At 40.8% G+C, this 57,671-nt stretch carries 49 protein-coding genes and 1 pseudogene (2 of these 50 cut by a window edge); 11 read left to right on the plus strand and 39 right to left on the minus strand.

Annotated features, from left to right (window positions below):
- The 7 genes from V470_06390 to V470_06420 all read right to left on the minus strand — a co-directional run.
- Positions 1-630: the 5' portion of a thioredoxin reductase gene (locus tag V470_06390; protein AHZ48047.1), read on the minus strand. 282 nt of this gene lie to the left of the window's left edge; 630 of the gene's 912 nt are visible here — the first part of the coding sequence; its start codon is at positions 628-630; its stop codon lies off the left edge, out of view.
- 65 nt (positions 631-695) lie between these two features.
- Complete coding sequence (locus V470_06395; GenBank protein ID AHZ48048.1) at positions 696-920, minus strand: amino acid ABC transporter; 225 nt, start codon at positions 918-920, stop codon at positions 696-698.
- A gap of 77 nt (positions 921-997) precedes the next feature.
- The gene (locus V470_06400; protein ID AHZ48049.1) at positions 998-1,741 is read right to left on the minus strand and encodes an amino acid ABC transporter ATP-binding protein; all 744 of its coding nucleotides are present in this window, start codon (positions 1,739-1,741) and stop codon (positions 998-1,000) included.
- Positions 1,741-2,541 carry an amino acid ABC transporter permease gene (locus V470_06405; GenBank protein AHZ48050.1) on the minus strand — a complete coding sequence of 267 codons (801 nt, stop codon included), beginning with the start codon at positions 2,539-2,541 and terminating at the stop codon, positions 1,741-1,743. Before V470_06405 ends, V470_06400 begins: the two co-directional genes overlap by 1 nt.
- Positions 2,542-2,701: 160 nt before the next feature.
- The gene (locus V470_06410; protein AHZ48051.1) at positions 2,702-3,058 is read right to left on the minus strand and encodes an arsenate reductase; all 357 of its coding nucleotides are present in this window, start codon (positions 3,056-3,058) and stop codon (positions 2,702-2,704) included.
- Between the two features lie 12 nt (positions 3,059-3,070).
- Positions 3,071-3,586 (minus strand): cysteine methyltransferase, encoded by a 516-nt coding sequence (locus V470_06415; protein ID AHZ48052.1) that lies wholly within the window; start codon positions 3,584-3,586, stop codon positions 3,071-3,073.
- Positions 3,583-4,077, minus strand: a complete 495-nt coding sequence (locus V470_06420; GenBank protein ID AHZ48053.1) for a GNAT family acetyltransferase — start codon at positions 4,075-4,077, stop codon at positions 3,583-3,585. The genes V470_06415 and V470_06420 overlap by 4 nt, the downstream gene beginning before the upstream one ends.
- 134 nt (positions 4,078-4,211) lie before the next feature.
- Here V470_06420 and V470_06425 point away from each other — a divergent pair, with 134 nt between their 5' ends.
- Positions 4,212-4,658, plus strand: a complete 447-nt coding sequence (locus V470_06425; protein AHZ48054.1) for a hypothetical protein — start codon at positions 4,212-4,214, stop codon at positions 4,656-4,658.
- Positions 4,655-5,302, plus strand: a complete 648-nt coding sequence (locus V470_06430) for a hemolysin III (GenBank protein ID AHZ48055.1) — start codon at positions 4,655-4,657, stop codon at positions 5,300-5,302. Before V470_06425 ends, V470_06430 begins: the two co-directional genes overlap by 4 nt.
- A gap of 18 nt (positions 5,303-5,320) precedes the next feature.
- Here V470_06430 and V470_06435 read toward each other — a convergent pair whose 3' ends face one another.
- The 3 genes from V470_06435 to V470_06445 form a co-directional block, all read right to left on the minus strand.
- Positions 5,321-5,902 carry a glutamine amidotransferase gene (locus V470_06435; GenBank protein ID AHZ48056.1) on the minus strand — a complete coding sequence of 194 codons (582 nt, stop codon included), beginning with the start codon at positions 5,900-5,902 and terminating at the stop codon, positions 5,321-5,323.
- Complete coding sequence (locus V470_06440) at positions 5,903-6,778, minus strand: pyridoxal biosynthesis lyase PdxS (GenBank protein AHZ48057.1); 876 nt, start codon at positions 6,776-6,778, stop codon at positions 5,903-5,905.
- Between the two features lie 229 nt (positions 6,779-7,007).
- A complete protein-coding gene (locus V470_06445) occupies positions 7,008-8,387 on the minus strand; it encodes an NADH oxidase (GenBank protein ID AHZ48058.1) in 1,380 nt (459 codons plus the stop codon).
- A 274-nt stretch (positions 8,388-8,661) separates the two neighbouring features.
- On the opposite strand from V470_06445, the gene V470_06450 reads away from it, so the two are divergent.
- Genes V470_06450 through V470_06460 form a run of 3 tightly spaced genes read left to right on the plus strand, consistent with a single transcriptional unit; the run spans position 8,662 to position 11,510 of the window.
- Complete coding sequence (locus V470_06450; GenBank protein ID AHZ48059.2) at positions 8,662-9,624, plus strand: thiamine biosynthesis protein ApbE; 963 nt, start codon at positions 8,662-8,664, stop codon at positions 9,622-9,624.
- Between the two features lie 18 nt (positions 9,625-9,642).
- Entirely contained in the window at positions 9,643-10,248 is a 606-nt protein-coding gene (locus tag V470_06455; GenBank protein ID AHZ48060.1) for an NADPH-dependent FMN reductase, read from the plus strand.
- 17 nt (positions 10,249-10,265) lie between these two features.
- A complete protein-coding gene (locus V470_06460; GenBank protein ID AHZ48061.1) occupies positions 10,266-11,510 on the plus strand; it encodes an NADPH-dependent FMN reductase in 1,245 nt (414 codons plus the stop codon).
- A gap of 82 nt (positions 11,511-11,592) precedes the next feature.
- Here V470_06460 and V470_06465 read toward each other — a convergent pair whose 3' ends face one another.
- The 21 genes and pseudogenes from V470_06465 to V470_06565 all read right to left on the minus strand — a co-directional run bounded on the left by V470_06465 (position 11,593) and on the right by V470_06565 (position 42,571).
- Complete coding sequence (locus V470_06465; GenBank protein ID AHZ48062.1) at positions 11,593-11,850, minus strand: hypothetical protein; 258 nt, start codon at positions 11,848-11,850, stop codon at positions 11,593-11,595.
- A 41-nt stretch (positions 11,851-11,891) separates the two neighbouring features.
- A complete protein-coding gene (locus V470_06470) occupies positions 11,892-13,928 on the minus strand; it encodes a glycyl-tRNA synthase subunit beta (protein ID AHZ48063.1) in 2,037 nt (678 codons plus the stop codon).
- A gap of 211 nt (positions 13,929-14,139) precedes the next feature.
- On the minus strand, positions 14,140-15,057 hold the full coding sequence (gene glyQ / locus V470_06475; GenBank protein AHZ48064.1) for a glycyl-tRNA ligase: 918 nt from the start codon (positions 15,055-15,057) through the stop codon (positions 14,140-14,142).
- A gap of 208 nt (positions 15,058-15,265) precedes the next feature.
- Positions 15,266-15,637 carry an aldehyde-activating protein gene (locus V470_06480; GenBank protein AHZ48065.1) on the minus strand — a complete coding sequence of 124 codons (372 nt, stop codon included), beginning with the start codon at positions 15,635-15,637 and terminating at the stop codon, positions 15,266-15,268.
- Between the two features lie 316 nt (positions 15,638-15,953).
- Positions 15,954-20,465 (minus strand): serine protease, encoded by a 4,512-nt coding sequence (locus V470_06485; protein ID AHZ48066.1) that lies wholly within the window; start codon positions 20,463-20,465, stop codon positions 15,954-15,956.
- 289 nt (positions 20,466-20,754) lie between these two features.
- Positions 20,755-21,597, minus strand: coding sequence for a 2,5-diketo-D-gluconic acid reductase (locus V470_06490; protein ID AHZ48067.1), 843 nt, complete (start codon positions 21,595-21,597; stop codon positions 20,755-20,757).
- Between the two features lie 81 nt (positions 21,598-21,678).
- Complete coding sequence (locus V470_06495; protein AHZ48068.1) at positions 21,679-23,070, minus strand: peptidoglycan GlcNAc deacetylase; 1,392 nt, start codon at positions 23,068-23,070, stop codon at positions 21,679-21,681.
- 104 nt (positions 23,071-23,174) lie between these two features.
- The gene (locus V470_06500; GenBank protein ID AHZ48069.1) at positions 23,175-24,902 is read right to left on the minus strand and encodes a septation ring formation regulator EzrA; all 1,728 of its coding nucleotides are present in this window, start codon (positions 24,900-24,902) and stop codon (positions 23,175-23,177) included.
- 80 nt (positions 24,903-24,982) lie between these two features.
- Entirely contained in the window at positions 24,983-26,929 is a 1,947-nt protein-coding gene (gene gyrB, locus V470_06505) for a DNA gyrase subunit B (GenBank protein AHZ48070.1), read from the minus strand.
- Positions 26,930-26,942: 13 nt separating this feature from the next.
- Positions 26,943-27,515, minus strand: a complete 573-nt coding sequence (locus V470_06510; protein AHZ48071.1) for a DNA gyrase subunit B — start codon at positions 27,513-27,515, stop codon at positions 26,943-26,945.
- 451 nt (positions 27,516-27,966) lie between these two features.
- Positions 27,967-32,364 (minus strand): annotated as a pseudogene (locus tag V470_10695) (glucosyltransferase).
- A gap of 86 nt (positions 32,365-32,450) precedes the next feature.
- A complete protein-coding gene (locus tag V470_06520; GenBank protein ID AHZ48072.1) occupies positions 32,451-33,314 on the minus strand; it encodes an XRE family transcriptional regulator in 864 nt (287 codons plus the stop codon).
- A 309-nt stretch (positions 33,315-33,623) separates the two neighbouring features.
- Entirely contained in the window at positions 33,624-34,178 is a 555-nt protein-coding gene (locus V470_06525; GenBank protein ID AHZ48073.1) for a 4-methyl-5(B-hydroxyethyl)-thiazole monophosphate biosynthesis protein, read from the minus strand.
- A gap of 10 nt (positions 34,179-34,188) precedes the next feature.
- Complete coding sequence (locus V470_06530) at positions 34,189-35,412, minus strand: rod shape-determining protein RodA (protein AHZ48074.1); 1,224 nt, start codon at positions 35,410-35,412, stop codon at positions 34,189-34,191.
- Positions 35,409-37,907, minus strand: a complete 2,499-nt coding sequence (locus tag V470_06535; protein AHZ48075.2) for an ATP-dependent DNA helicase — start codon at positions 37,905-37,907, stop codon at positions 35,409-35,411. Before V470_06535 ends, V470_06530 begins: the two co-directional genes overlap by 4 nt.
- Before the next feature lie 199 nt (positions 37,908-38,106).
- A complete protein-coding gene (locus V470_06540) occupies positions 38,107-38,958 on the minus strand; it encodes a carbohydrate kinase (GenBank protein AHZ48076.1) in 852 nt (283 codons plus the stop codon).
- 57 nt (positions 38,959-39,015) lie between these two features.
- Complete coding sequence (locus V470_06545) at positions 39,016-39,789, minus strand: HAD family hydrolase (GenBank protein ID AHZ48077.1); 774 nt, start codon at positions 39,787-39,789, stop codon at positions 39,016-39,018.
- A 4-nt stretch (positions 39,790-39,793) separates the two neighbouring features.
- Positions 39,794-40,651: a 5,10-methylene-tetrahydrofolate cyclohydrolase gene (locus V470_06550; protein ID AHZ48078.1), complete on the minus strand. Its 858-nt coding sequence runs from the start codon at positions 40,649-40,651 to the stop codon at positions 39,794-39,796.
- A gap of 148 nt (positions 40,652-40,799) precedes the next feature.
- Positions 40,800-41,120 (minus strand): transcriptional regulator, encoded by a 321-nt coding sequence (locus tag V470_06555; GenBank protein ID AHZ48079.1) that lies wholly within the window; start codon positions 41,118-41,120, stop codon positions 40,800-40,802.
- Positions 41,121-41,153: 33 nt separating this feature from the next.
- On the minus strand, positions 41,154-41,888 hold the full coding sequence (glnQ, locus tag V470_06560) for a glutamine ABC transporter ATP-binding protein (protein AHZ48080.2): 735 nt from the start codon (positions 41,886-41,888) through the stop codon (positions 41,154-41,156).
- A complete protein-coding gene (locus V470_06565; protein AHZ48081.1) occupies positions 41,888-42,571 on the minus strand; it encodes a glutamine ABC transporter permease in 684 nt (227 codons plus the stop codon). The genes glnQ and V470_06565 overlap by 1 nt, the downstream gene beginning before the upstream one ends.
- A 191-nt stretch (positions 42,572-42,762) precedes the next feature.
- Between V470_06565 and V470_06570 the strand changes: the two genes are divergently transcribed.
- From V470_06570 to V470_06595, 6 genes are all read left to right on the plus strand, one after another.
- Positions 42,763-42,993: a hypothetical protein gene (locus V470_06570; GenBank protein ID AHZ48082.1), complete on the plus strand. Its 231-nt coding sequence runs from the start codon at positions 42,763-42,765 to the stop codon at positions 42,991-42,993.
- 237 nt (positions 42,994-43,230) lie between these two features.
- Complete coding sequence (locus V470_06575) at positions 43,231-45,489, plus strand: Clp protease ClpX (protein AHZ48083.1); 2,259 nt, start codon at positions 43,231-43,233, stop codon at positions 45,487-45,489.
- 224 nt (positions 45,490-45,713) lie between these two features.
- The gene (locus tag V470_06580) at positions 45,714-46,235 is read left to right on the plus strand and encodes a membrane protein (protein AHZ48084.2); all 522 of its coding nucleotides are present in this window, start codon (positions 45,714-45,716) and stop codon (positions 46,233-46,235) included.
- 295 nt (positions 46,236-46,530) lie between these two features.
- On the plus strand, positions 46,531-46,809 hold the full coding sequence (locus tag V470_06585) for a single-stranded DNA-binding protein (protein AHZ48085.1): 279 nt from the start codon (positions 46,531-46,533) through the stop codon (positions 46,807-46,809).
- A gap of 102 nt (positions 46,810-46,911) precedes the next feature.
- Positions 46,912-47,364, plus strand: coding sequence for an NUDIX hydrolase (locus V470_06590; GenBank protein ID AHZ48086.1), 453 nt, complete (start codon positions 46,912-46,914; stop codon positions 47,362-47,364).
- Between the two features lie 58 nt (positions 47,365-47,422).
- Entirely contained in the window at positions 47,423-47,722 is a 300-nt protein-coding gene (locus tag V470_06595) for a ribose 5-phosphate isomerase (GenBank protein ID AHZ48087.1), read from the plus strand.
- Positions 47,723-47,792: 70 nt separating this feature from the next.
- Here V470_06595 and V470_06600 read toward each other — a convergent pair whose 3' ends face one another.
- The 8 genes from V470_06600 to V470_06635 form a co-directional block, all read right to left on the minus strand.
- Positions 47,793-48,983, minus strand: coding sequence for an S-adenosylmethionine synthetase (locus V470_06600; GenBank protein ID AHZ48088.1), 1,191 nt, complete (start codon positions 48,981-48,983; stop codon positions 47,793-47,795).
- Between the two features lie 301 nt (positions 48,984-49,284).
- A complete protein-coding gene (locus tag V470_06605; protein ID AHZ48089.1) occupies positions 49,285-50,664 on the minus strand; it encodes a peptidoglycan-binding protein in 1,380 nt (459 codons plus the stop codon).
- 241 nt (positions 50,665-50,905) lie between these two features.
- Positions 50,906-52,249, minus strand: coding sequence for a DEAD/DEAH box helicase (locus tag V470_06610; GenBank protein ID AHZ48090.1), 1,344 nt, complete (start codon positions 52,247-52,249; stop codon positions 50,906-50,908).
- Between the two features lie 132 nt (positions 52,250-52,381).
- Positions 52,382-53,197 carry a hydrolase gene (locus V470_06615; GenBank protein ID AHZ48091.1) on the minus strand — a complete coding sequence of 272 codons (816 nt, stop codon included), beginning with the start codon at positions 53,195-53,197 and terminating at the stop codon, positions 52,382-52,384.
- Positions 53,198-53,248: 51 nt separating this feature from the next.
- The gene (locus V470_06620; GenBank protein ID AHZ48092.1) at positions 53,249-55,432 is read right to left on the minus strand and encodes a PTS system glucose/maltose-specific transporter subunit IIBCA; all 2,184 of its coding nucleotides are present in this window, start codon (positions 55,430-55,432) and stop codon (positions 53,249-53,251) included.
- Positions 55,433-55,654: 222 nt separating this feature from the next.
- Positions 55,655-56,581 (minus strand): cell division protein FtsX, encoded by a 927-nt coding sequence (locus V470_06625; GenBank protein AHZ48093.1) that lies wholly within the window; start codon positions 56,579-56,581, stop codon positions 55,655-55,657.
- Entirely contained in the window at positions 56,574-57,266 is a 693-nt protein-coding gene (locus V470_06630; GenBank protein AHZ48094.1) for a cell division protein FtsE, read from the minus strand. Before V470_06630 ends, V470_06625 begins: the two co-directional genes overlap by 8 nt.
- Positions 57,267-57,283: 17 nt before the next feature.
- Positions 57,284-57,671 carry the final stretch of a peptide chain release factor 2 gene (locus V470_06635; GenBank protein AHZ48095.1) on the minus strand. 590 nt of this gene lie beyond the right edge of the window, so only the last 388 of its 978 coding nucleotides appear in the window; its start codon lies off the right edge, out of view; the stop codon is at positions 57,284-57,286.

Consider the following 57,671-nt stretch of genomic DNA (forward strand, 5'->3'; position numbering starts at 1 on the left):
AGATTCTACTCGATTTTCACCTTTAATTTCCTTAACTACAGAGTCCCAGATAAAGTTGACTTTTTCATTTGCAAAGGCACGGTCTTGCAAAACCTTTTGGGCACGAAGTTCATCGCGACGGTGAACAATAGTGACAGTCTTGGCAAAGCGTGTCAAGAAGAGGGCTTCTTCTACCGCTGAATCTCCACCACCGACTACGAGCAAGTCTTGGTCACGGAAGAAAGCTCCATCACAGACTGCACAATAAGAAACACCGCGACTGTTCAGTTCTTCTTCTCCGGGAACCCCTAAGAGACGGTGTTTTGACCCAGTTGCCACGATGACAGTACGGGTTTCGTAAACTTGATCATCAGTGATTACCTTCTTATAGTCACCCTTGTCTTCAATATTTTCAACATAGCCATAAAGATGCTCCACTCCAAGGTTTTCAAGTGGTTCAAACATCTTTTCAGCCAATTCAGGTCCACTGATGTTGGCATAACCTGGATAGTTTTCAATATCAGATGTGTTGTTCATTTGCCCGCCTGGCAGACCACCTTCAATCAAAGCCACTTTCAGATTGCTGCGAGCGGCATATAAGGCAGCGGTCATTCCCGCAGGTCCAGCACCGACAATAATCGTATCGTACATTTCGATTCCTTCTTTCTTGTTGTAACTATCTTTATTCTAACTCATTCTTGCTAGCCACGCAAGGATTATGCCTTGAAAACCAAGAGCAAACTCATGACGGCAAAGGATAACACCGGAACGACCAAAACTCCAATCATAATCATATCATAGAGATGAGCTTGGCGAGCTTTGGCTGTCTTGTCCACACCAGACATGGCTCTCAATCCGATCCAAATCCCCAGAAAAATCACGACAAGGATGGTCGTTAAGATCAAACTCTCGAAATATAAAGAAAATAAATGCAGTAGCATGATCTCTCTCGTTTCTATCTTTTTTAAAGAGTAAACTCAGCTAGTCCAACTAACTGAGTTTTCCTTTTTCTATTATATCAAATATAAGTCCGTTTGTAACTAGCAAAGAATTCTTTTGTTCGTTCTTCTTTCGGATGATTGATGATTTCATCCGGTGTGCCAGACTCGATAATTTTCCCTTTATCTAGGAATAAAACCTTGTCTGCCACTTGGGCTACAAAAGACATATCGTGACTGACCAAAATCATGGTCTGACCTGACTTGGCAGCATCTGCAATAGACTTTTCCACTTCTCCGACCAATTCTGGATCAAGAGCTGATGTTGGTTCGTCCAAGAGCAAGACATCTGGTTTCATAGCAAGCGCACGCGCAAGGGCAACCCGTTGCTTTTGTCCACCTGATAAGTGGCGAGGATAATGGTTTTCACGGTCAGAAAGACCAACCTTGGCCAACTCTTCCTTAGCGATTTTTGTTGCTTCATCGTTCGATAATTTCTTAACGACAACCAAACCTTCCTTGACATTGTCAAGAGCTGTTCGGCGTTCAAACAAATTAAACTGTTGGAAAACCATAGACAACTTGCGACGAAGGGTTAGAATCTCTTCTTGGCTAATCTTAGAAAAATCAACTTTAAAATTGTCAATCTGAATCGTTCCACTATCTGGAGTTTCAAGGTAGTTCAAACTACGAAGAAAGGTTGATTTCCCAGCTCCAGATGAACCAATCAAAGCCACTACTTCTCCCTTTTGAATATCCAGGTCCAGATGATCCAAGACAGTCTGTCCTGAAAAGGATTTGCTTAAATTCGAAATCTTAATCATTAACGAAGGTCCCCTTTCACATCTGTAGATACTGTATCAGGTGCAGAAATAGCCATTTTTCTCTCGATGAAACGGCCGAGGCTTTCAATTCCGATATTGACTACCCAATAAACAAGGGCAACGGAGATGAAACGTTCAAAATAGCGATAATCGGCTCCACCCAAAATTTGAGCCTGAGCAAAGACTTCCACAACCCCCGCACTAAAGGCTAGAGAAGTTCCCTTAGTCAAACCGATAAGGGAGTTAATCAAAGTCGGTGTCGCTACCACCGCTGCATTTGGAATAATCACACGACGATAAACTTGTGCTCGTGTCATGCCCAAACTGCGTGCCGCCTCAATTTCACCTGGATTAACAGAAAGGATGGCCGCACGAATCGTTTCACTTGCATAAGCCGCCTCATTAAAAGCAAAGGCCACAATCGCAAAAAGCGCTGCTGGAATCGCATTGATATTGAGACCAGTTCCCCATTGTTGGTTGATAGCTTTCAGTGCCAAAGGAATTCCGTAGTAGGTCAACATAAGTTGGACTAGGATTGGGGTACCTTTTAAGAAGCTGACGAAAAAGGCCTGCAAAGGATATAAAATCTTAACACGATTGATCTTAACAATGGCAAAAATCAAGGCAAGTAGCAAACCAAAGAGTGCACCTCCAAGAGTCAACATCAAGGTTGTAGGCAGTTGTTGGACAATTCTTGGAATTCCATCAAAGACCGAACGCAAACTAAAGAGCTTACCATCCGGAATGAGTTGCATCAAACTTTGGTACCAATCTGATGCTAAAAATGTTGTAACAGTCATAAAAACATCCTCTCCTGATAATGATTCATTCTATCATACTTCTGCTCGCAAGCAAATTATTTGCTACGGGCGGGCTACTAAGACTTTGTCTATCTTCTAGTTTATCACACTTTAAAACAGGGAGGCTATATATTTTACCTATCAAGGAGATAAATAAAAACTATCTCAAACCTAAGTTCTCATAGGTCTTTCTATAGCCAATTTGTTTAACAGCACCATTCTCCACCAAAATTGGACGTTTCAATAACATGCCATCACTCGCTAGAAGCTTGGCTGCTTCTTGTTTTGACAAACTTCCCACCTTATCTTTCAAGCCCAGTTCACGGTATTTAATCCCGCTGGTATTGAAAAATTGTTTCACTTCAAAACCGGAAGTTTCCAACCAGTTCAAAATCACGTCTTCACTTGGTGTTTCTTCTACGATGTGGACAGCTTGGTATTCCAGTCCAAGTTGATCCAATTCATTTTTTGCTTTCTTACAAGTTGAACATTTTGGGTATTCGATAAATTCTAACATCTTCTTTTCTTTCTATTTTTTATTTTCTTGAAATGCTGCACCTTCATGTTGCAAGAGCCAGGCTTTCTTTTCGACTCCAGATGCATAGCCTGTCAAGCGATTGCCTGACCCCAGCACACGATGACAGGGTACGAGGATGGACCAAGGATTACGCCCCACTGCTCCGCCGATAGCTTGGGCAGAAGCTACTTGCAAGTCTTGAGCTATTTGTCCGTAAGTTACTGTTTGACCATAAGGAATGGCCTGTAAGTAAGTCCAGACTCGCTTTTCAAAATCCGTTCCAATGGGAGCCAGAGGTAAGGAAGACAAATCTTGAGCACATCCATCAAAGTAAGTATCTAAATAGGAAATAACCTGGTCTAGGACAGGATGTTTCTTAACTACTTCTATACTATCTCCAGCGATTCCCCTCTCAAAATGAGTTTGGTCCTGTACCCAAATTCCATACAGATATTGCTTGTCAGCAACTAAGGATAAGGTCCCAATTGGCGACGGGTAGAGCATTTTTGCGTACTTATTTTGCTTCATTTTTTTAATTTCTGATAGGCCAAACGTTCCCCATCAACTGGAACCTTACCAACCTGTTGGAAGCCTAGCTTTTCAAAGATATGCTGCATGGCCTTGTTTTGTGCATGCGTATCTGAACGAAAATCTAGATAATCAAAACCTTCAATCAAGCCTTCTAGGAAAGTCTGAGCAACACCTTGTCCTTGGACATCTGCTGCCACAGCGATACGGTGAAAGACCAGATATTCTGATTCTCCCCCCTGCCAACTCCCTTCATAAATGGCTTCATAGGCTTCCTCTGGGCTCTTGGTCACAGCAGCATAGGCTAGCAGTTCTCCTTCTTCCAAGGCCACATAAGCTTGACCTGAGATGATATCATCGATAATGATGTCGGCATTTGGATAGCCATTTTGCCACTGGTCGCTACCAGACTTGGCTAAGCACTTTTTGGCATCCTCCATCACCTGCATAATCGCATCTACTTCGTTTGGAAAAGCTAAACGAATCTCCATCTTTTCCCCTCATTTCTAACTATTTTCTCTCATCATAGCATAATTTAAAGCTTTCTACAAGCAGTTGAAACTTGACTTTTGTTTTTTATTATTTTATAATCTAGTTATCAAAACTAGATAAAAAGGAGTTGGAAATGAATTCTGACTTTTCCTACCCAAAATGGGAAGACATTCCAAATATTGACCTCTATCTGGATCAGGTTTTGCTTTATGTCAATCAAGTCTGTGCCCCTATTTCTCCAGATAAAGAAAAGGGCCTGACCGCATCCATGGTCAATAACTATGTCAAACACGGTTACCTGACAAAGCCTGACAAGAAAAAATACCAACGCAAACAGATTGCCCGTTTGATTGCCATCACCACTCTAAAGTCTGTCTTTTCGATTCAAGAAATCGCTCAGACCCTCAATACTCTGCAAACTCAAGCGAGCTCAGACCAGCTCTACGATGCTTTTGTAGACTACATGAACCATGGGATTGATCCAGAAAATCCTATCATCCAAACTAGCTGTCAAACGGTTAAACTCTATCATCAAACTCTAGACTTAATCCTTATCAAAGAAGAGGAGGAAATCCAATGAATACCAGTTTAAAACTCAGTAAAAAACTCAGTTTTGGAGAGGAGATTGCCAATAGCGTGACCCATGCTGTGGGTGCGGTTATCATGCTCATCCTACTCCCCATTTCATCCACCTATAGTTATGAAGCACACGGATTTTTATCATCTTTTGGCGTTTCTATCTTTGTTATCAGTCTCTTTCTCATGTTCCTCTCATCAACCATTTACCACTCTATGGCCTACGGTTCGACCCACAAATACGTCTTGCGAATCATCGACCATTCTATGATTTACGTGGCTATCGCAGGCTCTTATACGCCGGTTGTATTGACTTTGATGAATAACTGGTTTGGCTATCTCATTATTGCCATTCAGTGGGGAACGACCATCTTTGGCATCCTTTATAAAATCTTTGCTAAAAAGGTCAATGAGAAATTCAGCCTTGCCCTTTACCTGATCATGGGCTGGTTGGTTCTGGCTATCATTCCTGCCATTATCAGTCAAACAACGCCAATTTTCTGGAGTCTTATGGTAACTGGTGGACTCTGTTATACAGTTGGAGCTGGATTTTACGCTAAGAAAAAACCTTATTTCCACATGATCTGGCATCTCTTTATCTTAGCGGCATCTGCACTCCAATACATCGCCATTGTTTATTACATGTAAAAAGTTGAGAATCTTTTCTCAACTTTTTTCTTTACACATATTGATAAAGTACTGGTGCAAGCCAACATCATCTGTCAATTCTGGATGAAAAGAAGTTACCAGCATATTTTTTTCTTGCGCAGCAACGATTTGATCATCAACTGTTGCTAGAATTTCTACACCCTCTCCAACACTGCTGATAATCGGTCCACGGATAAAAGTCATGGGAATCTGACCGACTCCCTTACATTCTGCCTCTGTATAGAAGCTTCCTAGTTGGCGCCCATAAGCATTGCGCTCAACCACTATATCCATGGTTCCAAGATGACTTTCTTCCTGAGAAGTGATTTCCTTAGCCAGCAAAATCAAACCGGCGCAGGTTCCAAAGACTGGGAGTCCAGATAAAATAGCTTCTCGGATGGGAAGCAGCATCTGCTGGTCACGCAAGAGCTTGCCCATGGTTGTAGACTCCCCACCAGGTAATATCAAACCCGCCAAGTCACTCTGATGTTTCTGAAAATCATCTAAATTTCTGATTTGGACACTAGCGACTCCTAGTTTATCTAGCACTTTTTCATGTTCTGCAAAGGCACCCTGCAAGGCCAATATTCCAATTTTCATCTATTTTCCTCGCTCTGCCATGAGAATTTGAATTTCACTCTCATTGATACCAACCATGGCTTCCCCTAGGTCTTCAGAGATTTGAGCCAGAATTTGAGGATTTTGGTAGTTGGTTACGGCTTTGACAATAGCACTTGCTCGTTTAACAGGGTCGCCTGACTTGAAAATACCTGAACCGACAAAGACACCCTCTGCCCCCAATTGCATCATCAGCGCAGCATCTGCTGGCGTTGCCACACCTCCAGCTGCAAAGTTAACAACTGGTAATTTTCCATGTTCATGGACGTATTGGACCAATTCAACAGGGACTTGCAAGTCCTTGGCAGCCACATAAAGTTCATCCTCACGGAGATTTTGAATGCGACGGATTTCTTGATTCATCATGCGCATATGGCGAACGGCTTGAACAATGTCACCTGTACCCGGTTCTCCTTTTGTCCGAATCATGGAAGCTCCTTCAGCGATACGACGCAAGGCTTCACCCAAATCCTTAGCTCCACAAACAAAAGGAACTTGAAATTCTTTCTTATCTACATGGAAACGATCGTCTGCTGGAGACAGTACTTCACTCTCATCGATATAGTCAATCTCAATAGCCTCTAAAATCTGAGCTTCAACAAAATGCCCAATTCTGACCTTGGCCATCACTGGAATGCTGACCGCTTCTTGGATTTCCTTAATCATCTTTGGATCACTCATACGGGAAACTCCACCAGCTGCACGAATATCAGCTGGAATCCGCTCCAACGCCATAACAGCTGCCGCACCAGCAGCCTCTGCGATACGAGCCTGTTCAGGGTTCTGAACGTCCATGATAACCCCACCTTTGAGCATCTGTGCCAAGTTTTTATTTAGTTCATAACGATTTTCAGTCATTTCTTAATCCTCATCATTTGTATTGGTAGCTACCATTTCATTTTAAGCCAGATTAGAATGAAGTACAAGATAAAAAAAGGATAATTGTATGGGTACAGATTGATACTCAATGAAAATCAAAGAGCAAACTAGGAAGCTAGGCGAAGCTGACGTGGTTTGAAGAGATTTTCGAAGAGTATAACTAAAAAACTATCTGACCTTAACTTAAGGCCAGATAGTTCATCAAATTTTATTTTTCAGCTGTAAGTGCAGCCATTGTGATGTAATTGTATGGTTTGTTGAAATGTGGCAAGAAGAATAGGTCTGTCAAAGCCAATTTATCAATGGTTACATGCTCTTGGATAGCAAGTGAGAACATGTGGATTCCCATACTGATAGCAGCATCATGTGACACCATTTGTGCACCAAGGATTTCGCGGCTGTCTTTGTCAAAGACAATCTTGATGGCAACTTCGTGGTTGTCATGTTTGATAAATTCTGGTTTTTGAAGATCGTTAAAGCCAGTTTCAGTTGCATTATAGCCTGCAGCTTTGGCTTTTTCAAGAGTCAAACCAGTTGAAACCATGTGAAGACCGTAGATAGAGATACCGTTTGATCCTTGAACTCCGATTCCTTCCAATTCATGACCACAAGCGTTATAAGCACCAACGATACCAGTACGTACAGCGTTAGAAGCAAGAGCGATGTAACTAGTGTCTTTACGAGCATTGTCATAAACAGTTGCACAGTCACCAACAGCGTATACACCTGGGATAGATGTTTCTTGTTTCTTATCTACAAGAAAAGCACCGTTACGGAAGAGTTCAATCTTACCATCAGCAAGAGCTGTGTTTGGACGGAAGCCAACAGCAAGAACCACCATATCTACATCAAATGTTTCTTTGTCTGTTACCAAGCGTTCAACTTTTCCATCACCTTGGATGGCTTTAACTGTTTGACCAAGAGCCAAGCGGATGTTGTGGTCTTCCAAGTTCTTCGCCATCATTTGGGTAAAGTCTTTGTCATAGTAGCCGTTCAAGACTGTGTCTACGATATCGACAAGCACCACTTCTTTTCCAAGACGCTCAAAGGCTTCTGCAAGTTCAACACCGATGTAACCACCACCAACAACGGCAATGCGCTCAAGGTGTTTGCTCTTGTCTTCAAGTTTTTCAATAACTTCTTCAGCGTTTTGGTACAATTTAACAAATTGTACATTTTCAAGAGTCGCTTTGAATTCGCGGTTACCCTTAACGATTTCAACACCTTCGATTGGAGGCAAGATTGGAGTTGAACCAGTTGCAAAGATCAATTTATCATAAGACTCTTTGTGTTCTTTACCTTCAACTTCTGCAGTCACAACTTTGTTATCGTAGTCAATTGAAAGAACTGGTGAGTTCATGTAAACTTTAGCACCTTTTGCTTCCAATTTTTCTTTATCAGAGTAGAAGAGACCTTCTGGGCCATCAATTTGTTCCCCGATCCAAAGCGCCATTCCACAACCAAGGAATGAAATATTTGAGTTTTGGTCAAATACTACGATTTCGTTCTCATGTCCGAAGTTGTCCAACATCGTATTAATACAAGCTGTACCAGCGTGGTTAGCACCAACTACAACGATTTTACTCATAGAAAAATTCCTACCTTTAATTTTTGATTTACCTTTCTAGTATATCATTTACTGTTAGCGTTTACAAGGCATTTGCTCAGAATTCTCTTTTTTTCAGAAAAAAATACACTTAACATTGATAAATCTAATTTTTCTATCGTTTTCATATTAATTTTGAGCATATTTCTTGACTTTTTGTCAAAATTCATTTGTGAAAACGCTGACTTTATGATATGCTAGATACATGGAAAGAAAATGTAAGGGGTTTAATTTTTCTTTAACTACCTTATATTGAATGATTTCCTATAAAGAGAAAGGAGCTGGTAGCTTGCCTCTTCATTCACGTTCTGAACGGCTAATGGGAACAACTATCACGATTTCATTAGTAGATGAACAGGCTGATTGCCTACTTCAAGGAGCCTTTGATTTGCTCAAGGAGCTCGAATATCGCTTCAACGCCAACAGTCAAGAATCCGAACTGATGGAAATCAACTACCAAGCTGGAATCGCACCTGTTAAGGTTCATCCTGACCTATTTGAACTGATTGCTCTTGGACTGGAGCATAGCCTAGCTCCATCTAGCCATCTCAATATCAGTATTGGTCCCTTGATTCAAACCTGGCGAATCGGATTTGCAGATGCACGGCTTCCAGACTCTAAAGAAATCGAAGCTGTCTTGCCTCTAGTTGACCCGCATTTTATCAAGTTGGATCCGACTAGCTCTACTGTCTTTTTAGAGAAGAAAGGAATGAAGCTTGATTTAGGTTGTTTAGCTAAGGGCTATAGTGCAGATAAGGTTGCCCAGTATTTGAAAGAACACGGTGTCACCTCTGCCTTGATCAATCTCGGAGGAAATATCCTCACCATCGGTAATAACCAAGCCAAAGAAGGGAAAGCCTGGCAGATTGGGATTCAAGATCCGCGAAATCCTCGTGGCAATCATCTCCTAACTATCCCTGCTTCTAACAAATCCGTTGTCACTTCAGGTATCTATGAACGCCACCTGACAGTAGATGGAAAAGACTATCACCATATCTTTGATAGTGAGACAGGATTCCCTGTCGAAACCGATCTCGCTAGTCTAACGATTGTCTCTGATAAATCTGTTGATGGTGAGATATGGACAACGCGCCTTTTCGGAGAACGAAGCGCTTCTATCCTCTGGCAAGTCGAAAGTATAGATGGTATCGAAGCCATTCTCATCGACAAAGAGGGACGCCTTGCATGTTCTTCAGGCCTTCAAAATTGTATTATGTAAAAAGAGAAAGGAAATCTCATGCTAAAACTTATTGCCATTGTTGGAACGAACTCTAAACGTTCTACAAACCGCCAATTGCTCCAATACATGCAAAAACACTTTGCTGATAAAGCTGAAATTGAACTCGTTGAAATCAAGGATATCCCTGTTTTCAACAAACCAGCAGATAAGCAACTTCCAGCTGAAATTCTTGAGATTGCAGCTAAAATTGAAGAAGCTGATGGTGTGATTATCGGTACTCCTGAGTACGACCACTCTATCCCTGCAGTTTTGATGAGCGCTCTTGCTTGGCTATCTTACGGTATCTACCCACTTTTGAACAAACCAATCATGATCACTGGTGCTTCTTACGGTACACTTGGTTCATCTCGTGCCCAATTGCAACTTCGTCAAATCTTGAATGCTCCTGAAATCAAGGCAAATGTTCTTCCAGATGAATTCTTGCTCTCACACTCTCTTCAAGCATTTAACCCAAGTGGTGACTTGGTTGACCTTGATGTCATCAAGAAATTGGATGCCATCTTTGATGACTTCCGTATCTTTGTGAAGATTACTGAAAAATTGCGCAATGCGCAAGAATTGCTTCGCAAAGATGCAGAAGAATTTGACTGGGAAAATTTGTAAGATAGGAGACCGAAAGAATGAAATTTGTTGGACTTGTTGGATCAAACTACGATCAATCATATAACCGCAAACTCTTGGAATTTATCCGTCGCAATTTCAAATTCAAATTTGAATTAGAAGTTCTTGAAATCGACGAAGTTCCAATGTTTAACCAAGACGAAAAATGGGATGAAAGTTTCCAATTGCGTTTCTTGTATAACAAGATTACACGTGCTGATGGTGTCATTATCGCCACTCCTGAGCACAACCACACTATCTCAGCTTCTCTCAAATCTGTACTTGAATGGCTTTCATACGAAGTTCATCCATTTGAAAACAAGCCTGTTATGATTGTGGGTGCATCATACTATGACCAAGGAACATCACGTGCCCAAGTTCACCTTCGTAAAATCCTTGATGCTCCAGGTGTCAATGCCTACACGCTTCCAGGTAACGAATTTCTTCTTGGCAAAGCTAAGGAAGCTTTTGATAACAACGGAAATATAACCAACGAAGGAACTGTTAAATTCCTTGAAACTTGCTTAGATAACTTTGTAAAATACGTAGGAGTCGTTTCGAAATTGAAAAAACCAAAACCAATCGAACCAGAAGACTTGGATTGTGGAAAACCAATTGCTACAACCATTACAGAAGTTGATCCTGACGATCCAGAATGGGTAGAAAAAGTTGCAGCAATCACTGGCGCTGTTTCTGGTGATACCTATGTCAAATTGGACCACGGTATCTTGACAGTTAATCAAATTGATATGTTCTTGAAAGCTATGCCATTTGAATTGACATACGCTGACGACAACAACCAATTCCTATACTACAACAACGCTCACCAAGATCCAGACACCATGTTTGCTAAACGTGTACCACCTCAATCAGGTAGCCGTATGTCGACTGTTCATGGTTCTCTTCCACCAGCACGTATGAAGAACGTAGAGTGGGTTATCGGAACACTTCGCAACGGAAACCAAGAATACGTCCGTACGATCGTTCCAGGTTCTCCTGCAGGTGTCATCAACACTCACAACTACCAAGCAATGTACTATCCTGATGGATCATACGCTGGTATCAATGAAATCGTCTTTAACTTCCAACCATGGCTTGACTGGTACCTAAAAGAGACTGGTCAACGTTTGGTAGGTGGTAGCGGACCATTTGCTCCTGCTGCTGGAGGTCATGGAGACGCCGATGCTACTTCCGGCGCTTCTGATTCAGGTGATGCTGGAGGCCACGGTGGTGACGCTGACGCTACATCTGGCGCAAGCAACTAAGAAACCAAAAGGAGCCATTTGGCTCCTTCTTTTTTATTACAACAGAAAAGGGGAATGTAAATCATCTACACCCCCTTTCATTTTATGAGTTAGGATCATCTATACTACGGCCGTGCAAACCTTTTTCACGTTGTACCTGACGTAGTTTTTCTGGTGTGACGTCATTGCCTTCCTCGTCCACAATTTTGATTCCCTCGATGTGGTGACGAACAGATCGACGATAGCCTTCGATGTACTCCTCACGAAGTTTAGCTTGTTCCACTTTTTCAGCAGAAGTTAGGCCTTCTGTTTTTTTCTTTTTAGCAAGCTCATTGATACGAGCTATTTTTTTCGGATCCATTTCTTCTCCTTTGTGATAAGATACAGTTCGTTTGACTGAGTTTATTTGGTATTGATTTGGTTGAAACGAGCAAGTTTAGCTGCTTTCTTGGTTAATTGCGACAAGATAGCCAAGCGATTTTGTCGAACAGTCTGATCTTCAGCCATTACCATGGTATTTACAAAGAAAGCATCAATAACTGGGCTAAGCGCAAAGAGTTGTTCTAATTGTTGACTTGCAGTTCCTGACAAAACGAGTGATTCTACGGCTTCTGACAAGGCTTTCTCTTCTTCATTCTCAAAGAGAGCAGAATCAACAGCATCAGATCCTTCGGCTTTCTCAGCCAAATTGAAAGCACGTGAGAGGGATTCGACAGATGGTTTGAAATCTTCTTTCTTGCTTGCTTCGACAAGAGCACTTGCTACTTCTAGCATATCTGCCACAACAAAGTTTGAACTTGCAAGAACTGCTTCCTTGATATCTTTTGGAGTAGAACCCATCATCTTATCAACACGAGCCTTGATAAAGTCCATAACCTCTGCTTTATTTTCATAAGTCAAGCTGTCAAATTTCAAAGTATAAAGGCTATCAATCAACTCATCCATAGCAATGTGCCAACCAAAAGCATCCAAGATACGAACCACACCTTGCGTCGCACGACGAAGGGCATAAGGGTCGTTAGAACCTGATGGAATCAAACCTACTGAGAAGAAACTCAAAATCATATCCAATTTATCTGCAATGGCTAGAATGGCTCCAACCTTGCTCTCTGGAAGTTCGCCTTCGGCAGCTGTCGGCATGTAGTGTTCACGAATAGCAGCCGCAACTGCTGGAGTTTCTCCAGCAAGAAGAGCATATTTCTCACCCATAATACCTTGGAGTTCGTCAAATTCACCAACCATCCCCGTCAACAAGTCAAACTTGTAAATGGCTGCTGCACGAGCTAGATCAACCGTTTCATCCACTGACAAACCAGCTTTTTCTGCCAAGAGAATGGCAATCTGCCCCGTACGAATCATATGTTCACGAAGAGAACCAATCTTTTCATGGAAAGTGACATTGTTTAATTTTTCAACAAGGTCAGAAATGACCAATTTTTGGTCTTCACGCCAGAAGAATTCTCCGTCCTCCAAGCGGGCTACCAAGACTTTTTCATTTCCCTTGATGACATTTTCCAAATGCTCTGCGTTTCCGTTACGGACTGAAATGAAGTTTGGCAAGAGTTTACCGTCTTGATCACGAACAACGAAGTAACGTTGGTGTTCCTTCATCGAAGTCACCAAAACTTCTTCTGGAACGTCAAGGTATTTGGCATCAAAACTTCCCATGAAGGCCGTTGGGTATTCAACCAAGTTCAAGACTTCATTCAACAAGTCAGTATCAATTTCGATGCGTACACCATGTTCAGCTTCGATTGCTTTTATTTGGTCAACAATCATTTGCTCACGTTCACGAGGATCCGCGATTACAAACTGAGCACGAAGGTCTTCTTCATAGCTCAATGCTGACTGAATCTTAGTTTCTTGTCCCAAGAAACGATGACCGCGACTCACACGATCGCCCTTGATATCAAGGAAATCCAAATCAAATTCTTCTTCATCTAAAAGAACTGTCAAAGTATGTACAGGGCGGATGTATTCAAAGGTGTTGTTAGCCCAGTGCATGCTGACAGGGAATGTCAGTGACTTCAAGACGTCTACTACACCTGGAACAATGGCTTCAACTGGTTGCCCCACTTCTTCCTTGATAACATAGACATATTCTTCACCCTTGATTTCACGGAATTCAATATCTTCAACTGTCAATCCTTTTCCACGGACAAATCCTTGAGCTGCTTTGGTGAAGTTTCCATCACTATCCAAGGCAATTTTCTTTGCTGGACCCTTGAAATCTTCTGTCAAATCAGACTGTTTGTCTGCAAGTCCAGTCACACGAACAGCCAAACGACGTGGTGTTGAGAAAGTTTGAATGGCTTCAAAAGACAGGCGGTTTCCCTTGAGGAAGGCTGCCATTTTTTCACCTAGTTGTTTTTCACTTGGAGTTACTACGTAGGCTGGTAACTCTTCAAGACCGAGTTCTACTAATAAGTTTTTTGTCATGTTTTTTCTCCGAAAAGTATCTTTTTATTTTCCAGTTTGCCTTATGTGATTGGCACGCAAGCAACCAACTTCGTTGTTTCATTGCTAAAATTGGAGCCGAAAGTCTCCAATTTTGCCTAGTATCCTTAGCTTCACTAAGGATACCTTCATCACTGCGGCAACTGGATCAAGGCTCACTCTGTTCGCCCATTTTCGTAAACCGTCACTCTCTTTATTCTGCGTCTTCTGCTAGGAGTTTAGCTCGTGTTGCTTCATCCAAAAGTGGGTAACCTAGGCGTTTGCGTTCTGCGACAAAGGTTTTAGCTACGACACGGGCTAAGTTACGGATACGGGCGATATAGCCTGCGCGCTCTGTTACAGATACGGCACCACGCGCATCAAGCAGGTTAAAGGTGTGTGAACATTTGAGAACATAGTCATAGGCAGGGTGAACCAAGCCCTCTTCCAAGGCACGACCAGCTTCTTTTTCGAACTTATCAAAGTTTTCCAGCAACATCTCTTGGTCCGAAATTTCAAATGAATATTTTGAATGCTCGTACTCAGGCTGGATAAAGATTTCTCCATATTTTACACCATCAGCCCACTCAATATCATAGACAGAATCAACTTCTTGAATATAAGAAGCCAAGCGTTCCAAACCATAGGTAACTTCCGCAGTCACAGGGCCAGTCGCCAATCCACCAACTTGTTGGAAATAAGTGAACTGAGTGATTTCCATCCCATCAAGCCAAACTTCCCAACCGAGACCAGCTGAACCAGTCGATGGATTTTCCCAGTTATCTTCAACGAAGCGGATATCGTGTTCCAATGGATTGATACCCAATTTTTCCAAAGACTCAAGGTAAAGTTCTTGGATATTTGATGGAGAAGGCTTCATAACCACTTGGAATTGGTGGTGTTGGTAAAGACGGTTAGGGTTTTCCCCATAACGACCGTCAGCAGGACGACGTGATGGCTCCACATAAGCCGCATTCCATGGCTCAGGCCCGATAGCACGAAGGAAAGTGTAAGGACTCATTGTCCCCGCACCTTTTTCATTATCATAAGCCTGCATGAGCATACAACCTTGGTCATTCCAAAATTGTTGCAAAGTCAAAATAATTTCTTGAAATGTTAATTTCTTAGACATTGAATACTCCTTTTTTATAAATTACTTGCGACACGAGTCTGCCTTGTCGATTATACGAGGCAAGACGAGTTAGTACTGCGTCTAGCTCAGGCACTCTAGTGCTGAGCGTGGGGCAATCCGACTGTAAGGAGGTCTCTGCCACTGACGCAGTGGAAAGTCAATTTCTTAGACATTGTTTACTCCTTTAATTTATATTATCTTTTTAGCTTTATTCATCAAGCAACCAAGAAAAAGCCGGATCCTGAAAAATATGACGTTTGGGAACAGTTTGTAAATTCTGATCGCATTCATCTATTGTACCTAATTTTAAAGCACAGACTTCTGGTATATTTTCTTGAGCAGTGAAAATTTGACTATGACAGTTCTGACAGTAATAGCGTTGTTTTCCTGGAGATGAACTATAGGTAACCAACTGTTCTTTTCCATGCAATACTAGGTTTTTACTGCTAACTTTGGCATTCACTGTATAGGCAGACGCAGTTGCTTTCCGACAGAATGAGCAGTGGCAAAAAACTAATTCCGACAATTCCTCATCTAAAGTGTAGGTCACTGCTTTGCATAAACAAGATCCTTTAAGCATTATGCTCCTTTCTACTTAGGCATTAGACGAAATTCAAAAAGAACCGAATTTCAACACCCAAGCCTTGCGACTAGGGGCGTCTGAAACGCGGTTCCACCCTAATTTATTACTTCATTGTTTTTAAAAATACGACAGAAAGCGCCAGTTTCTTACCTTGTTCTACTTGGCTCCCACTATCCCAAGCTCGCTGAAGAACGCCATAAGACTTTCTTTCCTAGCTAGTATTATAGCAGATTTTCTAGTTAGTGTAAACCAAAAATGAGTCTGAAAACAAAGTTCCAGACTCATTTAATAGTAAAGCTTCAGAAAGTCCTGTTTAAGGATGTCTTTTCGCTTTTGGTTTTTTGCCATGTAAATTTCTCTTGGCTTGTTTCAATGCTGTAATGGCATCTTTGACATCTTCTTGGCTCGCTCCTGGATCTTTAAGGAGTTCCTGTGCATTTTTAAAAGTTAGAAGATAAGCTGCTTTTTCTTTCTTGTCAGCATAGATAAATCTCGCGTTCTTTTCTTGGAAAAGGCGTTCATCTTTGACCAGTTTCTTCAGACTAGAGAAGTCTGTTGCCTTGCCATTCAGTTTGCTTTTAGCTGTTGCTAGGGCAATGAGAGATTGGTCAATTTGATCCTGTTTAACTTTAGGATCCACAGCTAGTAAGGCAATTTCTTGGAAGGCACGATCATAAGCTCGACGTACTTTTTCCTTGGCATTCGCATATCGTCCAGTTTTAGTCGTTGCGTAGTAAGCTTTCATAGCTTCTTTCAAGGCAGCCACGTTCGAATCTTTTCCATCCAAAGCTTTACCAGCAGCTTCAAGACTAGCGAGAACGCCATCAATCAATTCTTGCTTCAACTTGCTTGACAAGGCTGACTGCGCCACTTGGAAAGCTTGGTCGTAAGCTTTTCTCTTATCTACACTACTATTAAAGTAACGAGACGTTTCTACCAGTTCTTTTTGTTGATTTACCGCAGCAATCAAGGCCAACTTAGACACAACAGATAGGCGCAAAGCATTATTTCGACCTGGATGAACGAGCAAGGAAACGAGATTTTCAAGGAGTTCATATCCAGTCGGTAAGCCGATCTCTACAGTATAACGACCTATAGCAACTTTCTTGCCGAAGGCGTATTGACCATATTTTTCAGCAGGAAGAGCGATCCTTGTGCCATCTTCTCCTTTCAGAACCACTGTAGTCGTCTTTGGAACGGCTTGATTGAAGGAAACAGATACCGGAGCATACTCTAGGAGATTTGCTAGGAAGGTAATGGTTTGGAAACTATTTTCTTCCGTCAGGTCAAACTCTTGGGACAAGGCACTGATAAATTTCAATTCTGTTCGGTCATAACTGAAAATTTCTGCCGTATAATGACCAAACTGTAAGAAGTGAGTCGCCTTTGTCTTGTCAACATCAACATACTGTCCCTTGCTATTTTTGATTCGATAGACATAGAGGGTATCAATATCTTGGTTTGTTTTCGCATCCTTCAAGGCGATTTTCACTCGACCACTATTTTGATCGCGCACAAGTTCGGCAAGCGAGATATAGTCGACATTTCCTGCATAGTCCTCTACAAGATAGTAAATATTAGCCTTGTCAACATCCTTAGGAAGTGTATAACTACCATCAGCATTGGCCTTAATCAGATGGGTATTTTCAAACGCACGCGTTCCAGACTGGTCCTTTCCAGTTAGAACCATGGTCCCTTTTTGGTCAAATGGTGTGATATAGAAGACTTTTTCTGAAAGAATACCACCTTGACCAACATCTTTTGGTTTGCGAGCTACGAATTCTTGATTTCCATCTTTAAAGCGAATATAACCACTTGTGATGACAGGTTTTTGAGTATCAATTTGAATTTTGAAGGTCGTGTGTTGTTCTTTAGCTCCTGGAACATCTGGTGTGTAACTAATAACATAGTCATATAAACCATCTGCAACGGTATTGCCATCAAAATCTTGGCCTCTCCAAGCAGTATTATCTAGAATATAACTCTTCAGATTTCTACTGTCACCATCAAAATAATTCTTACGAAGATCCTTTGCATCGCCCTCCCAAATAGGATGTTCATGCTTGGTATCCGTAGCCGCATAAACTGTAGCCCGAAGATTTACAAGATTTCTCAAAGCAACCGTTTTGTATTCAACTAGGTCTTTGTTTCCATCATCATTTGGAGAAATGGCAATACGGACATTCCCTTTTTCGTCCAACTGAAGAACATGCTTACCTTCAGCATTTTGTTCGATTCCAAGAACGGTAATTCGGCGTCCTTGGCGTTGACCTTTAGACACTAGAAGGTCATTTTGCAAGGTAGCTAGATAGGTAGCATCATTAGAGTAGTTAACGGCGGGATTTTCTTTGTCTACTTCCGTGTAAAATCCATTTTTCCCTTCTCGGACAAGATTGTAAATTGGTTTTTCGACAGCAGGGAGATTTTGGAATTCTCCTCGGAAGCCCATAAATGCAAGACTCACAATATCCCCATCATCTGCTGGATCTACAAAGCGAACAAAACCTTCAAGGAAATAGCCATTTGGCATTTGTTTGCTGAGTTCAGCAGCAAATTTTCGAGCATCCACTTTAACAGTGACTGTTTGACTGCTGTGGGCTTTGACCGTCACTTCAGGCCAGACTGTCTCCGTTAGTTTTCGAGGTCGAAGGGTGAATTTCCCATCTTGAACTTCGTCTGTATTGGTATTCACCACCATCTTGAGAGTACGGTCAGTATCTGAAATATTGTGTACAGTGACCTTGAAAGTAAATTGATCTCCAACATTTCCCAAAGTCACACTTGGATAACCATTTTCACCCGTTACATAGAGGTCTGTTGACACTGCAGCAGCAGTATCCACAATCCCAGAACCTTGCTGACGAGGAGAGGTATAAGTGCCTGTGTCCTTATTAACATGTGGTTTTGCAGTTGACATGATCAAGGCCTTGACAGTCTCTGATACTTGCTCAGGAGTCAATTCTGGATGGTGTTTTTGAAGGTATTCCTTAACCAGAACTGCAACACCCGTAACGTGAGGAGCCGCCATACTGGTTCCGCTGATACTACCGTAGGTATTGTCATTAAAGGATGAGTAAATATTGCCGCCAGGAGCTGTCACGTCTGGTTTCAATTGTCCATCGGTAGTCACTCCCCAACTTGAAAAGTCAGATAGCTGATTGGCTACATCAGAAGGACGATTATCCATCTTACCATTAAAAACAATCTTGTAGTTTCCTGATTTTAAGGCTTCACCATACTGTTTAGAAATAAATACAGAAGGAATTTTCTTTGCTTCATCATCAATAGACATATTGATGTTTGCACCTTCTACATTATTGTAGATCAAAGCACCAACTGCACCGTGTTTTCGTGCATTTTTGATCTTCTCTGAAAAATTCATAGCTCCACGCTGAATGAGGGCAAGTTTCCCAGTTAAATCCAACTTCGCAAAGTCTTCTTCACGACCTAACCCTGCTTCGACGTATTCGTACTCTTTTCCTTTTTCAAAGTCCTTATCTGCTTCAGGTTGACTATAATCAAATTTTCCGTTATGAAGGCCGGCATTTCCCTCTAGACCTTTAACTTCAAAAACCGCTGTTGTCAATGTTTTGTTGTTGACAGAAGCAACTGAAATTGAGTCTTCAACAGTGGATGGATTTCCAACCAAGCCATAGTCTGGGTTTTCGGCTAGTGGTTTTGAATAACCATTTCCGAATGTATTGCTATTTCCTGCTGAGATAAGAACAGATACTCCCTTGGCACGAGCCCGTTTGATGGCATCCACGATATCGGAACCAGCATCCACCATAGAACCAGTGCTAGATCCCAAACTCATATTAATGGCATCTGCTCCTAAGGCAACTGCATCATCAATCGCCTTTACATAAAGGGCTGAACTGGTCGTTTTTTGGCGATCTGAAAAGACACGCATAAACATGACTTGGGCTTCTGGCGCAACACCATAGACCTTTTCACCATTTGGTGCTTCTTTATCAGGGTTTCCAGCCGCAATCCCTGTTACGTGCATCCCATGAGAAGTTCTTTCTGCTTCTTTGATCTTATCTGTTCCGTCAAAGTAGTCATAGGCATAGACAACCTTATCGCTATACCATTTACCGTAATCGATTCCAGCAGCCTTTTTAGCTGCTTCGATAGCTTCCTTGTTTTTAAATTTTGCTTTTGACGGGTCTGAAATTCGAAGAACCTCATGATTCAAATCAAGCCCTGAGTCAATAATGGCAACAACGGTACCTGTCCCCTTGTAACCAGCCTTCCAAGTTTTCGGTACTGTGATGATATCATTGCTTGAAAGACTATTGGGTTTTGCAGACTCAGCTTTTTCTTGTTCTTTTTCAGTAGTTGCTGTTTCTCCAGTAGTTTTAGGAGCTGTCGTTGCTTGAGCCTCTTTGTTCTCTATGTTAGAAGCCTTCTCAGTAGCAGGCGCTGTACTGGTAGCGACTGTTGTTTCTTTTTGGACGACACCTTGATTCTCTTCATTTGTAACTGCGCTATCTTTTCCTGATTCTTGGGTTTCAGCAGTTTTATCAACCGGAGCTTCTACCTTAGCATCTTGTTTACTAGCATCCTCTTTAGAAGTTTCAGCTTCTTGTTTCTCTCCAACTACTGGTGCAATCCCATTAGTATTGGTTTGGTCAGTCGCAGAGTTTGAGTGTTTATCGTCTTTTAGCTCTGTCTTAATTTCCTGAGTTTGAGCTTGATTTTCACCTGTACTCTGCTCATTGGCACTGACTTGACTTGCTCCAAAAACCAATGCAGTTCCCAATAAAACTGAAGCAAGACCAAATTTGTATTTCCTTAATGAAAAACGTTGTCGTCTATTCATAAATAATCTCCTTTTTCTTTAAAGTATACCTATTATAACGCAAATAATCATAAATTTTCATAAAAATCTGAATTGTCACAAAAATGTAATATTTACGTATATATTTTGTTTATTTAATTTTATCATTCGTGTTATTTGTTCTATCAAACCAATACTTTCTAAATTCGTTCCTATATTTCAATCCATAAAATTATTTCATTATACAAACAATTTAGATTTTTTATACACAAAAAGACTAGGATTTAAAATTCCTAGTCTTTGTTATTTCGGTATAAATAGATTTTACAAACTAAAAATCCATCTCATCCACACGAGGTGCACCCGAAGTCACTGAAATTGTCTTTAAGACTTCTCGCTCGTCTCTGCTGAGTTCAATCCCAAAACAGTCAAGATTGCTCTGGATACGAGAGGCTGTCACTGACTTGGGTAGGGGTAAAAATCCTTCTGCCAAACTCCAAGCCAAGGAGATTTGAGCCACTGATTTCCCATGCTTATCAGCAATTTCTTGGACTTCTTTCTGTTCAAACAACTCTCCTTGGCCAAAAGGTCCCCAAGCCTCTAAGAGAATTCCTTTCTCTCTACAGTAGTCAACCACTTCCTCTTGATAAACTCCTGGTGCCAAGCGCACCTGATTGACCGCTGGGATGATTCTTGCTGTCTCAAGTAAGGCATCCAAATGATGAGGAAGGAAATTACTAACGCCGATAGCGCGGATTTTGCCTTCTTGGTAAAGGTCCTCCATCGCTCTCCAGACTTCAGCATTACGAGTTTTCCATTCGTCATTTTCTCTTAAAGGTTTTGGATTTGGCCAATGGATAAGGTACAAATCTAGATAATCCAATCCCAGTTTTTCCATTGATTCTTCAAATGCTTGGCGAGCTTCATCATAGCTGTGATTGGTATTCCAGAGTTTGGTCGTTACAAAGATTTCTTGTCTTGGAATACCGCTATCTCGAATAGCACGACCAACACTTTCCTCATTTTTATAGATAGCTGCAGTATCGATATGTCGATAACCAGCCTTTAAGGCTTCTAAAACGGCTTGGTAGGCTACCTCTCCATTTTCAGCTTTCCATGTTCCAAATCCTAGTACAGGAATGGAAATTCCATTATTAAGGGTATAAGATTTCATCGTTTTTCCTTTCTATGTGAAGAAAATCTAAAGAAACAAAATCCTGATTATCAGAACACTTGCTCCTTTAGATTTTAAAAATTATTGATCACGATCGTAATAGATCTCGTGAGCTTTTAAGCGAGAATTGAGTAATTCAGGAACGGTCACAAATGTATACCCTTCACCCTTTAAATACTCAATAACACTTGGTAGAGAATTAACTGAAGGACCATGGATATCATGCATGAGGATGATAGAACCATTGCGAACCTGACGTTGAATCTCTGTCAAAATGGCTGTTTCATTCTTACTCTTCCAGTCTAAACTATCCACATCCCACATGATAAAGCTCAAGTCCAGACTGTTACGGATATCATCTGTAATGGCACCATAAGGTGGGCGCATCAGTTTAGAGCTTGATCCTAAAACTTGAGTTAACAGATCTTCTGTATCAGTGATTTGCTTTTTAGCATCTTCGAGCGAAAGTTGTGAAAGAACGGGATGACTCCAGCTGTGGTTTCCTACAACATGACCTTCTGATTTCATTCGTTTTAGAAGATTTTCATTACCTGCAATGTTTTTACCAAGTACAAAGAAGGTTGCTTTTACACCATATTTAGCTAAAGTATCCAAAGCCTGCGTGGTTGTAGTTGGATTTGGGCCATCGTCAAAGGTCAAGGCTACAACTTTTTTATTTTTCTTAGCAAAGTATGTTTGGTAAAGTTCAGCATCCTTTTCTAATAGATAAGAGGACTCAATGACATCAAAGAAACTAGATATTGGCAAAGCAATTTCCTCAACAGTCTCTCCAGCATTAGCAGGATAAAAGATGATTTGACTATCCTTATAATCAAAGCTCCAAGATGTCAATTCTTGGTCTGTGAAGCTCTTTATAACTTGATCAATTTTTGCCTGGTCAAGTTTCTTATCTTCTAGAGTTGATTTGATTTGACTCAGTAAGAGTTCCTTAGCCTTACTTGCATCTTTGAAGAGTTTACTGAGGTCAAAAGCTTTCCCATCTTCGGTCAAGAAAATTTTCCCTAAAGAAGTCTTTTCTTTTTCTTCAACCTTTGATGCAGACAAATCGTAGACTTGCTTGCTGACATTACGAGCAACAACTCCCTTTAAGACGGGATCCAATTGCTCACTATAATAAAAGACCAAGTCCTCTTTATCTTCCAGCTTTTCTTTAATATCCTGGTTGATTTTTTCTCTAACAGACGCAATGACTTCCTCTCCTTGCAGAGGGTAGTAGGCAATCACCTCAGCTTGACCTTTTCGGAAATGGTCCTTCTGACTACCTGAGTTGAATTGCTGGTCCTTTTCGCTTTTTAGCGCTTCAATTTTTTGTTCGTAAGATTGCTTTTGTAGTAGCTTATAACCAATAGCACTCCCTAATAGAATCGTAGCAATTCCTAAGATTCCAACAAGGGAAAGCAATAGCCTTCTCGTTTTATCGTGAGAAACACGTTTCGATCTATTTTTTTTCATATTTCCATCATATCAAATCGAGGCTATTATTTCAATGATAAACAGGGATTCTGTCTTCTTTTTAGGAAAATAAAAAAGCTTAGAAATCTTCTAAGCTTCTATTTTTAAAAACGAATCGCTTCACGTGTTTTCTCATATGAAGTGACAAAACGGTTTGTAACCCCCGGTTCAGCAACTTCCAAGGCTTGTGAAATTTTTTCAAACGACGCTTGGTAGTCAAACTCTTTTTCAAAAATTTCAAGCGCTTCGTTGAAGGCCTCTTGGATACGTTCATCGAATGAACGGTAACGGTTTGAGTATTGCAAGAGTTGCTCCGTCAAGGTTGCATATTGAACGATATCATAGGTTTCTGTTTCAAGTGCTTCCATATCATTTGTTGCAATTTCAAGAATTCGTTTAACCGATTCAATATTCACTTGCGGTTGTTCTAACTCTGCCATCAAATCTTCTGTGTTATGACTTGCAGTAAAGAAAAGTTTCAAGAAACTTTGAGGAATACCTGGCAAGTTTCTCTTCTCCATGTAACGTTTGATAGTATGCAAACGGTTCACATAGACATTTGCTTTTTGGCGAGCATTGAGGTCGTCTTTTTCAATTTGCGCAAGTCGTTCGCTAACAGAGATTTGCTCATCCTCAATATCCTTGAGGTTGCTTTGAAGCATTTCCAACTGTTCTTCAAGAGCAGAGTAGGCTTGTGTTGACTCACCTTGATCCTCTGTCACTTCCATGATTGCCGTATCAAGTGCAGCCAATTCTGCTTGAAGACGACGAACATGATTTCCATCACTTTCAGGAAGAAGGTAGGTTTTAGTCAAACGTTCAAGATCTTGAACAAGCACCTGATTATTTTCTTTCAAGTGGTTGAGATAAGTTGGTAATGTCGAAAGAAGACTTTCAACCACTTTTTGAGCTGCAATTTCACGAGTGAAGATATCATAAAGTGCGTTGATTTCTTCTTGGATGCGATTATTTTCATACTCTGCATTGTCCAATTCCAACTGACGAATATTTTCTTGATTATTTTTCAAAGACTCATGCAAAAGTTGGAAACGAGACTCGATATCTGTTTCTGTAAAGTGGTAGTTGGCATCCAACAGCTTGCGATAGCCTTCTTCCAAATCTGCTAATTGTTCTGGCAGTTCTTTTGTCAAGGTTTCAACAAGAGCTGGAATTCGCTCAACGATGTGTGTCAAAGCAAGAATATGATTTTCAGTTGAATCAAGAATTGCTGCGGCTTCAACCGGGTCACCTGATGAATTTAGGGTAACAAATTGAGAGAATTCAGATTGGATGTTTTCCAATTGTTTCTCAATCTCAGGAAGGGCCTTCCCATATTTCTCCGAGTCTTCTGCAACGGTATGTTGAAGGGATTCAAACAAGTCCAAGGCATGAAGGACACGGCCACTATTCTTAGATTCTTGCTTTTCAAGTTCAGAAAGGGCATTGCGAATAGCTGCAATATCTTCTTCAATCAAGCCGATTTGGCTCTCAATTTGATCAATCTTGTGAGCAGCTTTGAAAAAACGGAAAGAATTATTGTAGCTTTCAGCTTCAAAGAGGTGATTTTCAATATCAGCAAATGAGTTCAGAGATAAATCAACCCATTTTTGGTTCCATTCACGGAAGGTCACCTGGCTTTGACCAATCAAGTGCATGTTTTTAACGGCTTCAACCTCATCATTTACAGGAAGGTTGTAGAGTTCTTCTTTTCTTTCTTCAAGGGCCGTTAATCTACTTACATTACGCTTACGTAAAAAGATAGCTGTTACATAAGCTAAGATCAGAATGACTGCAATCGCAACCATTAGATAAATTAGTTGTCCATTAGACATATCAAACTCCTTTTATACTAGAAACAATCGTAATGATTATATCATATTTTTTAAACCAAGGGAACTATTTCCCACATTTTTTAGACGTCAAGTGTACTGTAAACAGCGTTTTCTTCGATAAATTCGCGACGAGGTTCTACTCGATCCCCCATCAACATATCAAAGATTTTATCTGCTTCGGCAGCATCATCTACCGAAACACGCGCCATCAAGCGATGTTCAGGATCCATGGTTGTTTCCCACAATTGGTGGTCATCCATTTCTCCCAAACCTTTATAACGTTGGATGGTTGGTTTTGAACGCCCTTCACTATGACGTGCTAAGGCTTCTTGGAGTTTAATTTCTTGATCTGCACCAGGTTGAATGTATTCTTTGATCTCACTTCCCACTTTAACCCCATAAATCGGTGGTTGGGCAATATAGACATAACCAGCCTCTAAGATTGGTTTCATGTAGCGGTAAATCAAGGTTAGCAGGAGAGTTCGAATGTGGGCTCCATCAACATCGGCATCGGTCATCAAAACGAGTTTTTGGTAACGAGCCTTAGTGACATCAAATTCTGCACCAAATCCTGTTCCCATGGCTGTGAAAAGACTTCGAATTTCTTCGTTTGCAAGGATTTTATCCATGCTAGCTTTTTCAACGTTCAAGATCTTACCACGAATTGGAAGGATAGCCTGGAACTCACGGTTACGACCAGATTTGGCTGATCCACCAGCTGAGTCTCCTTCGACGATGAAGAGTTCGGTTTCAGCTGGGTTGTTCGAAGAACAGTCTGCTAGTTTTCCAGGAAGATTGGAAATTTCCAAACCAGATTTCTTGCGTGTGACTTCACGCGCACGCTTGGCAGCTACACGAGCCTTGGCAGCCAAGATCCCTTTTTCCACGATACGCTTGGCGATCTGTGGATTTTCCATAAGGAAATCAGAGAAGGCATCGCTGAAGAGGCGATTGGTAATCTTGACTACTTCACTATTCCCCAGTTTGGTCTTGGTTTGTCCTTCAAACTGCGGATTTGGATGCTTAACTGAGATAACTGCTGTCAAACCTTCACGGACATCTTCTCCTGTTAGGTTATCTTCATTGTCTTTTAGTAGCTTATTCTTGCGGGCATAATCATTGATAACACGCGTCAGAGCTGTACGGAAACCTTGCTCATGTGTTCCACCTTCATGGGTGTGAATGTTATTGGCGAAACTCATGACGTTTTCGTGGTAACCGGTTGTGTACTGCATGGCTACTTCAACTGTGATATCATCCATCTCACCGTCTGTGTAGATTGGTGTATCAAAGATCACATCCTTGTTCTCGTTGATATATTCAACGTAGCTAGCAATCCCACCCTCATAGTGGTAATGTTTAGTCTGTTCGAGACCTTCACGCCTATCTGTGATGGAGATTCGAAGGCCTCGATTCAAAAAGGCTAGTTCTTGAATACGTTTGTTTAATTTTTCAAAGTCAAAAGTTGTTGTTTCTGTAAAAATCTCTGGATCTGGTGTGAAGTGAACTGTTGTTCCCGTTTTATCCGTATCTCCAACCACCTCAAGATCAGCAACAACATGACCACGACGGTATTCTTGGTAATGAATCTTACCATTTTTGTGGACATGAACATCTAGTTGCGTTGAAAGAGCGTTTACTACTGATGAACCTACACCGTGCAATCCACCTGAAACCTTGTAACCGCCACCGCCGAATTTTCCTCCAGCGTGAAGAACTGTAAAGACGGTCTCAACAGCGGGACGTCCTGTCTTTTCCTGAATATCAACAGGAATTCCACGCCCATCATCCACTACGGTGATGGAGTTATCTGGCTCTATAAAGACTTGGATGTGACTGGCAAATCCAGCTAGGGCTTCGTCAATTGAGTTATCAACGATTTCCCATACTAGATGGTGAAGACCTTCTTTTGAAGTCGATCCAATATACATACCTGGACGCATACGAACAGCTTCAAGTCCCTCCAAAACTTGAATTTGACTGGCATCATAATCCTGTGCCTGTTGATTTTTGATTTCTTCTGTCATTTTTTCCCTTTTCTTACATGTCTATTGCTTGTCTCAATGTCGCAACGTTATTAAAAAGATAGGCATCTAAGCCAGCAGCTTTACCTGCTTCTACATCTATATTTCTGTCACCAATGACCAAACCAGATGTAATATGATATTTATCACGTAAATAAATCATGGACTCAGGATCTGGTTTTCGTTTAAAGCCAGAACTGGCAGTCACCACCTCGGTGAAGTAGTTCGCTATCTGGGTCTTAGCAAGAAGTTCTAGAACTTGGTCATTTCGATGAGAAACCAAGAAATGGCGACCACCCTTGTCCGAAACGTCTTTGAGTAATTCTGGAATTCCCTCAAACAAAACTGGATGTTCTAGCTCACGCGCTTCATTTTCTTTATAGTTCTCTAAAAAATCCTCGATATCTGGTGCAAACTTCTCGATGGCAAAAGCTGTCGAAACCTTCAAAGCTTCGTAGACTCGGTCGTGTTCTTGCTCTATTCCGTATTGGGCTAAGGTTTCTACAAAGGCTGCAGTAGAAGTCTCATAATTATCCAATAGGGTACCACCTAAATCCCATATATAGTCGTGATATTTCATACCCTTCATTATACCATTTTTTTATGAAAAAAGCGATGATTTCCTAGATTTTTCGGCTCTATAATTTATATAGAGAGTAAAACACTATTGCATCTATGGAGCCTTTTTGTGAAGAATAGCTCCTCTATAAATAATCAAGCAAAATCTTTCTTATCTCAAATGTACAAATTAAAGAATAGAAACTACTAACAACCGCGTCATTGTTCACAAACGAAACGCTTTTGGATTTTCAAACTTTAAAAATAGAATACTCATTGCTTTGAATACCACAATAGAGTGCAGAAAAAGATTATTCCAATATGGAGTCCCTTGTTAATTCATTACAGTTCCCAATGATTCCATCTTTCTTTTCAATTGTCATTTATTCTCCAAACAGGCAAAAAACGATAACGTCCTTTAAAGGAGTTATCGTTTTTGTATATCGTCAGATAAAGTTTGATTTTTGTTGAGCTAAATTCGCTTAGTTTCTTCCGAAGTTTTGACCTCTACCATCGCGGTCAAAATACATCCAACTTCCATCTTCAAGTTGAATCCATTTGTTTCGAGCCATATCCCCTGAATTGGCATCGAAATATCGACTAACTCCATTCACATCAACAACTTTTCCTTTGACTTGCTTGCCATCTTGCGTGAAATAGAGAGTCTGTTGACCAACTTGCTGCAAGCCTGTCACTGCTTTTCCAGCTTGGTCAAAATAGTACCACTCATTTTGGGAACCTTCGACAAATTTGTTGGTTGCCATCTCTCCTGAGTTACTGCTTTGAGGTTGTAGATAGAACTGACGAAGTCAGTAACATATATACGGTAAGGCGAAGCTGACGTGGTTTGAAGAGATTTTCGAAGAGTGTGTCACGATTTTACCCTTGACTTGCTTGCCATCTTGGTCAAAGTAAAGTGTTTGTTGACCAATCTTTTGAAGACCTGTCACAGCAACTCCATCTGCTCCGAAATAGTACCAATCACTTGGGTTATCACCTTGGGCAAAGCGGTTTGTAGCAGCATTCCCTGAATCCTTGTCAAAGTAACGAAGTTTACCATCCTTAGCACTCACAATCTTGCCCTTAACCTGATAGCCGTTTTCATCAAAGAATTGCTGTCCATCTCCTATCTTGACAAGACCTCGAGCCATAACGCCCTTGGCATCAAAGTAACGCCAGTTTTCACCATCAGTAGTGTAGTAACGGTTGAGAACTTGGGCACCAGTTTGATCATAGTAGTACTGATTACCGTTTTCATCTTCACGGATAGAATCACGAAGTTGAATACCATTCTTCAAGAAATAAACGTGCTTGCCATCAATTTCATGAGCACCTGTTACAAGATAACCTCGTTTATCGAAGTAATACCAATTTCCATTTTCATCTTGGATAAAGGAATTTTTAGCTTGATAACCACTAGTTGAATAGAACTTAGTACCATTGGCATCACTAACAAATCCTGTATAAGCATTCTTATTAACTAATTGCTTAGGCAATACTATATCGCCATTTTTGTTAGTGAGGTAGTCGTTGCTAGCCCAGTCTTTAAGAACATAGTAAGCACCACGACCTAAGATATTGGTACCATTAAAGTACTTAGCCGACCACTTGGTAATCTTCTCATCTGTTCTCATCTTTTGACCATTGGAAATCTGTACTCGTTCAAAGATCTCTGGATATTTAGCTTTAAGCTCATCCAAGAAGGCCCCACCGTACTTACCTTGGAAATCAGTCCCATTAGTTTTACTATTAGCTACATAGAGTTTTTCCTTGATTTCTGAACCTTCACGGTAGGTTCCATAGTTATTGACACGTGTTGCTGTTACCACTTCCTTACCTGGTAGGTTATAGATTTGGTCTGGTACCCAGTCCGCAATGGCTTGGATATTGACACTGTGAAGCGCACGAAGAGCATTGAGCAAATCTTTTAAAGAACCATATTTATTGTTCTTGCTCATCGCCATATCGTAGCGGTCTTCAAAGGCATAACCATTCTGAATGATAGAATCTAAGAAAGTACCGTCTTGACTAGATACATACTGAGGTGGTAGCTCAAATGAAGTTACTCCCCATTCCTTGAAGAGGTTGACATTTTTAGCAATGACTTTATTGGTATATTGGTCATCGCGGGTTGCAAAGTCTTGGAAGTTAGAGAAGCCTTCGTAAATCAACTGAGAATCAAGAGCTGCGCTAGATTCGTAGACCTGACCACTAGCATTTTTCTTCTTGCTAGCTGTTGTACGAGCATCCTGATCTGCCTTAGCGCCAACTGGTACCCAAACAGCCAGATAACCAGAAACCTGTACATTGCTGTAGCCTGCGATATCATTCATATCAAAGGTCAAAATACCATTAGCATCTGTCTTCTTCCAGAGCGATTGCGGCACTTCTTCGTCAGTTAGATAGCGGGAAATACCATCTTTGGTCGTCAAAAGTACAGGACGATAGTATTGATTCTTGTGGGCTGCTCCCATATTGACTTGCAGTTTATCCCATACATTTAACTTGAGGTTAGGGTTGTTTGAAGCAATAACAGCCATCCCTTGAGTACGAGTTTCTGCTGTTCCTTCATCTGTTGCTTCATTGGCACCAGTACCGTAGCGGACAGAAGTCAAAATACCATTGTAAGACCATTTATCAGCCTCACGAGGTACACCCATATATGTAACTTTCATGTCTTGTCCACCTGCTACATACTTAATACGAGCACGCAACAAGGCATCAATAGCGTCGTGGTATGGAGATTTTTTCTCCATGTATTGACCATCATCGGTATAGAGATCACCATAGTAGACCCGAGTGATAGAGTCTTTATTGGAGAGCATGAGAGCATGAGCAGTTGGGATGTTGAACTGCGTATACTTCTTGTCTGCCTTGCGCATATCTTCGTTGTAGATCTTGAAGGCTTGCTTGAGTTCATCCATTGTAAAGGTCAAACCATCCGTATTTGGATTGATATTTTCTCGGATGATGTCAGCAATAACAGTTTGTACTTCACTATCATGAGCCCGAACAAAGATATAGTTAGCCATCCGTTCGCCATTTTTCTTTTCAGAAGAACGGTCATTTAAACTATTTGTAATCGTTGGCTCTACTCCGCTACGGATAGATAGATTACGCATGAATGAATAAAGCAAGGACAAGCGTAGCTTGTTGTCAATTGCTAGTTGAGCGCCTTTAGTATCTTTGTTGTAGTCGGGATCGTTATCAGACCAAGCTTCCAAGATAGACAAATGCTTGATGGCTTCTTCTTCACTTTCTCCCACCTTGTAGCGAGACTTGAAGTAGTCAGATGCGATTTGGAGCAAGTCTGCGTTGACATTGTCCACCGCATCGACACGAACTCCATCAAAATTAGCAGTCGGATCATTGGCTACAATGCTTCCAAAGTTCATCATAAAATGCAACCAGTTGAGTTGTTCGGCTTGAACAGCTGGATTAGAGTTGTCAAAGTCGTTAGCGAGCAAGAACTCATAACCACCGTTTGACTTGTCAATAAAGTACTTAGGTGTACCTGTTTGACTAGTAGGGGTACGGTTAAGCAGACGGAATTTAGACTTAGCATGAGAGCTCTTCTCATTATTGGTATAAAGCAAAGCTCCACCCTGCAAGTGGTCCTTTTTAGTACCAGTTGTTTCAGACTCTGACTTGATATTCCAGTTTGGCTGGGTTTTGACAAAGGCACCCATCAGCGTTCTCAACCATTTGGTATCGCCTTCTTTACCAATTTTTTCCTCAATTTTGCGCTGAACCTGCTGAGAAGCACCTGTCAGGAGAGCTTGTTCCACTTTGTTTTCAAAAGCACCTGCTCCCAGACCTTGCTGGTTCATATAGTTGAGGTAATTAATCTGAGTACGTTTATCAGGCCACCAAGCCATCAAAAGGGGACGCAAGTCTGTTTCTGTCGAAGCCGTCCATGTTTTTCCATCTTTTAAGATGAACTTTGGACGATACCAGCTATCTGCTGTCAAATAACCGTCTACAGTTTCGATATCCTTGTCAGTCGTACCATAGAAAGCATTCTTTTGGGAGAATTCATTATTAAGACTGCTGGTTCCTTGTTGGAACTGATATTCATTTGAATCAACTAAGGCACCCGTTTCTGCATCAAAATAAAGTATTCTCCCATTAAGTTCAACTGCAAAGTTCTTTTTAACTGTACCATCGTCCTGAACATAGTAATTTTTACCATCAATGGTCTTAATATGAGATAGGACATCATCATCGTGATCAGCATTTACAGGTGCAGGTTGAGCCTGATCTGCCACCATTCTTTCAGCTACTGCTCCTTGTTTTTGAGCAGGTTCGAGCAAGCGATCTTTCTTTGCAACCTTTGGATTTGCAACAATCTTGTCTTCAACAGCCGTTTTTTCTCGTTTGTTGTCATCTTCCTCTTGGGCAGTTGTTGGCCTTGCTTGTTTATCCTGGTCTGCTACTTCTGTTTTAGGAGTTTCTGTGATTGCATTAGCAGCTTTAACTTCTTCAGCAACAGCAGCCTTTTCTGTAGATGCTTCTTTCGTATCTGCTGGTTTAGCAGGCTCTTGAGCATTGGTTTGAACTGTTGCTTCTGTATTTTCTGCTGGTTTAGCAGACTTATCACTAGCAGCAGCATCGCCTGTCACCTTGTCTGCAGGGGTTGCTTTTTCTGCTTCTTGCTCAGATGCTACGTTTGCTTGGGCTGGAGTTTGCTGACCCGGACCACTAGTCTGAGCTGTAGCAGGTTCTTGAACTACAACCTGCTTTACATCATCCGCATGGACAACGCCTGGTTCTAGACCAAGTACCTTTGGTGCTACAATAAGGGCCAAGGTAGTCAAAGCAATGGCTACCCAATTTTTCTTAACTTTATGCATCTTATAATGAATCTTTTTCTCCATCATAAAGCCTCCTTCTGAATTTAGTATAAAGTTATGCCCTTATTCTAGTATATTTTTCAAAATGATCATTTTTTGTTGCACATCTACAACTATGAAAGGCAAATTCTTTCAAACTGTTCTTTAAGCTTTTGGGCAACACCAAAGGAATCTAAAAATTCAAAAAAAGATAGGCATTGCTCGATGTCACTGAGAGCATTAGTATTCCCGACCTTGTAGGCATACAGAGCCCTATGATACTTAATCAGCGTTCGATCATATAGATCTGTTTCAGGGATTTTAGAGTGGTCTAGATAATTGAGAAACCTCATAGCAACTAGCAGATGGTTTCCTTCTATACAGACGCTAATGACATTAAGTAGCATCTTGATAATACGGCGACGATTTTCAGGTAGGTTGTTATAAAACTGGGTACGATTGATCATCTCACTAGCAAAGGTTTCCAGCGTTTCCAAGGTCATCAAATCAACACTGTTTGTAAAAAGCCAGAGTTCATAACGTCCCCACTCCTCAACAGAAAAGAGATGATCCGTCAGGAATTCTATATCCTTCTTGCTAATCTGAAAATCTGAGCAACAGGAGGACAAGAGGGCCCTGACAATGATCGTATTGAGTTTATAGTTTTTTTTCTCAGGAAACTGTTCGGTCAAAGCTTCTGAGCTAGACAAAATATTTTGGAGCTTGACAACATTGTTTTCCTGATATGCATCAGCTACTTTTTTTGAGAACAGCACATCATCTGAATCAATGTAATTATGGTAAACATACTGAAACTCCTCTAGGGAAACAGCCATATTTTTTAAACAACAATAAAAAGAATCAAGTGTGATCCCATTGACTCCCCGTTCAAAACGGGATAGCTGAGCCACGGAAATATCACCAGCAGCCACCTCTTTCAGGGACATTTTTTTTGATTCTCTAATGACTTTGAATATTTTTCCGAAAGTTTCCAACATATCACTCCCCCAGTTTCGTATATGCAAAAAATTCTTACTAATTTTAATATACTAGTAACACGTTTCAATTATATTACAGAGAAAGTACTTTATATTTCAAATTAATACAAGCAGATTAATTCGCATGATAAGATCGTTTAATATAGCATTTATTGAATATTCTATCTTTTTCATGAAACTATTGATTTCCTTCTTATGCTAGACAAAGCTTGATTGATTTATAAAAGTTTGATATAAAATCGCAAGACAATCATATGAAACATTTTTAGACACGGAGTAAATAAAAAAAACGAGAGCCGAACTCTCGTCTTACTGTTGATTTCCAAAGACATCTCGATAGAGCATGCCGTCTCGTAAACTTTCGGCATCTCCTCCCAATTGCTCTACCAACTCATAGGCAAAGGCAAGGGCAGTTGACGGTCCTCGGCTGGTTGTTAGATTACCATCCACAACCACTGTTTGCTTTTGATAAATTCCGTCAGTAATTTGCTCCTGAACTCCGTCATAACAAGTAAAGTGCTTGTCTTTCAGGACACCTGCTTGATGGAGAGCGATTGGAGCTGCACAGATAGCTGCAATTTTCTTTCCAGCTTGATCAAAGGCTTTAATCTCAGAAATGAGGGCTGGATTATCCCGTAGGTGAGCTGATCCTGGCATGCCACCTGGAAGAACTACCAAGTCATAGTCAGACAAATCACCATCAAAGATACGGTCGGCTGTTACCCGAATGTCATGTGATCCCGTCACCTGCTCCTCAAATCCTACCATATCACAGGAAATGTTTGCTCGACGCAAGACATCGATTACTGTCAAGGCTTCGATTTCTTCAAAGCCATTTGCTAAGATAACTGCAACTTTTGCCATAGTGGCCTCCTTATTTGATTTGTTTTAGGACGACTTTCTTTCGTTTGAATGGAACTTTTCCACTTTTCTCTTCTGCTAGATTGGTCTGGTAACTCATAGACAAGAGGAGACCAACACCGATGAGGTTACTAATAATTGCGGAGCCCCCTTGAGAAATAAATGGCAGAGGAATACCTGTCAAAGGAAGTAAGCCTGTCACGGCACCGATATTTTCAAAGATATGGAAGAGCAACATCATGATAAAACCAGTCGAAATGTAGGTGTAGAACTGGTTATTTGACCTGAGCGTAATCTTCAACATACGGTAGATGAGAAGCAAGTATAAAGCAACTACAAAGACTGAACCAATAAAGCCAAAGTCTTCAGCAATTACGGTGAAAATCATATCACTTTCACGTACTGGAATGAGGAGATTGGACACATTAAAACCTTGTCCAAACAAGCCACCACTTCCAATCGCAATTTGTCCCTGCGCCTGTTGGTAAGTCGTTGTTTGCGCAAAGTCAAAGGGATTGAGCCAAGCCAAGATGCGGTTGATCTGGTAGGTCGGCATCCCAATCTGATGCAAGAAGGCACGTCCATCCTTGCTTATAAAGATGGCCATGAAGCCTGCAACTGCAGTCACTCCTGTCGCAAATACCGGAATGATAATCTTCCACGAAACACCTGAAAGGAGAACCATACCGGAAAAAATAGCTACAAAGACCAAGGCAGTCCCCAGATCACTTTGTAGGGCTAAGAGGAGCAAGACTGGTATGGTAAAGGCGATCATCCAACCAATCAATAGGAAATCCAAGGGAATAGTCCGTCGCCATTCCTTGTGTCTTTGAGTGAATCTTACAATGGCTCGAGCCAACATCAAGATATAGGAAATCTTCATGAACTCCGATGGCTGGAAAAGTGTCGTTCCACCAATCGATACCCAGTTCTTGGCACCTGTTGACGCTACAAGATTTGGATTGTAGAAAACAAGAGGTAGGATCATCAAAGCTAGCCCTAGACCATAAAGATAGGGAGTCACCTTCCATAAAAACTCGGTATTAAAGAACATGACCACAAAACCAATGACAAGGCCCAAGGAAATCCAAGCGATTTGCTGACCTAGAATTGGTAATACATTATTTGGATAGTCATGACTAACTGCTATATAAATGGCCACTACTCCAATCACCAGTAAACAAAACACTGGTAGGAGGAGGCTATAATCGACTCGAGAGTCGAAGGAACGTTTCATATTTTATACCTTTTCTCTTTCTTGGATTTTTCTTTCATTCTATTGCGACGAGATTGGAGAAAATCAGCTACAGCAGGCTCTAGCTGTTCTCTAGAAAGAACCTGAACAGCCCTTTCTTTTGACAAGGCCTGGGCGATTTGTTTGCCGTAACGCTTGCTAACGACACGACTGTCTAAGATAACAGCAACCGAACCTTGGTCAGATCTTCTAACAGTACGGCCCAGAGCTTGTTTTAGCCGAATAATCGCCATCGGCAACTGATAATCATAGAAAGGATTTTTCCCTTCTTGACGCAGTTCTTGGTTTAATTTTTTGGTTAACGGTTCTTGGGGGTTTTGGAAAGGCAATCTCGGAATCACTTGGATCACGCAAGGATGGGTTGAAAAATCAACTCCTTCCCAGAAACTACCTGTTCCGAGTAAGATCTGGCGTTCACCTTTTTCAAAACGTTTTTTCAGTTGGCTTGGTTCCCCATTTTTATACTGAGCTAGATGCGGTTGGTCGAGCAGGTCTGAAACAGCCAGCAACATCTCTTTTGAGGTAAACAAGACCAGTATGGGTTCTTGAAAGGCCTGTAAGCTTCGAGTGACAGAAGCCACTTCACTAGCATAGTCAACAGGTGAAACTTCTGTCACAAGAGGAAAATCATCGACTAGAAAGACTTCTTGTTGCTCCTGCTTTGCTACATCAAGCTTAACAAGCGGAGCATCTGGAAATCCCAACAAATCTGCTAAGGAAACCCGATTACTGATTTCAAGAGTGGCCGATACTCCTAGGAGTCTACAATCTTCTGGCAATAAGTCTGCTAGTATAAAGCGGCCTTTTTTACTTGAACAAATCAAGACATCCTTGCTCGATTTCTCTGCTGTAGCAAGCCAAAATTCACGATCCGAGGTGAAAAAGTTTGCAATTTCTCGATACTCTGGGAGAGTTAACTCCGAAAAATGTTGGCGCAACTCTTCAAGAGAATCCAACCACTTTCCATTCTTCAGACCTGACTGATAGTGCTCCATCAAGTAACGACATTCAAAACCTATACTCTCCAGCAAGCGTTTCTGAACCAAATCTTCCTCTGTCTCCAAGGACTTTTCAATTTGAGTTACAAGTTCCTCAAGGCGATAAGCCTGCTGGGCTAGATTTTCGAGAGCTAGCAGCATTTTTTGAGCTTCATCCAAGATCAGCAAACGGTTATCGACAAACTCTGGATTGTCTTCCAAACGAGTGACCAGATAGGCATGATTAGTCAAGAGAACGCGACTGGTCTTGGCCTTTTCCTGCCCTCGTTTCCAAAAATCCTCTGTGGCAAATAAACTTTTCTTTGAAAGCTTGCCATCGTGGACTAGTTCTGGCAGAAAGTGCTGGTAGCGATAAAGCTGCCCGATTTCGTCCAAGTCACCTGTCTCTGACTCTGTTAGCCAGATAAGCAACTGCATTTTAAAGCGTGTGAAAAGGCGATTGGACTCTGATCGATGGAGAACTCTGTGAAAGGCATCCAGTTTTAAATAGTTTTGAGGACCCTTGAGACTATGAATCTCCAGATGGAAAACCTCTTTTAAGCGCTGACCTTCTTCTTGCATGATTTGATTTTGAAGAATTTTGGTCGGAACACTCACTAGGATACCTACTTGACTCTCCAAGTTCAAAGCTGGGAGGAGATAACCATAAGTCTTGCCCAGTCCCGTTTGGGCTTGGATAAAGGAAGTCTGGTGTTCTTCCAATAATTGCTCAATCTTCTCCGCAAATTCCATCTGTTGCGGTCGCTCCTCCAGCCCCAATAAAGAAATGTTTTTAGCAAAGGCTTTGGATAACTTTCGTGGGACTAAGGCTTTGCTTTCCTTTCTGAGGAAAAGCCCATGAAGCTCCATCAAGTCTGGCGAAGATAAGAGAGATTGTTGCTGGTAAACCTCCTCAATCAACAGATAACTTTCATAGAGAAGGTTGTCTGCAAGGTCTAACAAGCTTTCTAAGAGCCCTTTAGGTAGCTCAAAAAGTTTTTGACGCATGTAAAGCAAGAGTTCAGCTGTTGCCTGAGCATCTGACAGGGCAGTGTGGGCATGTTCCAGCTCAATTCCCAACTCTTGACAAAGGATACCTAAGTTATACTTTTCAAACTGAGGATACAGAACCTGGGCAAGCTCAACTGTATCCACCCGCGGTGTGCGCAATTCATATCCTTCAAAAAAGAGAAATTCTGCAAGAAGGTTGGCATCAAACTGTACATTGTGCGCAACAAAAATACCGTCCTTAACCAATTCAAAAATTTTTCCAGCCACCTGAGAAAATTCTGGTGCCACAGCCAAACGTTGATCGGTCAGACCTGTTAATTCTTTGATATGAGAATCCAAGGGTTCATGAGGATTGACATCAGTCGCATACTGATCGATGATTTCACCATTCTCAATCACCACAATGCCTACTTGAATAATTTTTGCCTTGCTTCCGGTGCTGGTCGCCTCTAAATCAACGACCACATACCGATCATTTCTCGCATTCATCATTAAAAATTATATCAAAAAAAGCATGATTTGACACCCCTCAACTTTGATAACAATCTCACTTTCCTTGCGAGTTTGAGTAAAAATCAAGACCTTAAAAGTGAGAATTTCACGCAAGTTTAGCAGTTGATTGCTGGTTCTAAGCTAGTTGAAGATCTTATCAACAAAGCTACATCAACATAAAAAGGCAACCAAGGTATTAGCTGCCTTTTTGAGATATTTTTTTCATTGTTTTCGGAAGAGCTTTACTAATTTCGGTAGGCAAGACAAGGTAGTTTTCTTGAGCTAGTTCTTGCGCGATAGCTGAATGAAGGTAAGTCGCTACCACCACTCTTTCATAGAGGCTGACTTGGTGAAACTGACCTGTAAAACCTGCAATCATCCCAGCCAGAGTATCTCCCATTCCACCAGTTGCTTGATAGGGGCCTCCAACCTGTAACTGATAATATTCAGGTTGACCAGCTTGCCAGATACGAGTTGCTGGCCCCTTCTCGACTAGAATCGTTCCTTGAGGAAACGCTGAAAGAGCCCTAGCAGTCGTCTCTGTATTTTGATGGTCAAGAACTATATCAGACAGTCTTTCCCATTCCTTTTGGTGGGGAGTTAGGATGAGCTGACTAGATGGGAATGGAAAATGAGCTTTTGCTAAGATGCCCAAAGCGCCGCCATCTACAATCAAAATCTGGTCTTTTCTATGGCTGTCAAAGACTCGTTTTACGAGTTCTTCTCCGAATGCATCCTCTCGTAAACCCGGACCTATCAAGATAACTTCTGCCTTTTCCAACTGCTCTTTTAACAATTGCTGGTCTTGAAGAGAAAATGCCATGGCCTCCGGTAAATGACTGTGTAGAGCAAGGATATTTTCCCTATCTGTTCCAACGGTCACCAATCCTGCACCACTTTTTACAGCTGCCAAGGCAGACATGATGATAGCTCCCCCATAAGGATAGGTCCCTCCCAGCAAGAGCAGGCGACCGTAATCTCCCTTATGGCTGTGACGAGAACGTTCAATAATGACTTTTTCTAATAAAGCTTGATCAATCACTTTCATCGTTTTTTCCCTCTCACTCCATTATACTACAAAAGGAGGGGCGAACCTCCTTCTACACTATTTTCCCTTAAATTCCGCAAAAGTCTGTAAGATTTTAGCAGCAACTGCTGGAGAAGGAGCTCCTTTAAGCTCTAACGTGTCATCTGCATATGGAGTAAGACCAGCAAAATCTCCTATCTGGACTGAATAGAGCGATGTTTTAAACAGTTCAATATCGTTTTGGTCATTTCCAAAAGCGATGAAGTTCTCCCCGCATAACTTTTCAACAGTTGTCGCCTTATGAGTATCCAAGGGATTAACATAAAGGCACTTTTCATGCGCATGATAAGACAGATGAGCCTGTCCTAGTCTTTCTAACTGACCAAGCAGATCATCAAGCAACTCCTCGTGGTCACCCATATAAACGACTACCTTAATCGGAGTCCCTAAGTCCTCAAGTTTCTGATGACGAGCCACCTTTAGGGGATCCACACTGGAAATAAATGGAATTTTTTCTACAATCTGACCGCTATAGTCAAAGCAATCATCTGCAAAAAAAGGGAGATTGTAGGTCTGGCAATAATCTACTAGCGCCTGATAAACACTAGCATCGAGATTCCTTTCAAAGATAGCCTTCCCCAAATGATAGGCCACACCACCATTCAACCCTATGACCAAGTGCTGACTGAGTTCAGGGCCTAATAAACCCAAGCAATCCCGATAAGAGCGAGCTGAGGCAAACACAAGCTCATGTCCATAATCTTCAGCCTTTAAAAGAACCTGCTTAATCTCCTCATCAATGGTCATATAGTCAAAAGACAGCGTTCCATCCAGGTCAAATACGAATTTCATCTTTCTAGTCCTTGTTTAGTGTTCGAAGCGCTGCCTGATAGGTTTGCTCCATTAGCATGGTAATCGTCATAGGACCAACTCCACCCGGTACAGGTGTGATGTGACTAGCAAGTGGTGCAACAGCATCATAATCAACATCTCCACAAAGCTTGCCATTTTCATCTCGGTTCATCCCAACGTCAATGACAACCGCTCCTGGTTTGACAAAATCAGCAGTCACAAACTTAGCGCGACCGATAGCAACCACCAGAATATCTGCTTTAGCAGCAACCTTAGCAAGATGATGGGTGCGTGAGTGAGTCAAGGTCACAGTCGCATTCTTGGCTAAAAGAAGCTGAGCCATCGGTTTTCCAACAATATTTGAACGACCGATGACAACCGCATTTTTACCTTCTAGCTCAATCCCATATTCATGAAACATTTCCATAATTCCTGCAGGTGTCGAAGGAATCATAACTGGATGACCAGACCAGAGGCGACCCATGTTTAGGGGATGGAAACCATCCACATCTTTTTCGGGGTCAATAGCTAATAAAACTGCCTCTTCGTCAATATGTTTTGGCAAAGGTAATTGAACCAAAATCCCATGCCAAGCTGGATCTTGATTGTATTTGGCAATCAAGTCTAACAATTCCGCTTGGGTAATGGTCTCTGGAACTCGCACGACTTCACTACGGAAGCCAGCAGCGAGAGCTGACCGTTCCTTGTTGCGAACGTAGACTTGGCTGGCAGGATTGTCTCCCACCAAAATCACTACCAATCCTGGAACTAGACCTGTTTCTTCTTTTAGTTTGGCCGTCTTTTCAGCCAACTGGCCTTGTAACTTAGCTGCAAGAGCCTTCCCATCGATAATCTGAGCCATATCTCTTCTCTTTTCTATCAAATATCCTCTATTATATCAAAAAATAACTTGCCATTCTAACACTTCTTGACTAATGGACCTTATAGTCTGAAACTATAAGAAAAAGCCCTTATCGAGCTTTTATGCCTATTTATACTGGGTAAATTTGTCATGCTTTCTTTTTAACTTTTGGAGCCGGTAAGACTTCATACATCTCCTTGATTAGTCTCGCTAGAAATGACTTATCTTCAAGTTCTTCTAGTAAAATCATCTCCTTAGCTCCTTCATAAGGACGTTCAAACCTAGTCTGTCCCAGTTGATCCAAGACCACCTTCACAGGCTTCAGTAACAAACGATTATCATAGATTCCTCCAATAATCTTCCCACGATAATAAAGGATATACTCTCCCATCATTGGACGATAACTCATCTCCTCTAGCTCTGATAGCTGTTCGAGAATAAAATCTAAATATTCTTTACTGGAAGCCATGATGCCTACTCCATTTCTTCTAAAAGTAAGGTCTTACAAAACCTTACTCAAAAATTCCTTGGTCCGTTGTTCTTTTGTTTGATCGAAAATCTCTTCTGGTGTTCCATCTTCGACAACAACCCCATCTGCCATAAAGATGACACGGTCTGCTACCTCACGCGCAAAGCCCATTTCATGAGTCACAATCACCATAGTCATCCCTGATTTAGCAAGGTCTTGCATAACAGCTAGAACCTCACCAACCATCTCAGGGTCTAGGGCTGAAGTCGGCTCATCAAAGAGCAAAACATCCGGTTCCATAGCAAGTCCACGTGCAATGGCAATCCGTTGTTGCTGACCACCTGATAAACTCTGTGGATAGGCCGTTGCCTTATCTGGCAAGCCAACTTTTTCTAACAGTTCCTGTGCTCTTTTCTCCGCAACTTCCTTGCTTTCACCTTTGGTTTTAATTGGTGACAAAGTGATATTTTCCATCACTGTCATATTGGGAAAGAGGTTGAATTGTTGGAATACCATACCCATCTTTTCACGCATAGCAAAAAGGTCATTTTTCTTATCTGTGATATCAACTCCTTCAAAGATAACCTTACCTTTACTTGCTTCTTCAAGGAGATTCATCGAACGAAGGAGAGTTGATTTCCCGCTACCTGACGGACCGATAATGACCACAACTTCTCCTCGTTTAATCTCAAGGTTGATGCCTTTTAAAACTTCATTTTTCCCAAAAGACTTATGTAGTTCTTCAATTTTAATCAAGGTTTCTGTCATTATTTCTTGTCTCCTTGTCCAATATGTTTTTCAAATGCTTTCAACGCCACTGTCAAAACAGAGGTCATAATCAAATAGTAAAAGGCTGCAAATAAAAGAGGAGTCAACGGTAAATAAGTTGTTGTTGCTACTGTCGTTGCACCATTCCACAACTCCATCACCCCAATCGCAGACAAGAGGGAACTATCCTTGATAATGGTGATAAATTCATTTCCTAGAGCTGGAAGAATATTTTTGATAGCTTGTGGCAAAATGACATAACGCATGGCATTTTTCGGACGAATACCTAAAGAATATGCGGCCTCTAACTGCCCTTTAGGAACCGCATTGATCCCCGCACGAACAGTTTCTGAAACGTAAGCTCCACTGTTCATAGAAATAATCAGAATGCCAGGAATCAAACGAGAAAGATCAACTCCCAAAATTCCCACTTGAATAGTCGGAGCATTGATATGCATAAGAGCAAAGGCAATCATTATTTGAACCATCATTGGAGTACCACGGAAGATCCAAACATACACATTTGCAAACCAAACGAGCGGTTTAAAGCGTGAACGTTGGGCAAAGGCCAGTAACACACCTATAATGGTCCCTAAGCAGACAACAAGGATGGAAATCAATACGGTAATCAGAGCACCATAGTTAAAATATGGTAAATACTTTGGTAAAAAAGAAAAATTCATATTCAATCAACTTTCTATGTATTAGATTGTATGATTATAACATGAATTGAATTAAAATGCAATCCTTTTTCCCTAATTTTAACAATTAACTTGATAGAATAGAGAAATAGAGAGAAATCACAGTTTTTTTCTAGTCAACTACCTCTTGTTTATGGTAAAATAGAAACGATAAGAAATGGAGGAGAATCAAAATGGAATCACATTTGGTTAGAATCATTAACCGCCTAGAAGCAATGACAAAAGATGGTGGAAATCTAAAACGTAATTTTGAACGTGAAGGTGTTGTTGTCGCAGAGGTTGCATACAGCCACGACGAAGAAAACGGATCACTCTTCACCCTTCGCGATGTAGAAGCTCGTGAAACTTATACCTTTGATAGCATTGATTTGATTGCAATGGAGATCTACGAACTCCTTTACTAATATAAAAACAACGGGCAGTAAGGCCCGATGAATGAGAATCCTTTTTGTCACCGCAAATGGGATTTTTTCTTACCTTCAATGTCGCTTGATTCTCCATAAATTCTTCTTTTAAAAACGACCATTTCCCAATCTTTTTACTTGCTTTACACCTTAATCATGCTATAATGAGAGTATAAAACTTTGACTATTCTTGACCTTTTTCTTAGACCAAGAATAAGAATGAAATGAGGTAGATGTATGCTCTGTCAAAACTGTAAAATTAACGACTCAACAATTCATCTGTATACCAATATCAATGGACAGCAAAAGCAAATTGATCTTTGTCAAAATTGCTATAAAATTATCAAAACAGATCCAAATAATACCCTCTTTAAAGGAATGACTGACTTAAATAATCATGACTTTGATCCTTTCGGCGACTTTTTCAATGATTTGAACAATTTCAAACCTTCTTCTAATAACGTCCCTCCAACTCAATCTGGTGGGGCATACGGAGGAAACGGTGGTTATGGACCTCAAAACCGAGGCCCGCTTCAAACACCTCCTAGCCAAGAAAAAGGACTCCTAGAGGAATATGGTATCAATATTACTGAGATTGCTCGTCGGGGAGATATTGACCCCGTTATAGGTCGAGATGAGGAGATTATCCGCGTTATCGAAATCCTCAACCGTCGAACCAAGAACAACCCTGTCCTTATCGGAGAACCAGGTGTTGGTAAAACAGCCGTTGTTGAAGGTCTAGCTCAGAAGATTGTCGATGGCGATGTTCCCCATAAACTTCAAGGCAAGCAGGTCATCCGTCTGGATGTGGTCAGTCTAGTCCAAGGAACAGGGATTCGAGGCCAATTTGAAGAACGTATGCAAAAGCTCATGGAAGAAATTCGCAAACGTGAGGACATCATCCTCTTTATCGACGAAATCCATGAAATTGTTGGTGCAGGATCTGCTGGCGATGGCAATATGGATGCAGGAAATATCCTCAAACCTGCTCTTGCCCGTGGTGAATTGCAAATGGTCGGAGCCACTACTCTCAATGAATACCGCATCATTGAAAAAGATGCTGCCCTCGAGCGCCGTATGCAGCCTGTCAAGGTAGATGAACCAACTGTCGAAGAAACCATTATCATCCTCAAAGGGGTTCAAAAGAAATACGAAGACTACCATCACGTCAAGTATACTGATGCTGCTATCGAAGCTGCTGCAAATCTTTCCAACCGCTATATCCAAGACCGCTTCTTGCCAGACAAGGCTATTGACCTGTTGGACGAAGCTGGTTCTAAGATGAATCTGACTCTGAACTTTGTTGATCCTAAAGTGATTGATCAGCGTTTAATTGAAGCTGAAAATCTCAAAGCTCAGGCTACTCGAGAGGAAGATTTTGAAAAGGCTGCTTATTTCCGCGATCAGATTGCCAAGTACAAAGAAATGCAAAAGAACAAGGTGACAGATCAGGATACTCCAATCATCAGCGAGAAAACAATCGAACATATCATTGAGCAGAAAACCAATATCCCTGTTGGAGAACTCAAAGAAAAAGAACAGTCTCAATTGATCCATCTAGCAGACGACCTCAAGGCCCATGTCATTGGTCAAGATGAAGCTGTCGATAAGATTGCCAAAGCCATCCGTCGTAATCGTGTTGGACTTGGAACTCCTAACCGGCCAATCGGAAGCTTCCTCTTTGTCGGACCAACTGGTGTCGGTAAGACAGAACTCTCTAAACAACTAGCCATTGAACTCTTTGGTTCTGCTGACAGCATGATTCGCTTTGATATGAGTGAATATATGGAAAAACACAGTGTGGCTAAATTAGTCGGTGCCCCTCCAGGCTATGTAGGCTATGACGAAGCTGGTCAACTGACTGAAAAAGTTCGTCGCAATCCTTACTCACTCATACTTCTTGATGAGGTCGAGAAAGCCCACCCAGATGTGATGCACATGTTCCTTCAAGTCTTGGACGATGGTCGTTTGACAGATGGGCAAGGACGCACAGTTAGCTTTAAGGATGCAATCATTATCATGACTTCAAATGCGGGTACCGGTAAGGCCGAAGCCAGCGTTGGTTTTGGGGCAGCTCGCGAAGGACGTACCAACTCTGTTCTCGGTGAACTCGGCAACTTCTTTAGTCCAGAGTTTATGAACCGTTTTGACGGCATCATCGAATTTAAACCTCTCAGCAAGGACAACCTTCTCCAAATCGTCGAACTCATGTTAGCGGATGTCAACAAACGCCTCTCTAGCAACAATATCCACCTCGATGTGACAGACAAGGTCAAGGAAAAGTTGGTTGACTTAGGTTATGATCCAAAAATGGGGGCACGCCCACTCCGCCGTACCATTCAAGACCATATCGAGGATGCCATCACTGATTTCTACCTTGAAAATCCAAGTGAGAAAGCCCTCAAGGCAGTCATGACAAGCAATGGCAATATTCAAATCAAATCTGCCAAAAAGACTGAAAAAACAGAAGAAATTGCTTCTGAAAAAGAAGAATAAAACGATCTAACAGGTGCAGGAAGTCTAACGTTTGATATTGAGAGCTATATTAAGAGAAAAGGCAAAGTTAAGCTTAATAAAAATACAATAATTACAAGATTGTAATATTTTCTGTTTGACATGGGTATATTTGGTATAATAAAAGTCATATTAGAGATAGAGGAGATGTATGTGTGAATTTTGATTTTAAGATTGTGGATTTTTTTAAATTGCCTACTAAAATTATGTGTGCTATTAGCATAGCTACTGGACTTGTTTTATTTTTGCCAGATAGTTTCATTCAAAAAATGTATATGATTGATTTTAGAAATAAATATGGATTTACAATAGGTTTGATCTTTTTGATTTCTATTTCTATTGTTACAATAACAATTGTAGTATCACTATATAAGTATTTTAGTAATAAATATTTTTGGAAAAAATTTAAGGATACTGCAAAAGAAAGATTGTTGAAATTAGAAGATTATCAAAAGACCATAGTTTATGTTTTATATAAAGAAGATAATCATACTGAAGAATTACCTATACACGATGGGGCTGTAAGATGGCTTAAACAAAATATGGTGATAACAGAAACAACAAATCAGTACATGGTTTCTGATTTAAATAATGCAGTTTTTCCATTTATGTTAAATCCCTGGGTAGTAGAAGCTATGCAAAATGACGAAGAACTAGTAAATGAATTTTCAAAAGCATATAAAAAAACGGGAAGCAAATACAATAAAATGATCTCCAATAGATATTAAAATAATTGCAATAAAGCCGACGATAGAAAGAAAAAATCTATCGTCTTTTTTAATCCCTATTTTCAATTTATATTGCGATCAATAAATAGGAAAAACTCGCAGAGAAGCTAACTAGTATTTCAAATGCCTCTCACTAATATATACACGACAAAATGCTAGTTCCCTTAAATATGAAAGGAGAAAAGATGATAAGGATAAGAAGCCCTACCTAAAAGACAACTAAATATACAAATACTTGGCGATTGGAATTAACTTTTCAGTCGCTTTTTTAATTGGAGGATAAAATGAACAAAGAATGATTAATATCAATGACAATCTGATAAAAGAACCTACTTTTGGAACTTTTACAAGAGGGGGTGAAGAGGTTCAAGTTGTAAATTTTACTCTTTCGAAAGGATATGGAGAAGGTAGAGAATGTATCAACTGTGCAGCCTATGGCAATAAATCTGAAGTGGCTAATGAATTTTCAGAAGGTGATTTCATTCATGTATATGGTTACTTTAACAAACGAACTAAAAAAGAAAGAAGAAAACGAGGAGGAACAAATAATGGATTTTTTCGTACAAGCAGTTAACAATTTCTGCACCTTTTTTACTAAAATAACTGTAAATTCTTGACAGCTAGCCCCTCGTCCATTATGATAATAATAAAGATACTATAGAATGAGGAAAATGCAATGGCAAACCCAACTTTTGGTGAAAAAAAAGAAAATGTGACCTACTTGCCTCGCTACGGCGTTTACGCAGTTATTCCTGACGCAGAAAAAAAGCAAATCGTTCTAGTTCAAGCTCCCAATGGTGCTTGGTTCTTGCCAGGTGGAGAGATTGAAGAGGGAGAAGACCATCAAGAGGCGCTGAAGAGAGAACTCATCGAAGAACTAGGCTTTACTGCTGAAATCGGAAGCTATTTCGGACAAGCTGATGAGTATTTCTACTCTCGCCACCGTGATACCTACTACTACAATCCAGCTTATCTCTATGAAGCTATTTCTTTCCAAGAAGTACAAAAACCATTGGAAGATTTTAATCATATTGCTTGGTTTCCTATTGATGAGGCAATTGAAAAACTCAAACGTGGTAGCCATAAATGGGGAATAGAAGCTTGGAAAATCCAGCATGGAATTGACTAAAATACACGATTTTATCCAAAAAGTGCTATAATAGAGTTAGAAAATCGGAGGAACTGTTATGAAGCTTATCAATACGACAAACTCACACTCGCAACTTGTTAAAAGCCAATTAGAAAGCACAGACGCAACTCTTGTCGAGGTCTATTCTGCTGGAAACACAGATGTAGTTTTCACACAAGCCCCGCTTCACTATGAAATCCTCATTTCCAACAAACACCGTGCTATTCGTGAACCTGAAATCGAAACCATTCAAGACTTCTTCTTGAAACGTAAAATCGACAAAGGAAGCATTGATGAAGCCAATATCAAGACGCTTTATTCAGATAAATTGATTGAGATTTCAATCCCCATAAAATAAGAAAGCCAGCCAAAAGCTGGTTTTCTTTTGCAAAAAAGATTGGTAGTTCACAGCTACCAATCTTTTAATTTTATTTCACAGCTTCTTTTAATGCATCTACCTTATCCAGACGTTCCCATGGAAGGTCAATATCTGTACGTCCCATGTGTCCATAAGCCGCTGTTTGACGATAAATTGGGCGTTTGAGATCCAGCATTTGGATAATTCCTGCAGGGCGAAGGTCAAAGATTTGACGCGCTGCTTTTTCAAGCTTGCTTTCAGCTACTGTTCCTGTACCAAAAGTATCGATACGAACAGAAACAGGTTGCGCCACCCCGATAGCATATGCCAATTGAACTTCAGCCTTCTTAGCCAGTCCCGCTGCAACGATATTTTTAGCAATATAACGAGCTGCATAAGAGGCTGAGCGGTCAACCTTCGTCGCATCCTTACCAGAGAAGGCACCACCACCGTGACGAGAGTAGCCACCATAAGTATCCACGATGATCTTACGACCAGTCAAACCTGAGTCTCCTTGAGGTCCTCCGATAACAAAACGACCAGTTGGATTGATGAAGAATTTGGTTTGCTCATCCAAGTAAGATGCTGGAATAACTTCCTTGATAACCTTGCTAATCACATCATTGTGAATTTGTTCATTGCTAACTTCTGGGTCGTGCTGAGTTGAAATAACGACTGTATCCACACGTACTGGACGATCATTTTCATCATACTCAACCGTAACTTGTGATTTAGCATCTGGACGGAGATAGCTGATTTCACCAGACTTACGAAGTTCTGCCAAACGACGAACCAACTTGTGGCTAAGTGAGATTGGTAAAGGCATGAGTTCTTCTGTCTCATCCACCGCAAATCCAAACATAAGACCTTGGTCACCAGCACCAATCAAGTCCAGTGGATCTTGATCTGCATTTCCACGAACTTCCAAGGCTTCGTTAACACCTTGGGCGATATCTGGTGACTGCTCAACAAGTGACGGATGAACTCCCACCGTCTCCGCAGAAAAACCATACTCTGTATTGGTATAACCAATCTCTGCAATGGTATCACGAACCACTCGGTTAATATCTACATAAGCATGTGTAGAAATTTCACCAAAAACATGGACCGAACCTGTGTATACAGCTGTCTCGGCAGCAACGTGCGCATCTGGATCCTTTGCTAAAATAGCATCCAAAATCGCATCTGAAATTTGGTCTGCAATCTTATCCGGATGCCCCTCAGATACAGATTCAGACGTGAATAATTTACGTTCTGACATAAAAATGTCCCCCCTTAAAAAATATTGTTATAGAGTTACAAAGTACTGATAGGAAAACTACTAGTAATGAATACCTACCATCTTATCGGGACTATATAACCTTATCATTATACCACTTTTTACTTTTTTTTGCAGTATTTTCTCTAAATCAAAAAAAGAACCTTACGGCTCTTTTCTCGGCATAATAATTTGGCTTGTACTCCATAATACAGAAATTATACCTACGCTAATCTGCATACTTTGTTTACAAACTACCTATTTTTTTATCACAATGTTCTTACAAACAATCTTCCAGTTAGGCTTACTGTTCCTTAGACTTTCTATTGCTTACAGTTAAGCCAAGTCCAGCCATTAGGAGGCCAAGTCCTACAATACCATAGTTCGCTGTATCATTACTTCCTGTATCAGGGAGTTTCGCCACTTCTTTTTTATAAGCTGTAGCTACTGAAACTGTGGTAGTTGGAGTCGCACTTCCTGTCTGAGCAACAGGTAGTGTTGTACGACGTTCTAGGTAAAATTGGTAATTATCTTTCGTTATCTTGTAATTGTGTCCTTCAGTCACAGTTTCAACAATCCATGTAGTTGCATCCTTAGTTAAAGAATCAGCCAAGTTACGATCAATATTCATTAATCGACCTTCAGATGCAAAATCTTTATAGCTAATATCGGTCCCTGTCGAAGTTGCAACAATTCTTTCGATTTTTGCGGCTTTCAAAGACGCAAGAGTATTCGCCATCGTTGGAATTGAAGGATCCTCCTTCATTGGAGCATCTGTCAACAATACGACAAACTTTTTATTTTTAGGTGACTTAGACCAGTCGTAGGTTGAAACAATTTGTGTAAGAGTAGGTGTAGATGTTTCAGGGAAGTCTCCACCATGTGCAAGCTTAATGCCTGCTAAGGCTTTTTCAAGCTCAGCTGGGTCAGAGGTAAAATAAGATTCATTAAATTTTGTTAAAATTGTACCCTCATCTGCTAATCCACCTATACGTCCATATACTTCATCACTAAAGGTAGCTAATCCAAAACGTGCTGCTACTCCATCTTTAGCAAGATTTCTTGCAAACTCATTGATATTGTTACGGACAGTGTCAATAGTTCGAGACATAGATGCTGAACGGTCAACAACAAAAACGATATCGGCAGAGTTAGATTTTGAAATCGTTCTTGTCGCTTTCTTGATTTCGACTGTAGTTGTTTTATCAACACGTTCATATTGGGTATAAGAATTTCCATCTTCATCTTTCCCACTCACTGTACTCTCAGTTGTTTCAGTCTTTGGAGCAGGAAGTTCTTCACTTTTTACAGGTGCCACTTCTGTCTTTGTGACTTCAACTGTTGCAGTTTCTTCATGAATCTTTTGATCACCTTCTTGGCGTTCTTTCACGTCAATAGGTGAAACCTTCTTAGAAACATCAACAAGTTCTCCAGGTTTTGCATCTGATTGGTTAACGACTGGTTTCGCCTCATCAGCTTTAATTTCTGCTACAGCAGCTTCGACTGCCGATTTATTTGCTTCGGTTTTCTTTACTGTTTCAGCTGAAGTAGATGCCGGTTGTGTTGTTTCATCTGCAGACACTTGTCCGACCTGAGCAAAAGCAAACAAAATTGCTACAGAAGCCAACCCAACTTTCATTTTACGGAATGAAAAACGTTGTTGTTTCATAAATGATTTATCCATAGAAGTCCCCTTTTCTTTTCACGGATCAAATGATATAATCCGATTGTTTTATAGTATGATAACACAATTTTGTATAGTTTTCAATTTTTTTCCTTATGATTTCAATAAAATATTGCTCTAAAAAAGGTTTTAAAGCAATTACTGTTTTATAAATCAAATTATTTAAAATATATAATTATTATTTTCTTTGAATAGTTCAGAAAATAAAAACTCAGTAGAATCAGGTGATTCTACTGAGTTTTTAAAATGTTTGACGTTTTGCTTTACGCTCTGCACGCCCACGTGCGCGATTTTCAGCACGCTTGGTTTTGCGGCGTTTTTCATCCACCGCCCATTGAATCTTCTTCTTATAGCCAGGTTTGACTTTTTTCTTTTTCTTTTTAACCAAGCCAATCATTTCAATATCAAGCTTATCCTGCTTCTTTTCACGATTAGCACGACGATCACGGTCATAGGTATCTTGAAACTCTCCGTCTTTGACCATCTTAGGAGTAAACTTGATCCCTAATTTCTCCAACTCACGGATATCCGAGTCATCACTAGGCTGGTAAAGGGTAATAGCTGTACCAGGCAGTCCGTTGCGCCCAGTTCGTCCAACACGGTGAACAAAGAAGGACAAGTCTTGCGGAATGGCATCATTGATAACATGGCTGACCCCTTCAATGTCAATTCCACGCGCTGCCAAGTCTGTTGCAACAATGTACTCAAAATCCAGATTTTTCACCTGATTCATGATCCGTTTGCGTTCACGAGGAGCAATATCTCCATGAATCTTAGCTACCTTCAATCCTTGAGCAGTCAAGTAGGCATGTAACTCATCAGCACGCGTTTTTGTGTTAACAAAAATCATTGCTAAATAAGGCTGCATCAACTGAGTCAACTGATAAATTTGAGCGTTTTTGTCACGGCCCTTGGTCGAAATCAACCAATTATCGATCGTATCTGAGATAACTGTTTTAGTCTTGATTTTTTCCATAACAGGATTTGACAAGTATTTCTTCAAGAACGGTTGCAATTTTTGAGGAATCGTCGCTGAAAAAACCATGAATTGCAAGTCTTTTGGAAGGCTTCCTGCAATCTTATCAACAGTTTCCAAGAATCCCATATCCAAGGTCATATCGGCTTCATCAACTACAAAGGTCTTGGCCTTGTGAATAGCCAAATCACCAGATTTGACCAAGTCATAGATGCGACCTGGCGTTCCGATAACAATATGTGGTTGGTTACTGGCAAGTTTTTCAATCTGACGCGCCTTATCCGTACCACCTACATAATTAACCACACGAACTTCGACATCTGAGTGAGCTGCAATCTGACGAGCTGCTTGGTAAATTTGAGTAGCCAACTCACGACTTGGTGCAGTAATGACTGCTTGCACACTATCGCTAGTTTCATCTAATTGCTGGAAAATGGGTAATAAGAAAGTATGAGTCTTTCCTGAACCTGTTTTTGACTCGCCCACCAAGTCACGACCCGCCAAGACAATAGGAATCAACTTTTCCTGAACTTCGGTAGGAGTCGTAAACTTCAACTCCTCCAAGGCTTCTACTATATAATTTTTAAATTGAAATTTCTTAAATGACATACTATCCTCGATTCTATCCTTTCAATTATACCATATTTTGTCCTATTGCAGTAGCCCCATTTGAGTCTCAGTCCTGTAGTAAAGATTCAAATAGATTAAAAAGTTGGAACTCTCTGGTTCCAACCTCTTTCATTATTTCCAGGTCAATACAGCATTCAAACCATAGTGATCACTGACTTGTGGACTATTTTGGCCATCGAAAACTACTTGTAAACTCTCTACTTCTAATTCCTTGGTCGTAAAGACGTAGTCGATTCGTAGTGGCTCAGTATTGCCTTTCCAACCATCAATTTCTGGTGGAACGGTGTAGCTACCACTTCTTTCTTTCGCAACTTCAAACGCGTCTTGTAATCCTAATGGGCTAGCTAAAATCGCTTGATAGCCTTCCTGACCAGCTGGATTATTAAAATCACCCGCTAAAATCAGAGGTTTGTTCAACTCTTTTAGTACAGCCTCAAATCGTGCCCATTCTTCTTGGAAACCTTTACCCCACCAAGAGAGATGAACACTTGCAAGAGCAAGTTCCTTGCCTTCAACCTCTGTCTCAGCCAAGGCAACGCGACGAGTATGGTAGTCCGTTGGATCATCTACATCTGATACTAAAATCTCACGCGCCTTGATAGGTGTTTTGGATAAGATAGCTACACCTTCATGGTAGCGGTCATAGCCAATATGATTGTAAGCCCAAGTCCAGTAGTAGTTTTTCCCTTTCTCAGCCAATTTTTCAACCAGAAGTCGGACATAGTGGTCCTGATGAATGGGTTCTGCTGATGGTAAAGCTTGATAGTGATTGTTAACCTCTCCCTCAGGCGAAGTCATTTCTTGATTGATTTCTTGGAAACAAATCAAATCATAATCCTTATCAAGAATGTCTTGGAGTAAGATTTGGAATTTTTCCTCTGCTTCCTTCTCCATCCAACTGTGGGTATTGAGTGTTAGAAATTTCATGCTTTTCTCCTAAAACAAGAGGTTGGAAAACAGCTTCCAACCCCAAGTATATTACAATTCTACTTTAGCAACTGCTGTTTTAGCTGCAAGAGAACCTGTTTGTTCTAATTTAACTGATTTGAGGACATCACCATTTGTGAAGACAACCACTGTTGATGTTTTGCGTCCTGCTTCTCGAATAGCATCCAAGTCAGCTGTGACAAGAAGATCACCAGCAGCCACTTTTTGTCCTTCAGAAACATGAACTGTAAATGGTTTTCCTTCAAGACTTACTGTATCTAAACCAATATGAACAAGTACTTCAAGACCTGAGTCAGTGACAAGACCAAGAGCGTGTTTTGTTGGGAAGATACTTGATACAGTACCAGTAACTGGAGATACAATGTTGCCATTTGCTGGCTCTACTGCAAATCCATCACCCATCATTTTTTGAGCAAAAACTGGATCTTCCACTTGTTCCAAAGCAACAACTTGACCGTCAGCTACTGAGAAAACTTCCTCAGTTACACCTTTGAAATGGACAGTATTTTGTTGAGTTTCTGTCATTTGACTTGGAAGAGTTTCAGGAATTACTTCCCCTGAGTCAAGGATATCTTGGATATCAGATTTCAATACATCAGCTTTTGGTCCGTAGATAGCTTGGACTCCTTGTCCTTTCATGACAAGACCCATAGCTCCTTCTGCTTTCCATTGTTCCTCAGTACCAACGCGATCTGCATCTTTAACAGTTACACGAAGACGAGTCATACATGCATCCACATCTACGATATTTGCACGACCACCAAGAAGGTTAATAATATTTACGGCTTGAGAAGCTGCTGCAACTTTTGGAGTTCCAGGAGTTGCTTCTTCTGATGCTCCTTCAGCTGTTTCGTAGTTTCCGTTACGTCCTGGAGTTGCGTAGTTGAATTTCTTGATCATGAAGTTAGCAATGAAGTACATGATAACCGCAAAGAGAACAGTTACCCAGATAAAGTTAACGATATCCATACCAATACCAGCATTAATTGCCAGTGGTGTACGAGTCAAAAATTCAATTGAACCGAATGAGTGGACACGAAGGTGAACAATATCTGCCATAGCAAAGGCAGCACCTTGAACTACTGCATAAACAAGGTAAAGCGGTGTTGCGATGAACATGAACATATACTCGATTGGTTCAGTAACACCTGTCAAGAATGTTGCAAGAGCTGTCGCAATCATCATACCTTTATATTGATGTTTCTTATCAGCATCGACATTACGGTAGATAGCCACGATCACACCCATCAAGATACCGAATGAACCGATCATTTGTCCAACTTTGAAACGAGCTGGGTGAACAGTATCTAACAATTGTTGGTAGTGACTTGCATCTGTACCTTTAAGGTTAACAAGGTCTGTTACCCATGCAAGCCATAGTGGGTCTTGACCAAATACTTGAGTACCTTTAGCTGCACCAGTTAAAATATCATAAGTACCACCAAGAGCTGTGTAGTTCATTGGGATTGTCAACATGTGGTGAAGACCGAATGGCAAGAGCAAACGTTCCAAAGTACCATACAAGAATGGTGCAAGGACTGGAGCAGTTTCTTGTGAGTTGGCAATCCAGATACCAAAGCTATTGATACCTGTTTGAACTACTGGCCAGAAAGCAGCAAGTAGAATTGCAGCGATTGCTGAACGAAGAATAACAACAAACGGTACAAAACGTTTCCCGTTGAAGAATGAAAGGGCATCAGGAAGTTTACGGTAGTTGTAGTATTTGTTATAGGCAGTTGCCCCTACAAAACCTGAGATAATCCCTACGAAAACCCCCATGTTAAGCGCTGGTGCCTCAAGAACACTGATAAAGTAGTCAGCAACCTTGATTGAACCACCAAAGAAGGTAGTAACCATTGCTTCAGGGTTTTTCAACATATCACCTGTAACACCGAAGATAGTACCTGTAATACGGTTAATCAAGATAAAGGCAAGTCCGGCTGCAAATGCACCACCTGCACGTTCTTTTGCCCAGCTTCCCCCAATAGCAAGGGCAAACAAGATATGAAGGTTACCGATAACCCCCCAACCAATTTGCTCAAGGATTCCACCTGTAATCACTAGAGGAGCAAGGTTTGGGTCGATCATCACGATTGATTTACCGATTGAGATCATCAATCCCGCCGCTGGCATAACGGCGATAACCACCATTAAAGCCTTACCGAATTTTTGCCAAAATTCGAAAGACAAGACATTTTTGAATGTAGCTTTCATCATTCAAATCTCCTTTATTTTATTTAGGCAAACGTTTTACGAAAACGTTTGCATTTGGTTATGTATTAATTATACCACTTTTATTTTTTTTGTAAAGGCTTTTATAAAAAAATTGTCTATTTTTTTTAATTTTTAAAAAGGAAAAAGAGAAGTTTACGAAAACTTCTCTTTTAAAAATGTATTATTTTTCTGATTTGTTCTGCAAGTTGCATTTAAATCCAACTAGATCTTCAAGAATCGACGCATCGAAATCCCCGAACCAATTGAACCAATGAAAATTCCGATTATAAATAATAGAACTGTCATCAGAGGAATAAACACATCTGGTGTAATCATTGACAAGTTTTGACCTACCAAGGATTTATTGACCGATTGATAGGCCATATTGTAAATAAAGAAAACAAGAACAGAAGGAATCGCTGCACCAAGCAAGCCAATAAAAGCACCTTCTAGCAAGAATGGACCACGGATATAGCCATTTCTCGCTCCTACCAGACGCATGATCTGAATCTCACGACTACGTGAAATAATGGTGATACGAATGGTATTGGAAATGAGGAAGACTGCGATAAAAATCAAGAGCCCTGCAATAACCAATCCCCAAACACGGATAAAGGAAGCCAATTCAAAAAGTCGTTGAGTGTTGGCTCCACCATCTTGAACCTCTGATACTCCCTCAATTTTCTTAGCTTCTTCAGCTACAGTTTTAACATCACTCGGAGAATTTGTATCGACGATATAAGCATCATAGAGAGGGTTTGCATCCCCTTCAAAGACCTTCCAATCGTCACCCATTGTTTCCGTTAGTTTTTCGTACTGTTCTTCTTTACTTGAGAAGGTAACACTCTTAACAGCAGGCATAGCTTTCAAAGCATCATAGACCTTGTGGTAGTCATTATTGGTAACTGTCTGACCTTCTTTTTCAATCGTTTCACTGTTATCAGCTACATCCTTACGAATGTAAACCATGACCCGAACGTTGTTTTCAATATCGGTAGCCAGTTTTGCTGTATTAAAAATTACAGATGCAAACAGGGCAACGAGTGTTAAGGTAATCATAACCGAACTCACTGCTGCTACTGTCATCCAGCCATTTCGTTTTAAACTTTTTAATGATTCAAATAAATGGCGAAAAAATCTACTAATCATCGTATCCATATTCTCCTTTAGCTTCGTCACGAACGACACGGCCATTTTCAATGGCAATGACACGGTGGCGCAAGGTATTTACAATCTGGCTATTGTGGGTTGCCATCAAGACAGTAGTACCTTGGAGATTGATGCGTTCCAACAGATTCATAATTTCCCATGAATTATCTGGGTCCAAGTTTCCTGTTGGCTCATCGGCAATCAATACCTTAGGATTGTTGACAATCGCGCGAGCAATCGCAATCCGTTGCTGCTCTCCACCTGAGAGTTCATTAGGGAAAGAGCGAACCTTATGTTTCAAACCAACCAGGTCCAACACTTCCATAACACGTTTTTTGATGTTGCGACGGCTCTCACCGATTACTTCCATTGCATAGGCAATATTCTCATAAACAGTCTTCTTAGGCAAGAGTTTGTAATCCTGAAAGACTACCCCGACACTACGACGTAGCAGTGGGACATCTTTCTTCTTAATTTTAACTAAATTAAAGCCTGCAACTGTTAGGCTTCCTTTTTCGATCTTTACTTCTCGGTATAAAGCTCGAATAAAGGTTGACTTACCTGCCCCAGAAGGTCCTACGATATAGGCAAACTCTCCTGGTTCAATGGTAACAGATACACCACGCAGGGCAGTCGTTCCATTGTCATACTTTTTGACAACATCTCTCATTTCAATGATTGACATATGAGTTCCTTTCTATCTTAGCTGATTCGCCACTTGAGGTAGGCATCGATAAAACCATCAAGGTCTCCATCCATCACCTTATCTACCTGAGCAACTTCAAAGCTTGTACGGTGATCTTTTACCATAGTATAAGGCGTGAAAACATATGAACGGATTTGGCTTCCCCATGTGATTTCCTTTTTCTCACCTTTAAGGGAATCAACTTCCGCAGCTTTCTTTTCTTGCTCCATTTGATAGAGCTTAGCCTGCAACATCTTCATGGCACGATCTCTATTTCCATACTGGGTACGATCGACCGTTGATTGGACGACAGTTCCCGTAGGAATGTGTGTCAAACGCACACCTGTTGAAACCTTATTGACGTTCTGTCCACCAGCACCACCTGAACGGAAAGTATCCATTTTG

The organism is Streptococcus sp. VT 162, assembly GCA_000688775.2.
GTDB lineage: Bacteria > Bacillota > Bacilli > Lactobacillales > Streptococcaceae > Streptococcus.

Coding starts and splice junctions, on each gene's coding strand:
- V470_06395 (AHZ48048.1), bottom strand. CDS start 920: ATGCTACTGCATTTATTTTCTTTATATTTCGAGAGTTTGATCTTAACG.
- V470_06510 (AHZ48071.1), bottom strand. CDS start 27,515: ATGAAGGGTATGAAATATCACGACTATATATGGGATTTAGGTGGTACC.
- V470_06465 (AHZ48062.1), bottom strand. CDS start 11,850: ATGGATCCGAAAAAAATAGCTCGTATCAATGAGCTTGCTAAAAAGAAA.
- V470_06610 (AHZ48090.1), bottom strand. CDS start 52,249: ATGTCATTTAAGAAATTTCAATTTAAAAATTATATAGTAGAAGCCTTG.
- V470_06555 (AHZ48079.1), bottom strand. CDS start 41,120: ATGGCTTCCAGTAAAGAATATTTAGATTTTATTCTCGAACAGCTATCA.
- V470_06540 (AHZ48076.1), bottom strand. CDS start 38,958: ATGAAAGTGATTGATCAAGCTTTATTAGAAAAAGTCATTATTGAACGT.
- V470_06615 (AHZ48091.1), bottom strand. CDS start 53,197: ATGAAATTTCTAACACTCAATACCCACAGTTGGATGGAGAAGGAAGCA.
- V470_06405 (AHZ48050.1), bottom strand. CDS start 2,541: ATGACTGTTACAACATTTTTAGCATCAGATTGGTACCAAAGTTTGATG.
- V470_06435 (AHZ48056.1), bottom strand. CDS start 5,902: ATGAAAATTGGAATATTGGCCTTGCAGGGTGCCTTTGCAGAACATGAA.
- V470_06545 (AHZ48077.1), bottom strand. CDS start 39,789: ATGAAATTCGTATTTGACCTGGATGGAACGCTGTCTTTTGACTATATG.
- V470_06630 (AHZ48094.1), bottom strand. CDS start 57,266: ATGTCAATCATTGAAATGAGAGATGTTGTCAAAAAGTATGACAATGGA.
- V470_06430 (AHZ48055.1), top strand. CDS start 4,655: ATGAATACCAGTTTAAAACTCAGTAAAAAACTCAGTTTTGGAGAGGAG.
- V470_06520 (AHZ48072.1), bottom strand. CDS start 33,314: ATGTTGGAAACTTTCGGAAAAATATTCAAAGTCATTAGAGAATCAAAA.
- V470_06565 (AHZ48081.1), bottom strand. CDS start 42,571: ATGAATTTTTCTTTTTTACCAAAGTATTTACCATATTTTAACTATGGT.
- V470_06440 (AHZ48057.1), bottom strand. CDS start 6,778: ATGACTGAAAATCGTTATGAACTAAATAAAAACTTGGCACAGATGCTC.
- glnQ (AHZ48080.2), bottom strand. CDS start 41,888: ATGACAGAAACCTTGATTAAAATTGAAGAACTACATAAGTCTTTTGGG.
- V470_06570 (AHZ48082.1), top strand. CDS start 42,763: ATGGAATCACATTTGGTTAGAATCATTAACCGCCTAGAAGCAATGACA.
- V470_06625 (AHZ48093.1), bottom strand. CDS start 56,581: ATGATTAGTAGATTTTTTCGCCATTTATTTGAATCATTAAAAAGTTTA.
- V470_06595 (AHZ48087.1), top strand. CDS start 47,423: ATGAAGCTTATCAATACGACAAACTCACACTCGCAACTTGTTAAAAGC.
- V470_06425 (AHZ48054.1), top strand. CDS start 4,212: ATGAATTCTGACTTTTCCTACCCAAAATGGGAAGACATTCCAAATATT.
- V470_06600 (AHZ48088.1), bottom strand. CDS start 48,983: ATGTCAGAACGTAAATTATTCACGTCTGAATCTGTATCTGAGGGGCAT.
- V470_06495 (AHZ48068.1), bottom strand. CDS start 23,070: ATGAAAAAAAATAGATCGAAACGTGTTTCTCACGATAAAACGAGAAGG.
- V470_06470 (AHZ48063.1), bottom strand. CDS start 13,928: ATGACAAAAAACTTATTAGTAGAACTCGGTCTTGAAGAGTTACCAGCC.
- glyQ (AHZ48064.1), bottom strand. CDS start 15,057: ATGTCTAAGAAATTAACATTTCAAGAAATTATTTTGACTTTGCAACAA.
- V470_06605 (AHZ48089.1), bottom strand. CDS start 50,664: ATGGATAAATCATTTATGAAACAACAACGTTTTTCATTCCGTAAAATG.
- V470_06400 (AHZ48049.1), bottom strand. CDS start 1,741: ATGATTAAGATTTCGAATTTAAGCAAATCCTTTTCAGGACAGACTGTC.
- V470_06480 (AHZ48065.1), bottom strand. CDS start 15,637: ATGCTTAAAGGATCTTGTTTATGCAAAGCAGTGACCTACACTTTAGAT.
- V470_06455 (AHZ48060.1), top strand. CDS start 9,643: ATGCTAAAACTTATTGCCATTGTTGGAACGAACTCTAAACGTTCTACA.
- V470_06525 (AHZ48073.1), bottom strand. CDS start 34,178: ATGGCAAAAGTTGCAGTTATCTTAGCAAATGGCTTTGAAGAAATCGAA.
- V470_06485 (AHZ48066.1), bottom strand. CDS start 20,465: ATGAATAGACGACAACGTTTTTCATTAAGGAAATACAAATTTGGTCTT.
- V470_06420 (AHZ48053.1), bottom strand. CDS start 4,077: ATGGAGATTCGTTTAGCTTTTCCAAACGAAGTAGATGCGATTATGCAG.
- V470_06450 (AHZ48059.2), top strand. CDS start 8,662: ATGATTTCCTATAAAGAGAAAGGAGCTGGTAGCTTGCCTCTTCATTCA.
- V470_06575 (AHZ48083.1), top strand. CDS start 43,231: ATGCTCTGTCAAAACTGTAAAATTAACGACTCAACAATTCATCTGTAT.
- V470_06590 (AHZ48086.1), top strand. CDS start 46,912: ATGGCAAACCCAACTTTTGGTGAAAAAAAAGAAAATGTGACCTACTTG.
- V470_06550 (AHZ48078.1), bottom strand. CDS start 40,651: ATGGCTCAGATTATCGATGGGAAGGCTCTTGCAGCTAAGTTACAAGGC.
- gyrB (AHZ48070.1), bottom strand. CDS start 26,929: ATGACAGAAGAAATCAAAAATCAACAGGCACAGGATTATGATGCCAGT.
- V470_06410 (AHZ48051.1), bottom strand. CDS start 3,058: ATGTTAGAATTTATCGAATACCCAAAATGTTCAACTTGTAAGAAAGCA.
- V470_06530 (AHZ48074.1), bottom strand. CDS start 35,412: ATGAAACGTTCCTTCGACTCTCGAGTCGATTATAGCCTCCTCCTACCA.
- V470_06460 (AHZ48061.1), top strand. CDS start 10,266: ATGAAATTTGTTGGACTTGTTGGATCAAACTACGATCAATCATATAAC.
- V470_06535 (AHZ48075.2), bottom strand. CDS start 37,907: ATGAATGCGAGAAATGATCGGTATGTGGTCGTTGATTTAGAGGCGACC.
- V470_06490 (AHZ48067.1), bottom strand. CDS start 21,597: ATGAAATCTTATACCCTTAATAATGGAATTTCCATTCCTGTACTAGGA.
- V470_06500 (AHZ48069.1), bottom strand. CDS start 24,902: ATGTCTAATGGACAACTAATTTATCTAATGGTTGCGATTGCAGTCATT.
- V470_06620 (AHZ48092.1), bottom strand. CDS start 55,432: ATGAAAGCTACATTCAAAAATGTCTTGTCTTTCGAATTTTGGCAAAAA.
- V470_06580 (AHZ48084.2), top strand. CDS start 45,714: ATGTGTGCTATTAGCATAGCTACTGGACTTGTTTTATTTTTGCCAGAT.
- V470_06415 (AHZ48052.1), bottom strand. CDS start 3,586: ATGAAGCAAAATAAGTACGCAAAAATGCTCTACCCGTCGCCAATTGGG.
- V470_06585 (AHZ48085.1), top strand. CDS start 46,531: ATGATTAATATCAATGACAATCTGATAAAAGAACCTACTTTTGGAACT.
- V470_06445 (AHZ48058.1), bottom strand. CDS start 8,387: ATGAGTAAAATCGTTGTAGTTGGTGCTAACCACGCTGGTACAGCTTGT.